The following is a 46,657-nucleotide window of genomic DNA, read 5'->3' as shown; positions in this document are numbered from 1 at the left end:
ATCCAGGCTTGTTAACGGTATCGAGTACCTGGCATGCATCGGACTACTTCTCCGGTAACTAGTTGCCGCTAGCTACGGGCTTCAATTTACCCGCCAACAGTCGCAAGGAACAGCGTTTCTATGAATATTCAACCATACAAGTAAATCCAGGTGACGCCTACGGCGCACCTAATTTAGGCGTTACACGGTGGGTCACACTGAGTTACTCTCTAGAATCAATAATAGGATCAGGAAATGCGCATCATAAATCGAAGAATATTTCCTGAAGGAAGATAAGCGTGGCAGAAAAAAACATCGGTAGTCCAAGACTTCATGAAGTCGAGCCGCGGGAGAATGTTGGAAGGGAAACAATTGCCCGCTATCAAGCCCAGTTTCGCGGAGCGGCTTTCGAGTGTTTGGCTCTATTGGAGGATGAGACACTAGACCGTGTCTATTGTGATTACCAAGATGATTTCGTTACTCGCCTCAATGTCGAGGGGAATTATGTCTATAATTTTTTTCAGGTTAAAACCAAGGGTAAATTGAATTACCAATGGTCTGTAAACGATGTCTTAGGGATAAGGAAAGGCGCTAAAACATGCGAGCCAGACAAGATTACCGATAGCTACGTTGGAAAACTCCTTATCCATGCTATCAGGTTCGAGAATTCTTGTGGCAACGTCGTTTTTCTTACCAATGTGCATCTAAATGATGATTTGGAGGGATTGCGTGATGCCATACAGGACGATAGTGATAACAATTATTACAAATTATTGCTTGAAAATTTTAATGAAGCTTTATGCCCAGAAGCGCCCATAGAAGATCAGGGCATTATAGAGCGCATTAAGAAGCTTAAGATTAAGTCTAATGTTTCCTATTTAAATCCACACGATGATAAATTTTTCTCTGAGGCAAGAGAGACCATTTATCAATACAGTGAAATAGATTTGCAGCGTTCAGAGTGTGAGGAAATTCTTAACAGTCTTATATCTCTTGTCGAACGGAAGTCGTTTGGCAAACTATTAGAGGAAATAGGAGAAAGCGACCTCGATGATATAGCAGGCGTTAGTCTTTCCGAAATGCTCGATATTCTGAGCATCTCCAAAGCGGCATATCAGAGCTTAAAAGAAAGCGGCGACTCACAAGCCGTCAAGAATGCTTCCATTATTCACAGGTTGATGAGTAAGGCTGGGGCGTCAGAGCGAATGATAGAGTTCGTGTCTGACTGTAAGGTTCGATGGGATATATGGTTTAGGGACAAACGCCATACTATTCCAGAGTTTGACCTGAATTTCATTTTAGAAGAAATAGAGAAAAATGCGGCTGAGTGGGTGAAATTAGGAGAAAGTCTTCCATTGCTTCAAAGTCGAATCAATATAGTATTGTCTGCCTTGGATACTGAAGATTTGTCTGCCACTCTTAATCGCGAACTCCTTCTAGGCGCTGTTTTTTCGTTTTTAGTTAGAGGAAATGCGTGATGGATTACGAAGAATTCTTTCAAGAAGCGTCTGATAAAGAAATTGTATTGCCTCTAGATCAGTTCAGTGGTTCGGCACCTCATCGGCTTAGCAATGAAGCGCTTTTTCATCTTCCCTTGCTCGCGATGACTATTCTCTTGTTGTCTAAAACACGCCGCAAGCCTAAGTCAGACGAACTAGGTCAGTTGATTGGCGAGTGTTTTGAGAGAACATTTTCAGGCTTTAAAGGCTCATCCCAACACTTGGGATGGTCGGCAAACCTTAGGATGCGGACAGTTAAGGCGCTAACCTTTCTTGAGACAGTAAGCCTTGTTGAGGTCGACCGCCATGATTCTCGCATTAAAGCCACCGAGTTTGGGAAAAAGGTCGTATCAAAAGCAATAGATGTACAATCAGACCTCGGTTACACGCTCCAGCTAATTGAAAGAAATTATTTTGATATACAAATAGAAAAACAAATTGCAATGGATTTGGAATGAAACTTGTTAAATTAAAAATTCATCCTTCAGGGAAGACCGGTTGGGGTTCGAAGGATCTTCTGTTTGCTAGCGATATCACCCAACTATATGGGCCGAACGGCGCAGGGAAAACGCCTGTCATTCATTCTATTGCCTTCGCGCTTGGGTACCCTGTTAGATACAGGGACGACATTATGGCGAAATGTTCTTCAGTCAGCCTGACTGTGGAGCATGAACAGGAATACTTCACTTTCGAGAGGTCATTTTCTGATAAGTTTCACATAGAAGTTTCGGAAAAAGGTTCCAAGGAAGCACGTATTTTCTACAACGAACAAGAGATTTCTGAGTACCTATTATCCAGACTTGGGTTATCATCACTCGCGTTGACGAGCAATAATAATGAGCCTACTTATCCGTATGTCTCAACATTCCTGCCGCTCTTTTATATTGACCAAGATGCTGGTTACACGAGTGCTTACAGGCCTCCAGGTGGTTTCATAAAAGATCAATACGCAGAGATGGTCAGGTTGGGGCTTGGAATTGCTCCAAAACACTCGTTCGAGGCTAAGCGTTTTCTCATAGAAAAGAAAAAGGACCTTGATTTAGTAAATATTCAAATCGTCAATACTGAGGAATTCATACGCAAACTCGAAGAGCCGTCCGATATTGGTAACATTTCTGTTTCCGAGATTGAGGAAGAGTTGGATCAATTTAGAGGCGAGCTGGAAGATCTCCGTAATAGTTTTGATGTGACGAACGATGCCGATTATGTGCTACAAAGACTGATTCGCGAGAAGCAGAATGAACGGCTTAATCTGGTGGCTTCGATCAAGAACCTAGAAAACCGGATCTCAGGGTTCAATAAGATAAAGAACGAAATAGAGATCGAAATTAATACCTTGTCTCTTAACGAAGAGTCTAGACGGCTGTTCAGTTCTTTTAATGAAATTTGTGCAGCACCAAGTTGCGGTCTTTTTACATCAAGTTCGGATTCGTACGGAAAAAATTTGCTTTATCTTCGCGATCAAATCAAAGACTTAGACAGAAACACAAAATTTCAAGAAGTAAGGCTGGATGAATATATATCGAGATTGAGAAGGTTCGATGAGGAGATTGCCTCCCTCGAATCCAGTTTGACGAAGGAAGAGGAGAATTCCCAAACAACGTCTTTGATAGCTGCAATAAGTGCATTAACACGATCGATTATTGATCGCCAAGGAAAAAAAGATGTATTGAAACGGATCGAATCCGAGAAACATGATTACGTTCAGCTATTGAATAAGCGTAAGCGTCTTCAGGGCGATATATCTTCTTTTGAAGGCGGAGCGGGTTCGGGTGATATCAGAATCCTCGAATTCAGAAATTCTTATCGTAAAAAGATTGTCGAATGGCTTGATGTTCTCAGCACTAAGAACGTTTCGAGGGACATTGCTGTCGACTCTGATTTTAATATTTTGTTTGGGGCGGAAAAATTATCCCAATTCAGTGGTAGTACACTTTTGCGAACAGTCCTTGCTCTCAGGGCTGCCTTCTTTGAACTGTTCATTTCCATGGGATGCACTTCTATAGAGTTCCTGATATTTGATACGCCACGGCAGCATGATATTGAAACTAAAGATTTTGCAGCATTTATCACGAAATTAAAAAGCATCTGCAAAGGTAATCGAGCTCAGATCGTCTTCTCTACCACAGAGTACCACTACAACGCAGCTGAAGGGGACATAGAGTGGAAACCGGAATTTTCTGGCTTTGAACAGCCAATGTACCTAGGTGTAATTGATAATAATCAAGCTCCTAACTAGACCCTGTGAAGGTAAAATATGAAGTCTTGCACGTGGGAATACCATAAAAAGTCGACTAAATTGTATGCCCGCTTTTTACACGATGTAGGAATAGTATTGATGGAACAAAATATAGGAAACCCATAGATTAGAAGCCCAAAGCCCACTTCTAATCAATTCAATCTGAGTTCTAACGTCTAGCGATAGCAGCTATTATGAAGAGGGAATTTTGCTGGGATGTTCAGGGAAAGTCTAATTTTTAGACAGGAGTGATCCGGCCCAGTAGGGTGGATAGAAAGCTGGGGAGAAGATTTATGGCTCTGTTCGGCTTGTGGGTAAAGCCGCCTGCAATGGCTGATGCCGTGTATCCACTTTAAGTTCAGCGCTTCATAAAATTCGTTGATTTTCGCTACCGGGCCGATGGCTCGGCCGAATCGTTTTCAATAGGGAGGCCGGTGTCCGGCCAGTCTTTGGTGAGCATGCAGAGACGGCATAACCCTGCTCAATCTCATAAGGGTCTTGATGGTCGATTTTTATTGTAATGAAGTGTTGAGCGGCGCCAAGCAGGTGGATGTGGTCTGGGAGTCCGATAAGGTGTTGGCGTTTCACCATACGCAGCCTTACTACGAGGCGCATGTGGTGATTATTCCCAAGCGGCATATCAACTCTGTAACTTGTGTAGATGAGGTTGATGGTCAGTTGGCGTCCGACTTTATGTCCGCAATCGCATTCGTCAGTGCGATGATCGAGTCCCAGTTCGGCGGTTGTCGGGTGTGCAGTAATGTGGGGTCGTACCAAACCACTAAACTTTTGCATTGGTATGTACACGCGGGGAAAAGGCTTAGGGAGTAAACGCAATCAATGGATATCATTCGATTTCCCGTGCGTTTTCTGATCAGGCAGCGCCTTTCGACTTTGGGAGCCACGTGATTCGGCGGCACTATGAACAATAAAATCCACAGCGCCTTGGTTGGCTTGATTAAATATGTGATTTGTCCTCTCGGCACCGTGATGTGGCTGGCATTTATTGTCCTCCACTGGGCTGAGCCTTCGATTGCCGGTTTTGACCGCACGGTTTACGTGGCGCAGGGTGCGGTTCAGGTCTGGGCGGTGCGATTGTTGTACATCTATTTTCTGTTGTTTGCCATGTACCGTTCCTACGCGGAGTTGGGGGATCGTTTTGATTTGCCCTACGAGTTGTGGCCGGCGATGCTGGCGTTTCTCGTGCCTTTGCTGCTTGTGATGGCAATGGTGCAGTTTCAGTGGTTTTCTTAGCCATCGTGTTAGGGGATAGCGTTTTCAGCGACACAACATGATTCGGGTTTTCGGCTAGCAATGCTTGATATATTCTTTGTCAGTAAAGGGCTGTGAGATTTTCGTATGTACGAGCCGGTGCAGGATGGAAGGGACAAAAGTCTGGATTCGGTTCGCTATAGTGAGGCCAAACCTCCGGAGGAGCTCTCTGAGGTAGTGCATAACTACTGGGAGCTCAAAACCCAGGCGCCTCTGGCTGAGGATTTTACGCTTCACGCCTTGCCGGATGCTTGCGTGAATCTTCTTTTTAACCTCAAAGATACCGCAATAGCGGGTGTTACCGCGCTTCAAACCACGTATACGACTCTGAATTTGGGTAGGGATTTCCACTACGCGGGCGTTCAATTTTTCCCAGGGGTTTGGTGCACCAGTGCGCATGACACCACAGACAGTTTTGTGGGTTCGCCCTACCAGGGCAGCTTGCCACTGGTGAAAACGGCTGAGAAGTTGGCGGCGTTGGATTTTTCTGCCAGCTCGCCGGTGTTCTCAGCGTTGGTGTCTGAGCTCGCCGAGCGCGGTATGGTAAAGGATAACCCTGTCACCAAAAGTATACTGGAAAACTTAGAGGTGATTCGCAGTGTGGCGGATATGGCGGAGGTCACTCATAAGTCGGCGCGGCAGCTTCAGCGTATATTAAAAGCCTCTACGGGCTTTTCCCCTCACGACTTGCTAAAGGTATTGCGGTTGCAGCGTTCATTTAAACGGCATTACCTGGATGCCTACACCGATCAGTCGCACTTTATTCGCTCGTTTCGGGAGATTACAGGTTATACACCCGCGGACTACTACAAAAAATACGATGTCTGATTTATACAATACCGGGGGCTGAGTTGTGCTTAGTATGGTCATTTCGTAAGCCTAACTCAGGAGAGTGATCATGAAGCAGAACGCAGTCGGGTGGTTTGACATCTACGTAAACGATATGCAAAGGGCAACCACGTTTTACCAGTCGATTTTTCTGTGTGAGCTTGAAAGCATGGGTGACCCAACGGACAGCAGCGCGTTGATGATGAGCTTTCCAACCGATATGGGTATCTATGGCGCGGGTGGTGCACTGGTAAAAAGGGAGGGGGCCGACCCAGGCGGTGGCGGCACGGTTGTCTATTTTGGTGTTCAAGACTGCGCGCTTGAACAGTCGCGCGTTGAAAAGGCTGGCGGTAAAGTGGTCAACCCAAAAATGTCTATCGGTGAGTATGGTTTTGTGAGCCTGTGCGTGGATACCGAGGGCAATGTGTTCGGCCTTAGCTCTTTAGTGTAGCTTTCGCCAACTACAAATGCGTCAGGTGATCGGCCTGACGCTAGCGGATCGCCTGTTTTAGGGGGGTACCCCCTTTAACAGGTTTCTGTGTTGGCAAGTCAGGGGAGGGGCTCGCTTGGGGTTGGCAGACCATAGTGGCCGAACGTACAGTGGGGTGAGAAGCTCTCACTTGAGCATTCACAGTCCTGCACTAGAGAGGCCGCATTGAACAAAATCAGCACCCTTATTTTCGATCTGGACGGCACCCTCAGCGACCCCAGCGTGGGGATTTACCGCTGTATGAACTTTGCCCTGAGCGCCTATGGCTATGCCGAGGTGTCCAAAGAGACGGTGGCGGCGGAGATTGGCCCGCCTTTGGATGAGGCCTTTGGGCGGTTTCAGCCGGGCGCCGATACGGCCACAATCGAGGGCCTGGTGGCCAAGTACCGCGAGCGCTACGCGAGCCTAGGCTACTCGGAAAATCAGCTTTACCCCGGTGTTGCCGAGCTGCTGGCGGGGCTGGTGCAGGCTAAGGTCAGAGTCGGTGTCTGTACGTCCAAGCGCAAAGACTTTGCCGAGAAGATCCTGGCGATGTTTGGCCTGCTAGACAGCTTCAGCTTTGTCAGTGGCGGGGATATCGGTATTCAAAAACGCGAGCAGCTGGCCGAGCTGCTGCACGCGGGTAAAATTGATGCCTCAGCCGTGATGATCGGCGATCGCGCCGTGGATATTCTCGCCGCCAAGGCCAACGGCTTGCGGTCGGTGGGCGTGCTTTGGGGGTTTGGCTGTCTCGATGAGCTGCAAAGCGTTGGCGCCGATGTGATCGTCAGCCAAGTGGGCGAGCTTGCTTCACTGGAGTTTGCGCAAGCCGCTCACGACACTTGACGCTTGGCTAGCCGGTGTCACACACGGTATTCATCCAGTTGTTGCTGCAGGCGTTTGGCCAGGGTAATTAACTCCTCGCTGGCTCTGCGGGTTGTTGTCGCCTGCGCCTCTGTGTCCTGCGCGCTTTGGCGCACGCTCTCAATGGTTTGGTTGATTTCGTCGGATACCTGACTTTGCTCTTCGGAGGCACCGGCGATGTCGGTGTTGAGCGCGGCTATCTCCCTGACGACTTTCAGTATCCGGCCGATGGATTCACCGGATTGCGTTGCCTTTTCGGAGACTTCAGTGGCCATGGCTTTGTTGCCTGCCATTTTTTCTGCCGCTTTCTCCGAGCCCTGTTGTAACTGCTCGATTTGCTCGCGGATATCGACAATGGAGTTCTGTGTGCGATTGGCCAACAGGCGCACCTCGTCGGACACCACGGCGAAGCCTCGGCCGTGCTCTCCTGCGCGGGCCGCTTCAATGGCCGCGTTTAGCGCTAACAGATTGGTTTGCTCGGCAATACCGTGGATGACGTCCAGCACCCCGGCAATGGCGATGCTGTGTTCGCTGAGTTCATTTACCGATTCGGCGCAGCTGACGGCGCTGTTGGTCAGCTTTTCAATGATGTTGATGGTCTCGTGCAGGGTGTTTTGTCCCGCGCTGGCCTGGGCGCTGGCGTCTTTGGCGAGCTGGTCGGCATTGCTGGCACTGTGCGCGACATTTTGTGAGGCCAACACCATTTGCTGCATTGACTCGCTCACCCGCTCAATGCCTTGGGTTTGCGTTTGCACTGCCGCACTGGAGGCCTCGGCCACAGATGACAGGGATTGCGAAGACGCCAGAAGCTGCTTTGATGATTCGCCAATGCTGCGAATGGTTTGCTGAAATTTTTCCATCAGTGCATCAAAGCCGTGAGCGACTGTGCCAAACTCGTCGTGGCTGGTGCGGTTAAGGCGTATGGTTAGGTCGCCGTCACCCTGGGTAATATTGTCAATGGCGCTGATCAAGTATGTCAGCGGGCGCGTCACCAGAAGCCGCAGTAAAATCACCACCAGGATAATCAGCAGCACGCCTGCTGCGATAATAGCGCCGACGACTTTGCCGGAGCCAGCCCAGAGAATGCTGCTGATCTCGGCGTTTGAGTAGGCGGCAACCACGCTGTAGTTCCAGGGCTCGAAGGCTGTGCGGGTGATCTGCCAGCTATCCGGGCTGTTCAAAATGGTGTTGATCTGCTCGCTGCTGTAATTGTCAGAATGCATGCGCACTCGTCCCTGATCGTCGACAATGGCGATAAACCCCTTCTGCAGAATCCGTGCGTCAGCGATTTTTCGCCCAAGCTCTGTCAAGTCGGCTGAGTAGCCAACGTACCAGACGCCAATGGTCTGTCCGGCAGCGTTTTTCATGGGCTCGTAGCCGGTGAGGTAGGGTGAGCCGAGAATATCCACCTGCCCGTAGAAGGCCCGGTTCGAGGCTATGGCTTTGTAGGCTGCACCTGCCGGATTGAGCGTGGTGCCGGTGGCGCGCTTTCCTTCTTTTTGGACATTGGTGGAAACGCGTACGTAGTCGGCGCCGTCTTGCACAAACAAGGTGGCGGTGCCGCCCATATCGGCAGTGAGGCCATCCACCAGCTCGTAGCGATTACTTTGTTCCTGCTCGCCCAGCAGCAACTGAGGGACGTCGCGCCCGGCGACCTGTGTGGGTTCCCCCTTGGCGGGTGTGCCCAACTGCAGGCCACGTTTTTTCAGAACATTCATGCTGTTTTTTACGCGTTCGGCCATGATGGCATCAATCACACTCAGCATGCCGATGCTCTGGCGGGTTTTCTCGGCGGCGCTTTCTCGGGCCTGCATTTTCACGTTGTGCGATTCGATGGACACAAACCAAGCCGTTGCTATAGCGGCGAGCACCATCATCAGTGCTACCAGCCACAGGGTAAATTTGTTGGTCACAGACATTCGCTGGGCCTCTTGGGGCGATATCGGAGTGTTGGTATAAACTATCGGCTGCTCAAGAGGCAATTTGAGCGGCCCGCTTGTAAGATTAGTCCATTTTCAACAATGCGGTGACCTTGGCTTCGCCGCTGCGTTATGGGCGCAGTCAATGCCGCATCTGAGCTGTAGCGCTCAGTGTAGGATGTTAAGAAAGAGAGGCTCTAGAATGAGGCCGAGCTAAAGCCCCAGCAGCGGCGCCATGACCGCGGCTGGCCGACCGGTAGGATGATTGATGCAGTGAAGCGTCGCTCTAATGCTTTTTTACCCAATTGCCTTTATCGGATTTGGTGTAGGACTGTTTGACCGCGGACCAGGCGACTTTGTGGGCGACCGACTCTCTGTCGTCGTTACCGCGGCGCTTCTGCGGGTCTTTATAGGTATCCCAGGCGCTGTTAAAGGCCTCAAGGTAGATTTCCCGGGCGTGCTTGGGCAGTGCATTTTGCACCGAGTCCGGCAGTTGATTGAGGTTCTGGTAGGGCATGATGTTGTCCTCTTGCGCAAGTATCGGGTGAGTGGCGCGAACGCCATGGCAAGTAATACGCAACATGTGTTCCTACCCTGTTGCCGTGCTGGTGGGCAGCATTCAGGGTTTATCGGTGGCTAGTCCGGCAGTTGGGGCCGGAGTTACAAACCTATTGCAAATATAGGCAATTTTTCGGGAGGACATATGTGGCGCTGGTGGGTGATAGTGGTGTTGACGCTGGGCAGTGTGGCCGGCCGGGCGGCGGAGTTTCCTCAGCATGAGCTGAGTTTTACCAGCCGGGGCGTTCAGTTATCCGGCTCGCTGGTACTGCCCGCAAGCGGTGAAGCCCGGGCGGCGGTGGTGTTTGTTCACGGTTCTGGCCCGCAGGAGCGCAGTATTCATTGGGCCGAGCGGTTTGCCGCGGCCGGTATTGCCGCACTGGTGTACGACAAGCGCGGCGTAGGGCGTTCCGATGGCGACTATGAAAGCCAGCAGAGCGTGAGTGGTATGAACATTAGCTTGTTGGCCGATGATGCGGCCGCTGCCTTGGCGGCGCTGAAAGCCCACCCTAAAACACAGGGTGTACCGCTGGGGTTTACCGGTATCAGCCAGGCCGGTTGGATTGTGCCTCTGGCCGCGGAAAAAAGCGGCGCGGCCGATTTTATGGCGTTGTGGAGTGCGCCGGTATGCAAAGTGAGTGAGGAGGATATTTTTTCCAAGCACACCGCCGATAACGACGGCGCAGCGGTGCCGAGTTATCGCGAGGCCCTGGCTGCGCGCAAAACACCTTATGTCTGGCCGGATTTTCTCGGCACCGATACCGACCCTGTCACCAGTTTGGCCGAGCTTGAGATTCCCGGGCTCTGGGTGTTTGGCGGCAACGACGGCAGTGTGCCGGTGGATGTGTCCATTGAGCGTTTACAATCTCTGGCAAGTGCCGGGTATGCCTACGACTATGTACTTTTTTCGGGCCTGGGCCACAACAATATGACTGAGACTTTTGCCACGGTCACAGACTGGATTTTGCGGCTCGTCGAAAAGGACTAGGTGCTACACACGGCGTGGTCGTGTCGGTTTCAAACTGATCGACCTCGCATTTATCAGGGAGCAACAACGATGACAAAAACCTCTTTTAGCCCGCAGCAACAGGCGTGGATGAATCAATTCAACGAGATCATGGCCGATCCGCAAAAACGTGAGGAGTTTTTGCGGGACCCATTGGCCGCTATGCAGCGCATGGGCGCTGATCTAAACAGCCCTCATATCAGGGCATTTGCCTCGGGCCTTGAGTCCATGGTGATGACCGAGGAGCTCAAACAGCGGCCAGGGGCGCTAAGCAAAACGCAACAGCCCATGCTGCTCAAGGCTAAAAGCAATGCCTTTGAGGAACACTTTCATGTGAGCATTGAGTTTTGGGGCGTTGTGATGCGTGTGGACCACGAAGCCATTAAACAGTTACCCAAAGGCTCGGATGCCATCAAGAAGCTGGCCGAAACAGCAACAGAGGTGATGCGTGTGGCGGGCGAGGGCGGGCCTTTGGCTCCCTTTATCGCTATTGGCTTGCTCTACTGGTACGCGGTTTTTACCGCTTACACCGTGGTGATGCCGGCCATTGATCAGGGCAAGGGAGTCTACCTGACCATCTCCTGGCCGCAGATAGGCTTGGCTATCGCCAGTGGCGGCTTAATCGCTGCAGCGGCGTTTCCCGTACCGACAGCGGTGGTCTAAACCGCTGGCTCCGGGAGGGCGTTATTGCCTGGCCGGGTTGGGCACATCGGCGGCGCTTACCGATTGCTCGTCGATGCGCTCTTGCGCATAGTCCCGGTCGTCTTTTGAGGGCGGTGGTTCTTTGGGGAGTCTGTTGTCCGGCTCGTAGGCGAGCGTGGCGAGCAGCGGAAAGTGATCAGAGCCAATGCTCTTTAGCCGTTTCATTTTGACAAGCTTAAAGGCTTCGCTGTGGAATAAGTGGTCCAGTGGCCAGCGGGCAAACCAGTAATGGGTGTGAAAGGTGTTAAAGGTACCCCGGCCGATACGTGGGTCTTTTAAACGGCTGATTTGCAAAAATGTCTGGGTGCTTTTGGACCAGGCAACATCGTTGAGGTCGCCCGTGACAATGGCCGGTATGGCGCCATTGGTTTCCAGTTTTCTTGCCAGTACCAGTAACTCGGCGTCGCGCTCGCCGGAGGAGGGGTTTTCCGTCGGGCTCGGCGGCGCCGGGTGCATAAAGTGCAGGTTCACCCAATCGTCGGCAATCTGTAGGGCGGCGTGTATGGAAGGTTTGTCGTCTTCCACCAAGAATTTGATCTCGCTTTCGTGCAGTGGAAGGCGAGAGTAAACGTGCATGCCATAGAGGTTTTTTAATGGGCATGCCACCCGGTAGGGGTAGTTGTCGTGCAGGACCGCCAGTGCCTCTTCCCATCGATCATCGGATTCCAAGGTCACCAGAATGTCCGGCTGATACTGCTGCACGCGATCAATCAGTGCCTGGTAGCGGTCGTTGGTCATCAGCACATTGGCGCTGAGAATCGTGAGCTGCTTTGATCGCTCGCTTGTCTGGGCTCTTGGCACCTTTACCGGATAAAAGGGCGTGTAGGGCAGTATCCAGCGCGCTTGCAGCATCAGAGCCAGGCAGCCCGGTATAAAGATAATCCCGGGCCACTCCCACCAAGACAGGGCGCTGCCTGACAGCAGGCCAGCCAGCATGATCGCAAGGCAGAGCGTCAGCCCCACGCTGATTTGCAGGCGCGGAAAGTCCAGAACCCGTATCAGCCAATGGGTAAAGCGAGTCCGCGGTATCAGGGTGAATAAGGTAAAGGCCAGGGTCAGGTAGGCGGCGATGTGGTAAGCCATGTGCAGCCCTTAGCCGTTGGCGGTAGTGAGTGGGGAAGCATTCGTGCTTGGGAAAACCGCATAAAAAACCAGCGCTGGCGAGGCATTCATTTTTTGGGCTCCTGTCGGGGCTAAGGTTCACCTCTTAGCGTAAGCAAAATTATGACCAAGGTGTTCGCCTCGGCGCTCTGTGGGGTTTGCGCGAGAGACGGCCAGATAACGGTGAATTATTTACAAACAGGAGTGGGATTTTGTAAGCCCAGGCGGTTGGCGGGCTTAGGGCCGGGTAAAAGGCCCTAGGGTCGTTTACTCGCCCGTGGCGACCTTGGGCTCAAACTTGATTACGGAGTGAATCACCCAGTCGTTTTCAAAGTAGACCACAAAGTCGGTGTATTCCCAGCGGTAGATGGCCGGGTCACCCACGGGGCCGGACTGGCTTTGGGGCTCGCCGTACTGCTCCTGTACTTTGGCTTTGGTGGTGCCGGTGGGCGGAGTGGTGATTTCTTCGCCCTGCTGGCCAATGGGGATGCGCAGCGTCTCTGCCGCCGCCGGCAGCGCCAGGCTCAGAGTCAGTAAAAGGGTATTGAATAGTGACATGAGTGTTGGCGGGCCCCCTAGCCCTTGGTGCTGCGAATTTGATCCATCTGCGCCCGCATAATCTGCTGGCTGATTTGCTGGCGTTGTGCACTGTTGCTGTAGTGGAATTCTGCCGCAATATCAAAACCGGTGTCGCGATCGGGTTCACATCGCGTCACTTGCGCGTGCAGGGCAATGGCGGAGGGCGGACTGGCGAAAATGAGCATCATGGCCACCCACTGGTGCTGGGAGACGGGCTCGCGGTGGTTAAAGCTGATGCCGCCCTCGCTCAAGGTCACGCTCTGGTAATCGCCCTGGGCCTCGGCGCTGGAAGTGAGGCAGTAGAGGGCCAGCACATCCACCTTGCGCGAGAGCAGGTGCAGATACTCACCAAGCGCCCGGTCGCCGTCTTTAATTTGCTGTTGTACCTGGGCGGACTCGCCATCGATTTTCTTGAGTTCGGCCATGGTGCGCAGCACCGCACTGGAGGCAAAGTGAATGGCCGGATCCTGTTGTTGGCCCGGAGGTGCATCCAGCGGCGCCACCTCAATGCAGGCATCCACCACAATGCGAAAGTACTCGCGCCGATCGTCCATAACGCCACCCTGTCATTATTCGATAGTGGTGCAGCAGCGCGCGCCACTGCAGATGCTTCAACAATAGCACACTCGGTGAATTCCCCTGAACAATTCCGGCGCAGGACAGGTTTGCCTGGGCGCAACCAATAGTGCTGGGCCGCTCTTGTGGTTGTGACTTTGTTGGGGTTAAATGCGCAAATGCTGAAAAACGTCCCCCTCATGATTGGTCTCAGGTACATCCGTGCCAAGCGCCGCAATCAGTTTATTTCCTTCGTCAGTGGCTTTTCTCTTTTGGGGATGGCCTTGGGGGTCATGTCCCTGATTATTGTCATGTCGGTGATGAACGGTTTTGACCGGGAAATGAAATCCAGAATCCTGCAAGTGATCCCCCACGGTTATGTGGACTTCCCCGCAGCTTCGGGTGACTGGCAAACTCTGCGCGCGCGGCTTTTGCAGTACCCGGATGTTGAAGCTGCCGCGCCCTACGTTGGTGGTTTTGCCCTGGCCGGTTACAGTCGCGGGGTCGAGGGGGTGAGTTTTTCGGGGATCGACCCGGCACTGCAAGCGGGGGTGTCCGAAGTGGCCCGCAGCATGATGATGGGTGAGCTGGATCAGTTACAGCCGGGCCAATTCAATATTGTGCTCGGTGCTTTGCTCGCCCGCCAATTGGGTGTGATTCCCGGCGATAAAATTACCCTGACGCTGCCGCGGGTGCGCATCACCCCGGCCGGTGCCTACCCCTTGGTCAAACGCTTTACTGTGGTCGGTGTGTTTGAAGTGGGCGCGCCGGTGGATCAGACGCTGGCGCTGATGCACATGGACGATGCGGCGCGACTGTTGCGTCAGAGTGGGCCGTCGGGTCTGCAGGTGCAGGTCAGCGATATTTACCGCGCCGGGGAGGTGCTATCGGGTGTGCGCGCCGAGCTGGGTGAGACTTTTAAGGTGCGCGACTGGAGTCAGACCCAGGGCAGTTTGTTTCAGGCCGTGAAAATGGAAAAGCTGTTAATCGGTGTGCTGCTGAGCATTATTGTGGTGGTGGCGGCCTTTAATATTGTGTCCTCGCTGGTGCTGATGGTGGCGGACAAACGTTCTGACATTGCCGTTCTTAGAACCCTGGGGCTCAACTCGCGCCAGGTGATGGGCATTTTTATGGTTCAGGGCAGCGGCGTCGGCGTGATCGGTATCGTCTCCGGTGCCATTGTCGGCGTGTTGGTGGCGCTCAATATCAGCGCTCTGGTGGCCGCGATCGAGCGCTTCACCGGGCTTCGGGTGTTCGATCCCAATGTGTACTTCATCAGTCATTTGCCCTCCGAACTCTATTGGTCGGATGTCTGGACAATCTGTTCTCTTGCCCTCGCTTTGAGTCTCTTGGCGTCGCTGTATCCGGCGTGGCGGGCCGGGCGGGTGCAACCAGCCGAGGCGTTACGTTATGAATGATCATCCGGTGCTCTTGTGTGAGTCGGTGAGCAAGTCTTACCGGCAGGGGCCCCAGGCGGTGCCCGTGCTCAATCATGTCAATTTGAGTGTGGCTCAGGGTGAGCGTGTGGCGGTCATGGGGGCCTCGGGCTCGGGCAAGTCGACGCTGTTAAACATCCTCGGCGGGCTGGACACGCCCGACAGCGGCTCTGTGAGTGTCGCGGGCAAGGCCCTGTCGAGCCTTAATGCCGATGAGCGCGGTGCGCTGCGCAATCGCAGCCTGGGGTTTGTCTATCAATTTCATCATCTGCTGGCGGAGTTCACCGCGCTGGAAAACGTCGCTATGGCCCTGGTGATTGGTAAGCGCTCGCCGCGAGAAGCCACGGCAAAAGCGCAGGATTTACTGGCGCAAGTGGGGCTGGCCGAGCGGGTCAGCCACAAGCCCTCCGAGCTCTCGGGCGGTGAGCGTCAGCGGGTGGCTATTGCCCGCGCGCTGGTGACCGAACCGGCCTGTGTCTTGATGGATGAGCCCACCGGCAACCTCGACAGTCACACCGCCGCTGAGATTCAGGCGCTGATGCTCGCGCTCAACCAGCGCATTGGCACGAGCTTTGTGGTGGTGACCCACGATCTTGCCCTGGCGCAGAAGATGGATCGTATTCTGCACCTGCGTGACGGTCAGTTGCTGCCCTGGCAGGATGAGGTAGCCGCGCGTGTTTAATCGCTTTACCTGGCAGGTGGGGCGGCGCTACGCCACGGCGCGTGGCGGCAATCACCTGGTGAGTTTTATCTCGCGCATGTCGGTGATTGGGCTGGTCATCTCGGTGGCCCTGTTGATTCTGGTGCTGGCGATTATGAACGGGTTTGACCGCGAGCTGCGCGAGCGTATTTTGCAGGTCATGCCCCAGGCGGTGATTTACAAGCGCGACGGCATCGCCAACCCCTCAGAGATTATGGCCCGGGTCCGAGAGCACCCCGAAGTTGTGGCGGCGGCGCCCTATGTAGAACTACAGGGGTTGTTGTCTCACGGCCTCGAGGTGGCGCCCACCGCGGTGTTTGGCGTTGAGCCCGAGCTTGAAGTGGAGGCCTCGGCCATGGGGGCGTACCTGCGCCGTGGCAATCTGCAGGCGCTGGCATCCAGCCCGCGGGCTTTGGTGCTCGGCAGTGCGCTGGCCGATTCGCTGAAGGCGGGCATTGGCGATCGCCTGACCCTGATAATCCCGCGGGGCGATGGCCGCCAATCACCGGCGGTCAATGCCCTCGAGGTGGTGGACATTCTCGATACCGGCACCGAAATCGATGCGCAGCTGGCACTGATGAACTTGGCCGCCGCCTCAGAATTAACCGCTTATCCCGGCAGTGTCTCGGGCATCCGCCTGAAAGTGGTCGATTTGTTTGCCGCCTCGAAAACCGTGTACGAACTCTCGGCGCAACTGCCGCCCGGTTACTACGGGCGCGACTGGAGCCGCACCCACGGGAATCTCTACCAGGCCATTCATATGTCGAAAAAGCTGGTGGCGCTATTGCTGCTGCTGCTGATTGGCATAGCCGCGTTTAACCTGGTCACCACCCTGATCATGGTGGTGGTGGACAAGGAATCGGACATCGCCATTTTGCGCACGCAAGGGGCCAAGGGGCGCGAGATTGTCGGCATTTTTCTGGTGCAAGGCGGCATAATCGGCTGCAAGGGCACAGCGCTCGGCGCGGTTATCGGGGTACTGCTGTCGAGCTTCGTCACTGAGGCCGTGGCGGCTATTGAGCGGCTGACCGGCTTTCAATTTCTCCATTCAGATGTCTACCCGGTGACCTACTTGCCCGCCGAGCTACTCTGGCAAGACACGCTCTATATTTGCGCCGCGGCGCTGGTGTTGAGCTTTGTCGCCAGCATTTACCCCGCCTGGCGCGCGGCAAAAATTCCCCCCGCCGAAGCGCTGCGACATGATTAAACCGCAGCACAATTAAACCACTGATAGGTGCACTACTGGCGAGAGGAGCGATCCCGCTTGCGCCTTTCCCAGGCGCGAATGACATGCCAGCGCCAGAACAGCTGCATGGTGATATAGCCGAGCCCACCGATGACAAAACCGGTAAGCACTGAGCCCAGCATTAACGGCTTCCAGATAATGGCAAACTCTTCCATCAGCCAGGCCCAGTTGTGCTCAGTGGGCGAGCCGACACTGGGGGCGTCGAGAATCCAGCGGCCCAGTTGGTAGGTGGCAAAAAAAATGGGGGCGTAGGTCAGCGGGTTGGTAATCCACACCAGCGCCAGGGTAATGGGCAGATTACAGCGAACCCAGAGCGCGCACAGGGCAGCCAGCACCATTTGCCCGGGCACGGGCAAAAATGCGAAAAACACACCGAAAAAGAAAGCCAGCGACACAGAGTGCCGATTCAGGTGAAACAGGTTGGGATCGTGCAGTAAGTCACCTAAAAACTGCAGTGCCGGCTTTTCTTTTACCGTTGCGGCGTCGGGTAGAAAACGTCTGATTAACTTGCGAGCCATCCGGGGTTCACATCGCTACTGCAAAAGTGGGCGCATTTTACCTGTAAAACCCGAGCATCACCATGGTAAAACCGAGTCATATTGCTACACTGGCGATGGATACAGGCAAATTCAAGGACGAAAATGTATCGATCGCTGCTGTCTGCGCTCGCAGGTCTTACTCTCCCCGGCTTTTTACCCGAGCTCACGCCCCTATGGTTTTCGGCTTTACTGCTGTTAGTTGGCGCCATTGTGGTCGCCTTCAGCCTTTACTCCGCTTCGCCAAGGGCAGCTCAGCTCAGGGGTGCGGCGCTGATGCTCAGTGCTTTTGCTCTGGGGTTTGGCTGGGCGAGCGCCTATGGGCAGCGGCTGGTTGATCTCGAGCTGCCCGCGGCGCTGGTGGGGCAGGACTTGCTTGTCACGGGCACGCTGGACTCAGCGCCCGAGAGGGACAGCCGCCGATATCGTTTTGTGCTGGCGCCGGAGCCGGGTGCGGAAAAAATGCCACCGCGGGTACAGCTCAGCTGGTACGGTGCCCCCGCCTGGCTTGAGCAGGCCAGACCCGGGGACCGATTGCAGTTGCGGGTGCGTTTGCGCGCGCCGCGCAGTTTTATCAATCCGGCGGGGTTTGACTACAAGCTCTGGCAGTTGCGCCGGGGCGTGGGTGCCCAGGGCTACGTGCGCAAAAGCCCGGAAAATCAGCGCCTCAGCCGGCGCCAAGATGTTGGTGTCAAAGAGCGCCTGGCACTGTGGTTAGTTCAAGAGGCGCCGCGCAATCGCGATGTCCTGCGCGCACTGCTGCTCGGTGATCGCGGTGAGCTGACTGACAACCGCTGGGCGCTGTTTCGCGCCACGGGCACCAGCCATTTAATTGCCATTTCAGGGTTGCACATTGGCCTGGCGGCGGCGCTGGGGTATGTGCTGGGCACTTTATTGGGCCGGGGTTTGACACTCTTGCTGGGAATACCGGCTTACCTGCCAGCGCTTTTGCTTGGTGCTTGCTGCGCCTGGGCCTACAGCGCCCTGGCCGGCTTTAGTCTGCCGACCCAGCGGGCTCTGGTGATGGTGCTGCTGTTTTACCTGGCGCGGCTCGCCGGGTGGCTTCCCGGTGGCGGCCTGTTTCTCGCTGCGGCGGCCGTGGTGGTGTGTGTACTCGACCCCCTGAGCGTCTACGACGCAGGCTTCTGGCTGTCGTTTCTCGCGGTCGCCAGCTTGGCGCTGGTGCTCGGCGGAGCCCGCAGCCTGGGCAGGCATCGCTACTTGGCGCAGGTGTGGCAGCCTCAGTGGGCTGTGTTTATTGCACTCGCTGTGCCCCTGGCGGCTGTGTTTGGCGAGCTGTCGCTGGTCTCCCCCGTGGCTAACGTGGTGGCGATTGCCCTGGTCAGCCTCTGGGTGGTGCCCTGTTTGTTTGCCGGTGCGCTCGCGAGCTTTATCGCTCCGGTGTTGGCCGCTGGCTTTCTCTGGTTGGCGGATCGGGGGCTGGATTTGCTCTGGCTCTGGCTCGAGGCGTTGATCCGCGGCGCCGAGGCCATTGGTCTCGATGCGGCTGTACCTTTATCGCTCGCGCCCGGCGGCCTCTGGCTGCTGGGGCTTGCTTGCCTGCTATGGTTGCTGCCGGCACCTTTGCGACTGATGCCTGCCGCAGTGCTCTTGGCCGGGTCCGCCTTGCTCTTGCCAAGCCCCAAACCGCCGCCGCTCGCGGTGACCGTGATGGATGTGGGGCAAGGGCTGGCTGTGGTGGTGCGAGCCGGTGACAAAACCCTGGTGTATGACACAGGCCCTTGGTTTGGCCCGGGCTTTAATGCCGGCGCCGATATTCTTGCGCCTTACCTCAAAGCCCTGCGGGTAAAGCGGGTGGATGCGCTGGTGGTATCACACGCGCACAGTGATCACGCCGGTGGGGCAGCGGGGCTGCTTGAGTCCCTGCCGGTAGAGCGCTTCTACCGCAGCGAGCGGCTCAAGTACATCGAGGATAAAGACCGCGCCCGAGCGCAGAATTGCCATACCGCCTCGCCCTGGCAGTGGCAGGGTGTGTCCTTTGAATTTATCTCGCCACCTGGACAGGCGACGATGTCGGGCAACAATGCCTCCTGCGTGTTGCGGGTGAGCTCGGCTGAGCTCAGTCTGCTATTGCCGGGGGATATAGAAACGTCCATGGAGGCTTCGCTGGCCGAGTACCTGGGGCCGGTGACTGCGCTGGTGGCGCCCCATCACGGCAGCTTGAGCTCATCCAGTGAGCGCTTGGTTACGGCATTGAGCCCCGAGCTTGTGGTCTTCTCCGCCGGCTTCAACAACCGTCACGGCCACCCGCATCCCGACGTGCTTGAGCGCTATCGCCGCCAAGGCAGTGGAATGGCCAACACAGCAGAGGCGGGCGCTGTGCATTTTTCGGCCGATTCGCAAGGCACGCTGCGCCTTGTCAGGCAAAGGGCACTTGAGCGGCGTTACTGGCGTGATTGATACCCCGCAAGCGCCCAGAGTGTGAACCGCCGCCGTCATCAACGCTAACTCCGGGCCCAGTCTCTGTGGTAGGCTACTGCGTTTTTACCGCCGCCTAGCGGTCAATAAAAAGCCTGCTGAAAGAGGATTGCATTTGTGTTTGAAGTGATTGCCGCGGGTGGCTGGTTGATGCTGCCGATTATTCTGTGTTCTGTCGCCGTACTGGCAATCAGCGCCGAGCGCTACTGGAGCCTCAACCCCAACAAAATCGCTCCCCGGCACCTGCTCGCCCAGGTGTGGGGTTGGATCAAAAGCAACGAGCTGGATGCGGCCCGCCTCAAAGAGCTCAAGCAGTCATCGCCGCTGGGTGAAATCCTCTCGGCCGGCTTGTCCAATTCGCGCTACGGCCGGGACATCATGAAAGACTCCATCGAAGAGGCCGCCAATAAAGTCATCCATGAGTTGGAGCGCTTTGTCGGTATTCTCGGCACCATCGCCGCGGTCACCCCGCTGCTCGGGTTGCTGGGCACAGTGTTTGGCATGATCGAAGTCTTTAACGCCATCATGATCAAAGGCACGGGCAATGCCGGGGTGCTTGCTGGCGGTATTTCCCAGGCGCTGATCACCACCGCTGCCGGTTTGTGTGTGGCCATTCCGGCGATGATCTTTCACCGCTACTTTCAACGGCACATCGACTCGCTGGTGGTGACCATGGAAGAAGAGGCCATCAAGCTGGTGGATGCGCTGCACAGTGATCGCCGCGTCGACGTAAAAGCCAAGCGCTAAAGGGGAGACTGAACCGTGCAATTTCGTCGTCAGTCCCGCGAGGAAGACAGCATTAATTTGACACCCTTGATTGATGTGGTGTTTTTGCTGCTGATCTTTTTTATGGTGTCCACCACCTTCACCAAAGAAACCCATTTGGAAATCGATTTGCCCGAAGCGGTGGGTGAAGCTGCCCCCAACCGCGAAGAGCCGCTGGAAATCATCGTCAGCGCCGAGGGCAATTATTCTGTGAACGGTCAGTCGCTGGTGAACAACCAGTCCGCCACCCTGCGCTCGGCACTGACCGAGGTCTCGGGCGGCAACAGCGATCAGCCGTTGATCATTACCGCCGATGCCAAAGCGCCTCACGAGTTTGTGGTGCGCGCGATGGACAGCGCCGGGCAATTGGGCTTTGTCAATTTGAGCATCACCACCCGCCGCCCCGAGGGTGACACTGAGTAATTCATGACCGCAGAAGACCCCACCGAAGCCCGCTGGCTGGCGGCCTGGTATGGCCGGCGCCGCTGGGTGTACTGGCTGCTGCCGCTCGAGGGCCTGTTCCGGTTTGTCAGCGCGGTGCGACGCTGGTGGCTACAGCGCTGGCGCCAAGTTCGCGTGCCGGTGCCGGTTATCGTCGTTGGCAATATCTCGGTGGGCGGCACGGGTAAAACACCGGTGATTGTGGCGCTGGTGAAGTATCTGCAAAAGCGCGGTCACAAGGTGGGCGTGATCAGCCGCGGTTATGGTTCCAGGGCGCCAGAGTACCCTTACGTCGTCTCTGCAGCTTCCAGTGCCGAGCAGGCCGGTGATGAACCCCTGGCCATCTGGCGCGCCAGTGGCTGCGCCGTATGCATTGATGCCGATCGGGTAGCCGCCGCCCGCACTCTGGTGCAGGCCGGTTGCACGGTGCTGCTCAGCGATGACGGTTTGCAGCACTACCGGTTGGGGCGGGATATTGAAATCGCCGTGGTGGATGCCGCCCGTGGTCTGGGTAATGGCCACTGCCTGCCGGTAGGGCCGCTGCGCGAACCTGCGGCGCGCTTGCAGGTCGTGGATTTTGTGATCGCCAACCAAACCCAAGACGACAGAGAGAGCGACATTGTCAGCGGCGCTTATAAAATGCGGCTGCAACCCAAACACTGGTTTCGCGTGCAGGATCTCGAGGTCTTACCGCTTGAGCAGATTCCCCGTGGCAGCGGTGTGCATGCGGTGGCGGGAATTGGCAATCCGCAGCGCTTTTTCGATACCCTGACCCGACTCGGGCTCGCGCCCCAGTGTCATATCTATCGCGATCATCATGTGTTCACACCGGCCAACTTTCGCTTTCAGACGCCCCTGCCGGTGGTGATGACCAGTAAAGACGCCGTGAAATGTCAGCCGTTTGCTCAGCCCGACTGGCTGGCGCTGGAGGTGGATGCGGTGATCGACAAACGGTTTTGGCCCGCACTGGATGCGGCTCTCGAGGCCCGCACGTCTGAGATTGAGGAACGCAGGTTATGAGTTTTATTGTGGTTATTCCCGCGCGCTACGCCTCCTCGCGTCTGCCGGGCAAGCCGCTCGCGGATATTGCCGGACGGCCAATGATTGAACACGTGTATCGCTGCGCGCAGAAAAGCCAGGCCCAACGCGTCCTGGTGGCCACCGATGACGCGCGTGTGGCCGAGGTGGTGAAGGCTTTTGGCGCAGAGGTGGTGATGACGCGAGCCGATCATGTGTCGGGCACGGACCGCTTGCAGGAAGTGGCCGCGCAGCTGGCCCTTGAAGACGACGCAATTGTTGTCAATGTGCAGGGCGATGAGCCATTGATCCCCGCCGAGGTGATTGATCAGGTGGCGGGTAATCTGGCCGCAAACGACTGGGCCAGTGTCGCTACCCTCTGTGAGCCCTTGCAGAGCGCCTCGGATTTTCATAACCCCAATGTCGTCAAGGCCGTTAGCGATCAAAGCGGCAGGGCGCTGTACTTTTCTCGTGCGCCGGTCCCCTGGCCGCGCGACCTTAACGTAGAAGCAGCCGGTCCTGTGCCCGAGGGCTTTGCGGCGCGCCGGCACATCGGGCTCTATGCCTATCGCGTTTCACTGCTCAATCGTTTTGTGCGCTGGGCACCGGCGCGCCTGGAACTGACAGAGTCTCTGGAGCAGCTGCGCGTTCTTGCCTATGGTGAGGCGATTCACCTGGCCGATGCCTGCGCCAAGGTGCCGGGCGGGGTGGATACCCCGGAAGATCTCGAGCGTGTGCGCGCGTGTTTTGGAGAGAGCCAATGACCGTTAAGGTGCTGTTTGTTTGCCTGGGCAATATCTGCCGTTCGCCTACGGCCGAGGGGCTGTTTAAAGCCCGCATTGCCGAGGCGGGGCTGGAGGCTATGATTCACACCGACTCGGCCGGTACCGGTGGCTGGCATGTGGGCAATCCGCCTGACCCACGCGCCATCAAAGCCGCTGCCGATCGCGGTATTGATATTCGCGGGTTGCGCGCCAGACAAGTCAGCGAAGAGGACTTTGCCCGTTTTGATTATGTCCTGGCGATGGATGAGGCTAACCTTTCGGATTTACAAGCATTGCGCCCGCGCACGGCCCAGTGCCAGTTGAAACTCTACCTGGACTACGCTGAAGACACCGACGAAACCGAAGTGCCTGACCCCTATTATGGCGGCGACGAGGGTTTCTTGCGGGTGCTGGATCTCATCGAGCAGGCGGCCGATGGCCTGCTTGCGGATATCCGCAAACGCCACGGGGTAGGTTGAGCACTGTGGCGCTGGTTCTGCCGGAGTTTGATCTCGCGCGGTTCAACACCTTGGCTTCCCCGGCCCGGGCGCGCGCCTACATGAGTGTCGCCAGTCGCGAAGAGCTTGTTGAGGCGCTGCAGTTTGCCCGTGAGCATAGCCTGCCTATTTTGCCTCTGGGCGGTGGCAGCAATATTGTGCTGCGCGAAGATTTCCCCGGGCTGGTGGTGCACATCAAAATGCGCGGCATTGAGCTGGTGCACGAAACCCAGGAGCACCTGTGGGTACGCGCCCAGGCCGGGGAAAACTGGCATGAGTTTGTTCTCTACTGCCTCGCGATGGGCTGGTATGGGCTGGAGAACTTGTCGCTGATTCCCGGCTCGGTCGGGGCTGCGCCCATTCAGAACATTGGCGCTTACGGTGTCGAGCTCGACAGTGTATTTGCCGAGCTTACCGCGCTTGAAGTTGCGTCGCGCCTTGCTGTGACCTTTGATGGTGACGGCTGCGGTTTTGGTTATCGCGACAGTGTGTTCAAGCAGCGCCTGAAAGACCAGTACATCATTTGTGATGTGACCTTTAAACTGAATAAAACCGCGCACTTGCGCATCGATTACCCGGCTCTTGCCGAGCGTTTGGCGGCTATACCCCGCGACGCGCTCACCGCCGAGCAGGTGAGCGCCGCAGTCTGCGCCATTCGCCGGGAAAAGCTCCCCGACCCCGAGACCATTCCCAATGCCGGCAGTTTTTTTAAAAACCCAGTGGTGCCGGCCAATCACTTCGAGGCGCTGCGCTCGCGCTACCCGGACATCGTCGGCTACCCGCAGGCGGACGGCAAGGTAAAGCTCGCCGCCGCTTGGTTGATTGATCGCGCCGGGTGGAAAGGCGTGAGCGAGGGCAATGTGGCCGTGCACAGCCAGCAGGCACTGGTGCTGACCAATCCGGGCCGCGCCTATGGTGAAGAACTGCTGTTTCTGGCCGAGCGGATTCGCGCCAGTGTCCGCCAGACCTATGACGTGGAGCTGGAAATCGAACCGCGGATTTACCCCTGACATGCAGGATGATCTGTTTGCCTCGGATGAGCCTGAGGTTCTGATTGACGAGGATGGCCTGGCGGTGCTTTATCGCCGCTGGCTGAGCGAGGAGCAATCGCGCGGCGCGTTTCAGACGCTTGCGCAAGAGCTCCGCTGGGAGCAGACACCCATTACTCTCTATGGTCGGACTCAGCTTATCCCCCGGCTCAATGCCTGGTACGGCGATGCGGGCTCGGGCTATGCCTACTCGGGCGCGAGCTTTGCGCCCAGACCCTGGACCGAGACGCTTGCGGCCCTGCGCGGTCGGCTTGAGCGCGATACCGGAGCGAGGTTCAACAGCGTGCTCGCCAACCTGTACCGCGACGGCGCCGACAGCGTTGCCTGGCACAGCGACGACGAGCCCGAGCTGGGCCCTGAGCCCACCATTGCCTCCGTCAGTCTCGGTGCCAGCCGGCGCTTTTCCCTGCGCCACAAGACCAGTCGCCGCACTCTGGCTGTGGAGCTTGCCGATGGTGATCTGCTACTCATGAGCGGTACTTTGCAGCGTCACTGGGAGCACCAACTGGCGAAAACACGGCGCGATCTGGGCCCCAGGATCAATTTGACTTATCGCCAGGTGATCCAAGGTTCCACCTGACTGGCAAATCCTGCTAATATTCAAGGGAAATAAGCATAATTGTGGTGGCCGCCAGGTCAGCATAGAGCGTTATGGGGCGGCCTCGGCCAGCCCAGGGGGTATCCGGTGACGAGAATTCTGGTCGTAGACGATCATGACCTGGTGCGTATGGGCATTGTCCGTATGCTCAACGACGTCAAAGGCTACGAGGTGGTGGGCGACGCCAAAAGCGGCGAAGAAGCCGTCACCAAAGCGCGCACCCTCGCCCCCGAAGTGGTGCTGATGGATGTGAAGATGCCCGGCATAGGCGGGCTTGAAGCCACCCGGAAAATGCTGGCCGCCAATCCCGGTGTCAAGATCATCGCGGTGACCGCCTGCGACGACAGTCTTTATCCCTCCCGTTTACTGCAGGCCGGCGCCCTCGGTTATGTCACCAAGGGGACGGGCTTTACCGATATCACCACCGCCATAGACACGGTCGTGCGCGGGCGGCAGTACATGAGCAGCGCCATTGCCCAGCAGCTGGCACTGAGGAACATCACCGGCTCTCAGGATACCTCGCCCTTCGAAAAGCTCTCCCAGCGGGAGCTGGAAACCGCCATGCTGATTGCCGGTGGCCACAAGGCGCAAGACATTGCCACTACCTTTTCGGTGAGCCCGAAAACGGTTAACAGTTATCGCTACCGCATTTTTGAAAAACTCGGCATCAACTCCGATGTGGAATTGGCGCTGCTCGCCGTAAAGTACAATTATCTCGATCCAGAAGCCGTCGTTTAGTTCGCCACTGGGGTTATAATGCTGCCCTATGGTAGACGCGCAATTTGACCCCAAGCGATTCCTCGCCAATCAGACCCAAGCCCCCGGCGTGTATCAAATGTTCAACGCCAGCGGGGACATTCTCTATGTGGGCAAAGCCAAGAATCTGAAAAAGCGCCTGGCGAGCTACTTTCGCGCGAGCGGTCTGTCGCCGAAGACCGAGGCGTTGGTGTCGCGCATCGCCCGGGTAGAAGTGACAATCACTGCCAGCGAAAGTGAAGCGCTGATTCTCGAGCAGAATCTGATCAAGTCGAACCGCCCGCCCTACAATATTCTGCTGCGCGACGACAAATCTTACCCCTATGTGTTTGTCTCCTCCGGTGAGCCCTATCCCCGCCTGGCTTTCCATCGCGGCGCGAAAAAGAAAAAGGGCGATTACTACGGCCCTTACCCCAATGTGGGTGCTGTGCGCGAGAGCCTGAACTTCTTACAGAAGACGTTCAAGGTGCGCCAGTGTGAAGACAGTGTGTTCAGCAACCGGTCTCGCCCCTGTCTGCAGTATCAAATCAACCGCTGCACCGGCCCCTGCGTGGATTTGATCAGCCCCGAGGATTACGCCCGCGATGTGCATCACACCCGGCTCTTTCTGGCGGGGAAAAACCAGGAGTTATTGCGCGAACTCGCCGACGAAATGGAAGCGGCTTCGGCGGAGCTGGCGTTTGAACGGGCAGCTGAGCTTCGCGATCAGATCAGCGCCCTGCGCCAGGTTCAGGCCCAGCAGAGCGTAGAGGAGGGCAGTGCGGACATGGACATCATCGCCGTTGCCACCCGCAGCGCCAATGCCTGTGTGCACGCGCTCTTTATTCGCCAGGGCCGCATTCTCGGCAGCCGCAGTTTTTACCCCAAGCTCGGTTTGGGCGAGAGCGAGGCCGATGTGCTGGGAGAGTTTTTGCCCCAATTTTATCTGGCAGGCGGGCGCGAGGTGCCGGCCTCGGTGGTCACCAGTGTGCCTCTGGCCGAGGCCGAATTGCTGAGCGAAGCGCTGGCCTCCGCTCGCGGGGCAAAAGTGCATATCACTCACAAGGTCCGCACCCATCGCGCCCGCTGGGTCGAGATGGCCCAGAAAGCGGCCGAACAAAACATCGTCGCGCGCATCAACAGCCGCAAAACCGTCACCGATCGTTTGCTGGCACTGCAGGATGTGCTGGGCCTGGAAGATATGCCGGGCCGGTTGGAGTGTTTTGATATCAGTCACTCCAGCGGTGAGCTTACGGTTGCCTCGTGTGTGGTGTTTGACAGTGAGGGCTCGGCCAAATCGGATTATCGGCGCTTCAATATTGAGGGCATTACCCCGGGCGATGATTACGCGGCCATGGAGCAGGCGCTCACCCGGCGTTATACCCGCCTGCAAAAAGGCGAGGGGCGTCTGCCGGATATTTTGTTTATCGACGGCGGCAAGGGTCAGTTGGGGGTGGCCGAGCGCGTCATCGCCGAGTTGGGCGTGAAGGGCGTGTTGCTGATTGGTGTGGCCAAGGGCACGACCCGCAAACCCGGCTTTGAAACCCTGTACAACGCTGACACCGGACAAGAGATTGTGCTCGGTAGCGATTCACCTGCGCTGCACGTGATTCAGCAAATACGCGATGAGGCTCACCGCTTTGCCATCACCGGCCACAAGAACCGGCGCGATAAAAAGCGCCGGGGCTCGACCTTGGACGATATCGCCGGTGTCGGGCCCGCCAAGCGCCGCGAACTGCTGCGCCACTTCGGCGGCCTGCAAGAAATTCAGCGTGCCAGTGTTGATGACCTGGCGAAAACGTCAGGTATCAGCCGGCGCCTTGCAGAGGATATTTACGGCTATTTTCACGACGACTAGGCAATTGCCCGCTCGGTAAATAGTGTTTGTCGCTGTGAGTGTTGTATCATCCCCCCAACAGGTGCCCAATGGCGCTCCACTGAGTTTTGACAAGAAGCCCGCAGTATGACCTTCGCCAATCAACTGACATTGATCCGCATCGCCCTGATCCCGCTTTTTGTGCTGGTGTTTTTCCTGCCCTTTACCGGGGCACACTTTACCGCGGCCCTAATTTTCAGTGCGGCGGCCATTACCGACTGGGCCGACGGCTATGTGGCTCGCAAATACAATCAGAGCACCAAGCTCGGCGCCTTTCTCGATCCGGTCGCGGACAAGCTGATGGTGGTTATCGCCCTGGTGCTCTTGGTGACCATTCACCCGAAAGCTTGGTTCGCCACCTGTGCGGTGGTGATTGTCGGGCGCGAAATTGTGATCTCGGCGCTGCGCGAGTGGATGGCTGAGCTTGGTCAGCGCGCCAGCGTCGCCGTGTCCTACATCGGTAAAGTGAAAACCACGCTGCAGATGATCGCCCTGATTGTGCTGTTGGCAGATTTCCCCTGGCTCAACTGGGCCGGGTACATCTGCCTGGTCGCTGCCGCGGCCCTGACCCTCTGGTCGATGGTGCTCTACCTGAAAGCCGCCGCGCCGTTTTTACTGGCTGATATTGGCAAAAATGAGAGCGGTGACGCGCCAGACGGCGAGTAGCGCCAGACCCCAGCGGCTAAGTGCTTAATAATCAGTCAGTTAGCCGTGAGTAGAAAAAGAATTTTGAAAAATAGAGGTAGGCAGGCCCGGTAAATTGGGCTAGAATGCCGCCCTCTTTTACGGCGCGATAGCAAAGCGGTTATGCCCCGGATTGCAAATCCGGTTAGCCCGGTTCGACTCCGGGTCGCGCCTCCACTTTCCCTACTGCCAGCACCGGCAGGCAAAGGCGAAAAGGTTCCTGACATGGGGCCACACCCCAAGGCCCGGGTGGTGGAATCGGTAGACACAGCAGACTTAAAATCTGCCGGCCTTATTTGGCCGTGCCGGTTCAAGTCCGGCTCCGGGCACCATTATCTTGTTTTCTTATCGAATCTTTTGCCCAAGTCGGGCTTGGAGCCATAGCCTCGGCCGGCCTTGAACCGGTCCCGGTTAAAGTGGCTCGCGCCTGCATGCGCTCGATTCGTCCTACCTGTTGAGCGGTCCTGCAGTGTTCCATTCTAATAAAAGCCCCTAAGTGTTTTTCCGAAGACCTTGGTTAGGCTTTTAGGCTTGTGAATCGATTGGCGCATTTTTCTATGCGCACATCTCACACGGCTTAGGCGCGTGTGTAGAGGTCGACTAAATGGCCGCTTTCGCGTATCTTATGCGCGCCAAAGACCGAATTCATTTTGTGAAGTTGCCTGCGGGCAACTTCAGGACGCGCAAGTGGAACTATGAACCTGAATTATCTTGATTTTGAACAGCCCATTGCTGTCCTTGAGGGCAAGATCGAAGAGCTGCAATTGGTCGGCAATGACAACGACCTGAACATTACCGAAGAGATTTCCAAGCTCAAGGAAAAAAGTACCAAACTGACCGAGAGTATTTACTCCAATCTGACGTCCTGGCAGGTTGTGCAGGTGGCGCGCCATCCGCAGCGCCCCTATGCGACGGATTACATCAAACGTATTTTTACCGATTGGGATGAGCTGCACGGCGACCGCCATTTTGGCGACGACCGCGCCATTGTCGGCGGGGTTGCCCGGCTCGACGGCAAGCCGGTAATGGTCATTGGTGAGGAGAAAGGACGCAGTGTCAGCGATAAGGTGATGCGCAACTTCGGTATGCCCAAGCCTGAAGGTTATCGCAAGGCGCTGCGCCTGATGGAGATGGCCGAGCGCTTTAAGCTGCCGGTGCTGACGTTGATCGACACTCCCGGGGCCTATCCGGGTATCGACTCAGAAGAGCGCGGCATCAGTGAGGCGATCGCCCAGAACCTGGCGGTCATGTCTCGACTGAAGACCCCCATTATCTGTACGGTGATCGGCGAAGGGTCCTCCGGCGGCGCATTGGCCATTGGCGTGGGTGATCATCTGAACATGCTGCAGTATTCCACTTACTTTGTGATTTCACCCGAGGGCTGCGCCAACATCATCTGGAAAACCGTGGATAAGGCGCCGCTGGCTGCCGAGGCCATGGGGGTGACATCCAGTGTGCTGGAGGAGCTCGGTATCGTCGATGAAACCATCCCCGAGCCTCTCGGTGGTGCTCACCGCAACATTGACGCCATGGCCGATACCTTGAGACTGCGTTTGAGCGAGCAGCTCGATCGCCTTGGTGGTGTGCCGATTGAAGAGCTTCTGGATAAGCGCTACGAGCGCCTGATGAGCTACGGCAATCCATAAAAAAACGCCCCTCGGGGCGTTTTTCGTATTGGGATTTAGGCTGTGCCCGCCAAGACTTTGTCGTATTTCCGGCTGAGCATATCGTAAAAACTCTCGCGCGCCTGCAGTACCCCCTGGCGCAGGGCCGCGACTTGCTCGCTGTTGATGTCGCGCCGGCCAGCGTAGACCTGGCGGCGAAAGCCGATGATTTGGCTGGCGTAGATTTTCAGGCTTTTCTCCAGGTTCTTCTCTCCCAGAATCAGCAGCTTGGCTTCGGCGGCGGCCATTTTCTGAAAGGTCGCCACCAGTTCCTCATTCACCTTTTCCAGCTCCTGTTTGCGATTGGCGGGCCAGCGCTCGCCAAATTCAACCGACTCGGCGGCGAGCGAGGCGTATTTGCTGAAAATATGGGTCACCTGGCCGACAAAGTCTGAGATTTCTTCAAATACGTCCAGACGCTTTTGCTCGCGCAGTGAGCGAGGGCCGAGAACGGCGTTGCGGCGCGTCCACCACCAGGCACTGAATACGGCGATGGCGGCGCCAGTGCCCACCTTAAAGGTGGTGTCAATGATGGCGAAGGTGATGCTGGTATCCATGGGGTTCCTCGTGTGTCACCGTCAGTAAATCGTCGCCTCTGGGGCTTTTGACGGTTTCAGCAAGATTTACGCCATAGATTTAGCCCCCGGCGAGTTTGACCGTGTAGCCAGCCTTTTCCAGCGCTGCTTTTAAAGTCTCGCGGTGATCCCCCTGAATTTCGATCTGGCCGTCTTTGACTGCACCGCCAGTCCCGCAGGCTTGTTTGAGGGTTTTGGCCAGGCTCTTGAGCTCGGCGCCCGCCAGAGGTAGCCCCTTGACCACGCTGACGGTCTTGCCGCCGCGGCCTTTGCTCTCGCGCCAGATGCGCACTATGCCATCGGCGCTGCCCTGGGCTTCAGGCTGCGGTGCGGTTTCTTTGATGCGACCTCGGTCGGTGGAATAAACCAGCTTTGACTCTTTGCTCACATTGCCTCCTCGAGCCCGGAAATGATGACGTAAGTATACCGGTGCTTGTATGTATAATGCGGCCACTTGTTCAATTGTGGGAGAATCGAGTGGCGTACCGGCGATGGTTTTTGATACTCACTTTACTGCTGATGGCCTGTGGCCGGGAAGAGGTCCCCAGTGCCACGGTGGAGATGGAAGATCCGGTGCAGCTCGGTGCCCGAAAGGCGAGGGTGTGTATGGGCTGTCACGGCCCTAAGGGAATCTCGCGCATCGCCTCCTACCCCTCACTGGCTGGAAAGAGTGAAGCCTATCTGGCAGAGCAAATGCGGGCCTTCAAATCCGGTGAGCGCGAAAATCCTATGATGAACGCCATGGCCACCAATCTCAATGAAGATGACATCCTCCACCTGGCTGCCTACTTCTCCGCGCAAGCCACGCCCGGCGGTGAGCCTCAAGGGGGCGCTGGTGATTGATGTCGAGGGTTACTGGCCCGAGGGCGCCGAGCCCCTGAAAGAGGCTTTTACGGAGAATTTCAGGCGTTTTGGCGAGACCGGTGCTTCACTGGCGGTGGTGCGCGGTGGCGAGGTGATTGCCAGCCTCTGGGCCGGCACTCGCGATCGCGAGCAGACGCTGCCCTGGCGAGAGGACACCTGCGTCAATGTCTTCTCTGCCGGTAAACCGCTGGTCGCCGCAGTGATCATGACTTTGGTGGCCGAGGGCGCCTTGGACCTGGATAAACCCATCGGCGTCTACTGGCCGGCGTTTGCCGCCCGCGGTAAAGAGGCGATTACCGCGCGTCAGATCCTCAGTCACACCAGCGGTCTTAGCGCTTTTCATCCGCGGGTGAAAGAGCCGGTCATCTTTGACCGCGTGGCGGTTGCGGGTCTTTTGGAATACGAGACGCCCTGGTGGTCGCCGGGTACCGCCCAGGGCTATTCGCCGTTTCTCTACGGCTGGATACTCGCTGAACTGGCATGCCGGGTCAGTGGAGAGACGGACTTCAACCGAATGTTTCAACAGCGTGTGGCGCAGCCTTTGGCCATGCAAGCTTACTACGGCGTGCCCATTGATCGTCAGCAGGCGCTGGCCGATGTGGCCCCTCTGAAAAAGCCCCTGGGCAGTATTGGCAGCGCCAGTGAGGGCGCCAACAGTGCCGCTCTTGGGCAGCTGATGAAGGCGGACCCACGAGGCGTTACCAACCGGGCCTTCAGCAACCCAATGAGTTTGATGAACAGCACCAATACGCAGACCTGGCGCTCGGCCTGTATTCCGGCGGCCAATTGCCATACCGACGCCTTATCTCTGGCGCGCTTTTATGCCGATCTGGCCAGTACCCAGCCCTCCGTGGTGACGCGCGAGGTGCGAGATCAGTTTACCGCCGGCTCAGCGGCACAGCAGGATAGGGTGCTGGGTGTGAACCTGCGGTTTGGCCTTGGGTTTATGCTTTCGCAGGACGTCGACGATTGCCGCTACGGCTCGTTGGCCGGCTTTGGCCATCCGGGCGCCGGTGGCAGTGTCGGTTTCGCCGACCCGGAGTCGGGCATTGGCTTTGGGTATGTGACCTCGCGCCTCGGTCAGAGCTTGCTGGTGGATGCCCGGGCGCAGTCGCTTATCGCGGCCTTGACCTGCCTTAAGGGTGGTTAGTGGGGGCAGCCGGGTCGAATAGCCGGCGTGCACAGTTATTGAAGAGGTTTTACTTCATGAGTCAGCAGGACATTGAAGATTTGCAAAGTCGATTGGCGTTTCAGGAAGATACGCTCGCCGAGCTTAATGGTATTGTTGCGCGCCAGGATCGCCAGCTCAGCGAGCTGACAGAGGCCTTTACGGCCTTGGTTAAAAAACTCGACGATATGCACTACGAGCGCGAGCGCTCGGGCGCTGCACCGGCCGATGAGCGGCCCCCGCATTATTAGCGTCAGCCGTTTGTCATTTGTGTTTGCCAGGGGCTACACTGAGAGCACTTACCACCTGATAGGTGCGTCCTCAGGATGAAGCAGGGAATCAGTGACAGGACAGAGGCCGCGCGCGGACTCTTCACGCAAGAACCGCCGGCCAACCCGGCCGCCCATTGGCACTGGCGTTACGATCGCCTCACCGGGCGCTTGACCTTCGCCGTGGCCGGGGTCTCCCAGAGTTATTGCATCGATAACATTTCCTCCGATCTGTCTCAGGCCGATTTCGCCGCGTTCGGCGGAGCTTTGGCCCGCTTTGATGGCGCCGAGGCGGACGATTGCCACTGTGTGCTGGAGCGGGCAGGCGGCGGTATCGACGGTCCTTTGCTCATGCTGTTTAGTGCCCCTGGCGGCATTCGCCCGGAGGCCGGTGCGCGTGTCGAGGGCGTTGCGGTGGCACTGGGGGAGGGGCATTTCTTTTCCGGACTAGAGCGGGGCTTACTGTCGGCGCTGTCGCTCGCGTGTGACGGTATGGCGCTGTTTGATGCCTCGGGTACACTGCTCTGGCAGAACGCCGCAGCCCTGCAACTGCTCGGTATGAGCCAGCGCCAGAGCGAGCGGGCTATTGGCCGCTACAACCTCAGGCTGGACGGCCACCTCAATGATCAGCTCGATGTGCCCGCGTTGCTCGACGCTTTGGGCACGGCTCCGAAGGGCAGTGCCTGTGTACTTCGCTACCCGGTCAAACCCGCTGGAAACCAGTCGGTCTTCAATCAGTTTCGGGTGCGCTTTGTCCCTATCCTATCGGGCGACAGCCCCTGTGAGCTGTTGCTGCTGCAGATTCAGCGCGCCGGAAAGCATGACCCCCTGGACCAGCTTGAGCCACTGATGATCGATGCCCAGTGTCAGGTCTCGTTAAAAAATCTCAAGGGCGCCTACCTGGCCGACTTTGCATCCGCGGCCTCGGGTCTTGGCGAGCTGGGACCCGGTGCAACGGATCTCGATCGCTTTTCGGCGCACACCGCACTTGCTCTGAGGCGGTTGGGCAAGGAGGCCGTGCTGGGGCGCAGCTGCGTTGCGGAAACCTTGCATTTGTCACTCGGTCCCAGCCGCGGCGAGCGCCGCTGCCACGTGCTGGACATTCCCCTCACCACCGGTGAGGGAAAGTCGGGCTTTTACGCGCAGCTATTGAGCCCGGCCGCGGATTCGCCTCTGGGTACGCGCAAAGCCTACGATGTACAGCGGCTGCTCAACGCGGTGCGCGCGGCCATTTGTTACCTTGATCGCTGGGGAATTGTCCGGGAGATCAATCAGGCGGCCAGCCAGGCCTTTGGTCACCGTCACATGGAGGGAAAGCACTTTATCGAATACGCCGCCGGTTGGGACGATCCGGCGGAGCGCCAACGGGAAATCATGCACGTTATCCGCACGGGTATCGCCCAGACCGATTCGCTTGAGTGTGTCACCCATCACGGGCGGACCCGTTGGTACAGCGTGGACAAGGTGCCGACCCGTGACGAGCGCGGTCGAATCTCGGGCGTATTGCTCACGATGAACGAGGTGACCGACCAGGTTTTGCAGGCGCAGAATTTGCGTGATATTGAGGCGCGCTATAAAGCCTATCGGGCGAACAGCTCAGACGCCATCTGGTGTTACGACCTGCAGCCGCCGGTGTCTATTCAGTGGACGGTAGATGCTCAGGCTTCCGCCATTGCCAGTGGCGCGCGCCTGTCACAGTGCAATGACCTTTTGGTGACGATGCTAGGGCTGTCGGATCGGCGCGATATTCTCGGCAGTGGCCTGACGGACATTGGCTCGGAGAATTACTTTTTCGATATTCACACCTTTATTCGCAACCAGTACCAACTGGGTGACCACGAAATTGTGCAGAGCAATCAGCGCGGGGAGAGGATTTATCGCCAGATCTCCTGCGTGGGTGTGATTGAAAGTGGCTATCTGGTGAGGGTGTGGGGCACAACCAAAGACATTACTGCGCGCAAACGCTACGAAGAAAAACTGGCCTATCAGGCCAATCACGACTCGCTTACTTCCCTGCCTAACCGGAGCAAACTTTATAAGGAAATCGAGCAGTGGCTGGAGGGGCGCAAGGCCAATCAGCAGGGTGCGCTGTTGCTGATTGATCTGGATCGGTTCAAGGAGATCAACGACACTCTGGGCCACCAGGTGGGCGATCAACTTCTGAAGCTGGTCGGCCCGCGCCTTGAGGCCGAAGTTGAGGAGCTGCCCGGTATGGTGGCGCGGCTCGGCGGCGACGAGTTTGCGGTTTTTTTGCAGCGGATTCGCAATCCCCAGCAAGCCATTGTGATTGCTCATCGCGTGCTCGATGCCCTGCGCCAGGAGTTTGTGCTGGATGGCTTTTCCACGGAGATGAGCGCCAGTATTGGTATATGCCTGAGCCCGAACCAGGCAGAAGATGTCAGCACCATGATGCGCTACGCCGACGTCGCCATGTATCGGGCAAAGAAAGACATGACCGGGCTTTCGCTGTACAACGCCGATTACGACCCGCACTCGGCGAAGCGATTGACAATGATGAGCGATCTTGGCAAAGCCATTCGGGAGAACCAGCTGGCGCTCTACTATCAACCGAAAGTGGATTTGATCAGCGGGCGCTGCTATGGCTTTGAAGCGTTAATCCGCTGGTTTCATCCACACATGGGGTTTGTCTCTCCCGCAGAGTTTATCCCTATTGTCGAGCTCACCAGCCTGGTTCATCCGCTGACCGTCTGGGTTCTGGATCACGCCATCAAGCAGGTTCGTCAATGGCGTGATCAGGGGCACAAAATTTCGGTGGCGGTCAACTTGTCGGCGCGCAATCTGCTCGACGACAATCTTCCCGCGCTGATTGGCAGGATGCTGGATCAACATAAGTTGCCGGGCCAGGCTCTGGATTTGGAAATTACCGAGAGCGCGATTATGACTGACCCGGCCCGGGCGTTGAAAAACCTGGACGAGCTGCACGCCTTAGGCGTGGGTTTATCCATTGACGATTTTGGTACGGGTTATTCTTCACTCGCGTATTTAAAGCGGCTGCCGGTTCAGACCTTGAAAATCGACAATTCGTTCGTCCGGCAAATGCTCGAGTCCGAGCGCGATGAAATCATCGTCAAGTCAACCATCCAGCTCGCACACAACCTTGAGATTAAGGTGGTGGCCGAGGGCGTTGAAAACGAGAGGTTGCTGGAGAAGTTGCAATCCATGGGCTGCGACAATGCCCAAGGGTATTTTATCGGTCGGCCCATGGATCAGGAAAAACTTGAGCGCTGGATGCTTGAATCGCACTGGTTCTGCTAGCGGGGCGCTCACTGCACCCGTTTACCGGCTCTGCCTGTGGGCAGAGCCAGATAAATCAGTAGTCCAATTCTGAGCGCAATTTTTCCACGTAGCGCAAACGCTCATTGAGCAGCGCCAGAGTGTAATCATCTTTGGTAAGCTTTAGCGCATTGCGCAACTGAATCATGGCTTTGTCGTACACGCCAATCTGGATAAAGTATTCCGCGCGCGCCTCATGTACGCCCAGTACATCACCGGCCAAGCCGTTCACCTCGGCCAGCAGGTACCAAAGGTAAGGATCTTCGGGCCGCTGGCGAACATACTGTGAGAGAAAATCGGCGCAGCTTTGGTAGTGGCCCGACTGCATCAGAGCCTCGGCGTAGCGCACATTGAAAGGGTAGTAGTTGGGCAGCTTGCGCAGCCCTTTTTGCAGCTTGTCGTGTGCTGTTTCATAGCGCTCGGCGGCGATGTCGATGTCGATATCCATCACCTGGTAAGTCAGGCGCTCGGGTTCTTTTTCCAGCAGTGGCGCAAGTGCCTTGGCCGCGGCGTCTGTGTCGCCAGCTTCGGCGTAGGCGAGGGCCAGGCCGTAGCGGCTGGCATCGTGCGACAGGGAGTCCCCCTCGAGCTCACCGGTGAAGAGGCTGACGGCGCGCTGGGCAGTTTCCGATTGAGCAAAGCGAACCCGGGCGCGCATCAGGTGAAACTCCAGGCTGTCTTCACGCAGCTGGCGGGGGTAGCGCATGGCCCGCGCCCGCGCGTCGGCCACCCGGCTTTCGGTGACCGGGTGGGTGAGTAGAAAATCCGGTGGGCGCCGGGAGTAGCGCGATGCTCTGAGCATTTGCTCGAACATGTCAGCGGCCGCGTAGGGGTCGTAGCCGGCTTGAATCAGAGTCTCTACGCCGATGCGATCGGCCTCCTGCTCGTTCTGCCGGCTAAAGCGCAGTTGGGCGTCGGCCGCGGCGGCCTGAGTCGCCGCCATTGCCGCCATGCCGCCGTCGCCACTGCCGCTGGCGGCCAGTACCAGGCTCGCCAGCAAGGCGGTGTAAAAAGGCAGCGTCATATTGCGCTGCTGTTCCAGTCGGCGCGCGTAGTGGCGCTGGCTTAAGTGCGCGAGCTCGTGGGTAAGCACCGAGGCCAGTTGCGCCTCGGTCTGCGAGTAGACCAGCAAGCCGGTGTGCACGCCGATGATATTGCCGGGGGCGGCAAAGGCATTCATTGTGGGGTTTTCCGCGACGATCAATTTGAAGTTGCGGTTGCTCAATTCACTGTAACGGGTCAGATTTGCGATCAGCGTTTCCAGGTAGCCAATCAGCAATGGGTCTGACGAGGTGGGAATCTGGCTGCGGTAACTGCGCATAAACAGCTCGCCCAGGCGTTTTTCTTCCTGATAGGAAATGATGCCTGAGGAGGTGTCGCCAAAGTCCGGCAGGTTGAGCTCATCGGCAGCGGGTGCTTGAGCCAGGCCCAAGGCCAGCGATGCGCAGGCAAGTATTCGTTTCACGTCGGGTCAGTACTCCGTCCAAAGACATCCGGGCCATCGAGGTATCCTGAGTCCTCGCGGGCGACGATTATCGCCGGGAAGGGCGAATGGTAACACCGCTGGAAAAGAAAGAGATACCTGTACTTGTGTCGGCGCAGATTGTCCAATAGCATGTTCGCTCACACCGAACACCGGGCGGGTCCCGGCTCAGTCGAGAGTTTTCTGTAGTCTATGACCGAAACGTCTTCCGGCAGTTCCGAGGCGAGTGTCTTGCAGGTGGACGCCTGCGGCCTACGCTGTCCCATGCCGCTGTTGCGGGCCAAGCAGGCGCTGAGCAAGCTGCCCGTCGGGGGCCGGATCAAGGTCTTAGCAACCGACGCCGGTTCGGTGCGTGACTTTCGGGCCTACGCCGAATTGTCAGAGCATTTATTGATCAGTCAGAGTGAGGATGGCGGTGTTTATACCCATGTGTTGCAAAAGGGCTGAATGGCCGAATCGCCGGTGTCTTTGGAGTGGCCGGGTATGCTGAAAATATTCCGCAGCTGGATCGACCGCTACTTCTCGGATGAGGAGGCGGTGCTGCTGGTGGTGCTGATAGCCGCCAGCCTGGTGGTTCTGCTCACTATGGGTATGGTGCTGGCTCCCATGATTGCCGGCATTATCATCGCCTTTCTGATGCAGGGGGTGGTGGTTCGCCTGCGCGAGTGGGGCGCTCCCCACTGGTTGGCGGTGACGCTCACCTTTATTTTACTGGTGGCCATGCTGGCCTCGATATTACTGATTCTTTTGCCGGTGATCTGGCAGCAATCCGCGCGCTTTTTAGCCGAAATGCCGCGAATGCTGGGCGAGTGGCAGGAAATTCTGCTGTTGCTTCCGGAAAACTACCCCAAATTGGTAACCCACGCGCAAGTAGAGGACTTGATGTCGGCCACTACGGCGGAGCTCGGGCGGCTGGGGCAGGGACTTGTCAGCTTTTCGGTAAGCAGTCTGCCGATGCTGGTGGCGGTGCTGGTGTACTTCGTTTTGGTGCCGATTCTGGTGTTCTTCTTCCTGAAAGACAGTACTTTAATCGTCAATTGGGTGGCGGGTTTTTTGCCGCACAAGCGCCCGGTGATGAGCAAAATCTGGCATGAGATGAACCAGCAGATCGCCAACTATGTGCGGGGCAAGGCCATTGAGATTTTGATCGTCGGGGCCGCCAGCTACGTGGTTTTTGCGCTGCTCGGGGTGAACTATGCCGTACTGCTCGCGATTGCTGTGGGCCTGTCGGTGGTTATCCCCTATATTGGCGCGGCGGTGGTGACTCTCCCGGTGGCGATGATTGGGTTTTTCCAGTGGGGATGGAGCTCGGAGTTTTTCTACCTAATGCTCGCCTACGGCGTGATTCAGGCGCTTGACGGCAATGTGCTCGTGCCTCTGTTGTTTTCCGAGGCAGTCAATCTCCACCCGGTGGCCATCATCATGGCCGTACTCGTGTTTGGCGGCCTCTGGGGTTTTTGGGGCGTGTTCTTTGCCATTCCCCTGGCCACTCTGGTCAAGGCCATCCTCTACGCCTGGCCGATTGGTGTGCACGAGGCGAATATGGCATCAAGCGGCGGCGATACGGCCGAGCAGGATTGATGAGCTGGCGCCAATCGCTTCGCTTGTTCTCTTTCGCGACGCTTGTGCTCGCGCTCACGCTGCCGAGCGTGACCGTCGCCGCCCAGGGTGTGAAAGCTTTGGCGGTAACGGCGAGCGACAGTGATCCACGGCAATATCGCGCCCTGGTGTTCGATAACGGTTTTGAAGCCTTGTTGATTCAGGAGCCGGGAGCGCAGACCCATTGGGTCATGACTGTGGCCGCCGGTGTTAACCAAGACCCCGCGACTCTGCCGGATTTGCATCGGTTAGCGGCCATGGCAAAGCTGGCCGCCGTCGGCGCCGATTGGCGACTTCGCAGCGAAGATCGCTACAGCCTGTTTAGGGCGGATGATCTGGGCGAGCTTACCAGAGCTGCCGCACTGCTAAGCGCGACCAATATTGAACAGAGCCTGATTGCCCGCACTCAGCAGCAGCTTGCCGATCTGCAGCGCACCGGTCACCAGGTGTCGGATGACGAGCGACGGATTGATGTATTACGCACTTTAGTAGCGTCCGGACACCCGCTGGCGCAGCGTACCGGCCAGTCCGCCAGTCTGGTACAGCTGCCTCTGCTCGAGCCAGAGCTGGCGCAATTTTGGCAGCGCTACTACCGCCCGGATAATGCGCGCCTGGTGGTCCGCTCCCAAGAGAGTCTCGACGAGCTGCAGCGACGTGTCAGTGACGCCTTCGTGGGGCTGGCGCCGGGGCCAGCGCTTGAGCGGGCGCCTGTGGCTGAGATGTTTGCCGACGACACCTTGCCTCTGCAGGTGGATATTCGCGTACAGAGCGGCCCGCAACTGGGGTTGTACTTTCCCATGTCAAACCCCGAAGCCCTTTATCGGCAAAAGCCTCTGGCGGTCGTCACGGAGCTTCTGACCGACCGCGGGCCAGGGAGTCTGTTGTCGCTGCTGCGGTCTTTGGGGTGGGCGCACACGATTCAGGCGGGTAGGGTGCTCAGCAGTGACAGCGACAGTCTTTTTGCGCTGGAGATTGAACTGACAGAGCTCGGGGTCGCCGCGCGCGAGCAAGTGGTGGCGCTGGTGTTCTATGTCATCGAGCAAATCCCTTACAAGGGATTAAAACCCTGGCGCTTTGACGAGTTGTCCCGTTTGGCCGAACTGGATTTTCTCTACACTGATGCCCGCTCGGCACGTGACCTGCCCGAGCTCGCCCGCCGACTGCACCGGGTAGCCATCAGCGATATTCTCTCGGCGCCTTACCGCTTCACGGCATTTGATGAAAAGCTCGTGCGCCGGTACCTGGAGTTTTTGCGCAGTGACAATGTGATCATTGCGCTCAGTGACTCGCAGGTCTCCTCCGATACTTTCACAGGCTATACGCGCACTGCCTACCGTACCCAGTCGGCGGCGTCCAAGCACCCGGACATCAAGCTTGCCGTCAGGCGCAAGCTGGCTTTTGCCGAGCCTAACAATTTTGTTCCCAAGCGCCTGGTGGTGAAGGAGGCGCAGTTGTTACCCGGCCCCGGCGGCGCCGCTGATGGCGCGCTTAAGGTGGTTGATAAGCCAGGTCTTGAGGCCTGGTTCCACAGTGGCCAAAACCTTTCCATGCCCACCGCCAGTGTCTATCTGCGCTTGCAGTTAAACACCGTGGAGAGCTCGGCGGACGCCGCTGCCAGGCACCTGCTTTGGGCTCAGGTGTACCGCCAGCAGCTCGATGAAATTCTCTACAACGCCGAGCAGGCCGGTGCCGAGTACCGCCTGTGGGCGCACCCGCTGGGGTTGGATATCGAAGTCGCCGGGTTCAACTCGCAGCTGGGCTTGATGCTGAGCCGTATCGGGCAGGCGTTTTCGACGCCGGGTGTTGCGCCCTCCGGTGTCAAGCGTGCGCGAGAGCTGCTGATTGAGCAACTGGGGCGGCCGACGTCGGAGTTTTTGAGCAGAGCTTATACCGATCCGCTGCTGCAGTGGCACTACCGGCCCAGCTGGTCAAATGTTGAGCTGATCGATGCGCTTGGCCGAATACAGGACGAGGAGCTGCGCCGGGCACCACCTGTCGGGCAGCTGCTGATGCTCTGTGCCGGCAATCTGTACCGTCAGGAAGCTCAGCGTCTGGTAGCCCTGAGCGAGCACTATTTTCTGGCCGAGGCAAGGCCCACCGGGGAGCAGGCCCAGTTGGTAACCGCCGGGCGAGCGCCACTTGCGGTGGCTTACCGTGACGGTGAACTGTCGGTGTATTTTCAGGCCGCGGGCTCGGATGCGCGGGAAAGTGTCTTTACCCGCGCGCTGGCAGGCTTGCTCAATGGCGAGTTGTTAACTGTGCCCGCGGGGGAGGGCGAGACCGCACCACCGCCTTTGGCGGTGCGGGCCGAGCCCTTCCCGGTGGCGGGCCGCCCGGGGCTGCTGCTGCAGAGCTCGCAGAATGCCTCGCCCGACGAGTTGCTGGCAGCGGTGCTGGAGCGCCTGGCAGAGCCGGATACGGGGCAGCGCCTAGATGAATTGAAAGCCGTCTGGCGTCGTCAGCCGCGCGAGCCGGAGTTGCCACCCTGGCAGGGCCGCGAGCTTTGGCGTGAGCTGCCGCGCGAGCAGACTGGCGATTACCGGACAGCGCTGGCGGCGCTGAACTCCGCCTCCATCGAGCGCTATGCCAGGAGCTTGTTTCAGGCCGTGCCTTACCCTTTGGTGGCGCCCGAGGATTCCCAGCAGCGCTCTGCCTACCAAAAGGCGCGCACGCTTGAGTCCCTAGGGCCTGTGGTGCCATGACTCGCATTTGGTTTGTTTGTCCGAACCGGTCTAGTTGGCTGCCGGGTGCTGAGCGAAAACTGCGCTTTGTGAGCAAAAAGCGTACCGTTCTTGGGGCAAGGGTTGCTTCAAGAACCGCCTAAGCGGGGCCGGGACTAGCAAAAACACGGTAAATATGTAAGAATTCGCGCATTTTTCGGCCCTTGTATTAGGGTCTGTTACACGAATTTGATGATCACTGTTGTGACTAAGAAGCCACCATTCGGAGCGCGATCGGCGCGGTTTGGGTGCTCTCAATCAGCGACAATCACCCTAAAGGCTGGCCGTTTGGTTGTGTCTTGACGCTCGAGTAGTGTTTCACTCGGCGGGAAGTTTGTCGTTCATGGTGAGTGGCCAGTCAGCTTTTTTTCGCTCCGTTGGACAATGGACAGCAGCGGTGATGTGTGAAATAGCGTGGGCAGGCTCTAAGGGCAAAACCCTGTAGATGTCGGTGCTAAATGGGGGCGAGGCCACTGGTTTTTATCCTGCCAGGCTAGGTCCGCGTTAGTACTAACGCTTTGTCTAAATGTGCTCAAAAGGCGCATGACTGAGGAGAACTTAATGATAGAAGATATTGATGCTCTGGAAACCCGAGAGTGGCGTGATGCCCTGGAATCTGTTGTTCGCCACGTTGGTAAAGAGCGGGCTGCCTTTCTTCTGAAAAGCTTGTCAGAGTCCGCTGCCGATCACGGTATCGATCAGCCCTCAGCCATTACTACCCCCTATCGCAATACCATCCCCCCAGCAAAAGAAATTCAAAGCCCCGGCGATCACTACATTGAGCGCAACATCCGCTCCATTATTCGCTGGAATGCTATCGCCATGGTGGTGCGCGCCAACAAAAGCGCCGACGATCTGGGTGGCCACATTGCGTCTTTCTCCTCAGCCGCCACACTCTATGAGGTGGGCTTTAACCACTTTTTCCGCGGCAACGAAAATGGCCCGGGCGACCTGGTGTACTTCCAGGGGCACAGCTCGCCGGGCATGTACGCCCGCTCATTTGTCGAGGGTCGCCTGACCGAAGACCAACTGGATAACTTCCGTCGCGAAGTGGACGGTGAGGGCTTGTCATCCTACCCGCACCCCTGGCTGATGCCGGAGTACTGGCAGTTCCCCACGGTTTCCATGGGCCTGGGTCCCATCGGAGCCATCTATCAGGCGCACGTAATGCGCTATATGCACCAGCGTGGACTTTCCGATATGGCCGACCGCAAGGTCTGGGCCTTTTTGGGCGATGGTGAGTGCGACGAGCCGGAAAGCTTGGGAGCTATTTCCTTGGCTGGCCGTGAAAAGCTTGAGAACCTGATTTTCGTCATCAACTGTAATTTGCAGCGTCTCGATGGTCCTGTGCGCGGCAATGGCAAAATTGTCCAGGAGCTTGAGGGCGTATTCCGCGGTGCCGGCTGGAACGTTGTTAAAGTGCTCTGGGGCGGCGGCTGGGATGACTTGCTGGAAAGAGACAAAACCGGCTTGCTGCAAAAACGCATGGACGAAGTCTGCGACGGCGAAATGCAGAATTATAAAGCCAACGGTGGTGCCTACACTCGCGAGCATTTCTTCGGTAAGTACCCGGAGCTGCTGGAGTTGGTAAAAGATATGTCAGACGATGAAATTCTGCGTTTGGCACGCGGCGGACACGACGCGCACAAGGTCTATAACGCCTATCACAATGCGGTGAACACCAAAGGTCAGCCTACCGTTATTCTTGCTCAGACTGTCAAAGGCTACGGCATGGGCCCAACGGGTGAAGCGGTCAACAACGCGCACCAGGTGAAGAAGCTGGATATTGAAGCGCTGAAGACCTTCCGCGATCGCTTCAATATCCCGATTGAAGACAAAGATCTGGAAAAAATCCCTTACTATCGCCCGGCCGATGACAGCGCCGAGATGCAGTATTTACAAGAGCGTCGTCGCGCGCTTAACGGTTACCTGCCCGCGCGCAAGGCCGACTTTGAAGCCTTGGAAATCCCCACTCTGGAAGCGTTCAAGGCACAGCTGAAAGGCACCGGCGATCGCGAAATTTCCACCACCATGGCGTTTGTCCGTGTTCTCAACACCCTGATCAAAGACAAAAAAGTTGGCGAGCAGGTGGTACCGATTGTGCCGGATGAAGCCCGTACCTTCGGTATGGAGGGTATGTTCCGCCAGGTGGGGATTTACTCGCGCTTTGGTCAGAAGTACACGCCACAGGATGCCGGCCAAATCATGTACTACAAAGAGGATGAAAAAGGCCAGATCCTCGAAGAAGGTATCAACGAGGCCGGCTCAATGGCGGCCTGGGTGGCCGCGGCAACCTCTTACAGTAATCATGAAAAGCCCTTGCTGCCGTTTTACATTTACTACTCCATGTTTGGCTTCCAGCGTATTGGCGATCTCGCTTGGCTCGCAGGCGATGCCCAGGCGCGCGGTTTCCTGCTCGGCGGCACGGCCGGGCGCACCACTCTCAATGGTGAAGGTCTGCAGCACCAGGACGGACACAGCCACATTATGGCGAACACGATTCCCAACTGTCGCACTTACGATCCCACTTATTCTTATGAAGTGACCGTGATTGTGCAGGATGGCCTGAAGCGTATGTATCAGGACAAGGAAAACTGCTACTACTACATCACCCTGATGAACGAAAACTACGTCCATCCTGATATGCCTGAAGGTGTAGAAGAGGGCATTATCAAGGGTATCTATCAGCTGGAAAAAGGCACGAGTAAAAAGAAAAATCGTGTTCAGCTGATGGGCTGCGGTACCATTTTAAATGAAGTTCGTGCCGCGGCTGAGATTCTGCGCAACGACTTCGGCGTCGAGGCCGATGTCTGGAGCGTTCCCAGTGTGAATGAGCTGACCCGTGACGGTCAGGCTGCGACTCGCTGGAACCTCTTGCACCCGACCGAAGCGCCGCGCAAGGCCTACATCACCCAACAGCTCGAAGACAAAGACGGTCCGTTTGTTATCGCGACTGACTACATGAAGAACTACGCCGAGCAGCTGCGCCCCTACATTCCCGGCACCTATACGGTACTGGGCACTGACGGGTTTGGCCGCAGCGACTCGCGCAAAAAGCTGCGTCACTTCTTTGAAGTCAGCCGTGAGTTTGTCGTCATTGCCGCGCTCAAGTCGCTGGCCGATGAAGGCAAGATCAAAGCGGATGTCGTTGCCAAAGCCATCAAGCAATTTGGTATTGATCCGGAAAAAGCCGATCCGTTGACCGTTTAGTCGCTACCGCGACCAGTAGCCGCTGTGTTGGGCGGCTGCAAGATCAATGGATAAACTGCGCCTGAGCCAAAAGCTCGGGCGGTTAGAACAAGTAGCGAGGATTTACAGTGGCAATTGAATCAGTAAAAGTCCCCGATATTGGTGGCTCAGAAAACGTAGACGTCATCGAAATTTCGGTTGCTGTGGGCGATACCGTCGAGCTTGAAGATTCCCTGGTGGTGCTGGAAACCGACAAAGCCTCTATGGAAGTGCCGAGCACTGTGGCCGGTAAAGTCACCGCCATTAAAGTAAAAGAGGGCGATAAGGTGTCCGAGGGCGATGTAATCGTCGAGGTGGAAACCGCCGGTGATAGCGCAGCCAAAGAGTCTGAGCCCGCCAAAGAGCCAGCAAAGCAAGCGCCGAAAAAGGATACCCCGAAAGACAGTAAATCGGCCTCAGGTGGCAGTGAGAAAACCATCGAAATTCCCGACCTCGGCGGCTCGGAAAATGTCGATGTGATTGAAATTTGTGTGGCCGTTGGCGATGAAGTATCCGAGGGCGATTCGCTGGTGGTGCTGGAAACCGACAAGGCCTCTCTCGAAGTGCCGGCACCCGCCGATGGCAAGATCGTCAGCATTGCCTTGAAAGAGGGCGACAAAGTCTCCCAGGGCGACAAGCTGGGTGTAATGACAACCGCGGGTGGCGTTGCCAGTGAACCCGAGGCGTCAGAGCCGGCCTCTAGCGCTCCGACCACCGGCAGTGGCGGCGTGCAGGACGTGCCGGTACCGGACATCGGCGGCGCCGAGGGCGTGGACGTTATTGAAATTTCCGTCGCCGAAGGCGACGAAGTCGCTGAGGGCGACACGCTGATCGTGCTCGAGACCGACAAGGCGTCTATGGAAATTCCCGCGCCGGCTGCCGGTAAAATCGTCAAACTGGCCCTCAAAGAAGGTGACAAAGTTTCTCAGGGAGATTTGATCTGCCGGCTCGAGGGTGAATCTGGCGCACCTGCCAGCGCTGCGCCCAAGCAGCAAGGCTCAGTTTCTGCGCCCAAGGAGCCGGCCAAGGCGGCGCCGACAACCTCAGCAGGCTCGCCCGTGACCGCTGACAGTGAAGCGGTGGCGCGCGGAAATACTGACGTCTATGCAGGCCCTGCGGTGCGCAAGCTGGCCCGTCAGCTCGGTGCTGATCTGGCCAAGGTGAACGCCTCCGGTCCGCGTCAGCGCATCACCAAGGACGATGTTCGCGCCTACGTGAAAAACATTGTTACGGCCACGCAGGAAGGTCGCGGCGCGGCGACAGCCGGCAGCGGTATTCCGCCCATTCCGCCAGTGGACTTTGCTAAGTTCGGTGAAATTGAAACGGTGAAAATGAGCAAAATCAAAAAGCTCACCGCCGACAATATGACTCGCAACTGGCTCAATATTCCGCACGTGACTCAGTGGGATGATGCCGATATCACCGAGCTTGAAGAGTTCA

Annotated in this window: 43 protein-coding genes and 2 tRNA genes (1 of these 45 running past the window's edge); 36 read left to right on the top strand and 9 right to left on the bottom strand. The window is 57.0% G+C overall.

Annotation, left to right across the window (positions count from 1 at the left end):
• Positions 1–278: 278 nt before the first annotated feature.
• The 8 genes from QWI16_RS11165 (at position 279) to QWI16_RS11130 (ending at position 7,132) form a co-directional block, all read left to right on the top strand.
• Entirely contained in the window at positions 279–1,457 is a 1,179-nt protein-coding gene (locus QWI16_RS11165) for a dsDNA nuclease domain-containing protein (protein WP_302713147.1), read from the top strand.
• Entirely contained in the window at positions 1,457–1,936 is a 480-nt protein-coding gene (locus tag QWI16_RS11160; RefSeq protein ID WP_302713146.1) for a hypothetical protein, read from the top strand. The genes QWI16_RS11165 and QWI16_RS11160 overlap by 1 nt, the downstream gene beginning before the upstream one ends.
• Positions 1,933–3,717, top strand: coding sequence for a coiled-coil domain-containing protein (locus QWI16_RS11155; RefSeq protein WP_302713145.1), 1,785 nt, complete (start codon positions 1,933–1,935; stop codon positions 3,715–3,717). The genes QWI16_RS11160 and QWI16_RS11155 overlap by 4 nt, the downstream gene beginning before the upstream one ends.
• A 501-nt stretch (positions 3,718–4,218) precedes the next feature.
• Entirely contained in the window at positions 4,219–4,548 is a 330-nt protein-coding gene (locus QWI16_RS11150) for an HIT family protein (RefSeq protein WP_302713143.1), read from the top strand.
• A gap of 90 nt (positions 4,549–4,638) precedes the next feature.
• A complete protein-coding gene (locus QWI16_RS11145) occupies positions 4,639–4,971 on the top strand; it encodes a hypothetical protein (protein ID WP_302713141.1) in 333 nt (110 codons plus the stop codon).
• A gap of 105 nt (positions 4,972–5,076) precedes the next feature.
• Positions 5,077–5,817: a helix-turn-helix domain-containing protein gene (locus QWI16_RS11140; RefSeq protein ID WP_302713139.1), complete on the top strand. Its 741-nt coding sequence runs from the start codon at positions 5,077–5,079 to the stop codon at positions 5,815–5,817.
• A gap of 70 nt (positions 5,818–5,887) precedes the next feature.
• Positions 5,888–6,268, top strand: coding sequence for a VOC family protein (locus QWI16_RS11135; protein WP_302713137.1), 381 nt, complete (start codon positions 5,888–5,890; stop codon positions 6,266–6,268).
• Positions 6,269–6,472: 204 nt separating this feature from the next.
• Complete coding sequence (locus tag QWI16_RS11130) at positions 6,473–7,132, top strand: HAD family hydrolase (RefSeq protein WP_302713135.1); 660 nt, start codon at positions 6,473–6,475, stop codon at positions 7,130–7,132.
• 17 nt (positions 7,133–7,149) lie between these two features.
• On the opposite strand, the gene QWI16_RS11125 is transcribed toward QWI16_RS11130, so the two are convergent.
• Together QWI16_RS11125 and QWI16_RS11120 are read right to left on the bottom strand one after the other, a co-directional pair.
• Positions 7,150–9,069: a methyl-accepting chemotaxis protein gene (locus tag QWI16_RS11125; protein WP_302713133.1), complete on the bottom strand. Its 1,920-nt coding sequence runs from the start codon at positions 9,067–9,069 to the stop codon at positions 7,150–7,152.
• A 286-nt stretch (positions 9,070–9,355) separates the two neighbouring features.
• Positions 9,356–9,652, bottom strand: a complete 297-nt coding sequence (locus QWI16_RS11120) for a ChaB family protein (protein WP_302713131.1) — start codon at positions 9,650–9,652, stop codon at positions 9,356–9,358.
• 120 nt (positions 9,653–9,772) lie between these two features.
• On the opposite strand from QWI16_RS11120, the gene QWI16_RS11115 reads away from it, so the two are divergent.
• Both QWI16_RS11115 and QWI16_RS11110 read left to right on the top strand, forming a co-directional pair.
• Complete coding sequence (locus tag QWI16_RS11115; RefSeq protein ID WP_302713129.1) at positions 9,773–10,615, top strand: alpha/beta hydrolase family protein; 843 nt, start codon at positions 9,773–9,775, stop codon at positions 10,613–10,615.
• Positions 10,616–10,684: 69 nt separating this feature from the next.
• A complete protein-coding gene (locus tag QWI16_RS11110; RefSeq protein WP_302713127.1) occupies positions 10,685–11,296 on the top strand; it encodes a hypothetical protein in 612 nt (203 codons plus the stop codon).
• A gap of 21 nt (positions 11,297–11,317) precedes the next feature.
• On the opposite strand, the gene QWI16_RS11105 is transcribed toward QWI16_RS11110, so the two are convergent.
• From QWI16_RS11105 to QWI16_RS11095, 3 genes are all read right to left on the bottom strand, one after another.
• On the bottom strand, positions 11,318–12,418 hold the full coding sequence (locus QWI16_RS11105) for an endonuclease/exonuclease/phosphatase family protein (protein WP_302713125.1): 1,101 nt from the start codon (positions 12,416–12,418) through the stop codon (positions 11,318–11,320).
• A gap of 285 nt (positions 12,419–12,703) precedes the next feature.
• Positions 12,704–12,994 carry a hypothetical protein gene (locus tag QWI16_RS11100; RefSeq protein WP_302713124.1) on the bottom strand — a complete coding sequence of 97 codons (291 nt, stop codon included), beginning with the start codon at positions 12,992–12,994 and terminating at the stop codon, positions 12,704–12,706.
• 17 nt (positions 12,995–13,011) lie between these two features.
• On the bottom strand, positions 13,012–13,569 hold the full coding sequence (locus tag QWI16_RS11095; protein WP_302713123.1) for a PilZ domain-containing protein: 558 nt from the start codon (positions 13,567–13,569) through the stop codon (positions 13,012–13,014).
• Positions 13,570–13,749: 180 nt separating this feature from the next.
• Here QWI16_RS11095 and QWI16_RS11090 point away from each other — a divergent pair, with 180 nt between their 5' ends.
• The 3 genes from QWI16_RS11090 to QWI16_RS11080 are packed head-to-tail and all read left to right on the top strand — an operon-like array spanning position 13,750 to position 16,913.
• Positions 13,750–14,988 carry a lipoprotein-releasing ABC transporter permease subunit gene (locus tag QWI16_RS11090; protein WP_302713121.1) on the top strand — a complete coding sequence of 413 codons (1,239 nt, stop codon included), beginning with the start codon at positions 13,750–13,752 and terminating at the stop codon, positions 14,986–14,988.
• Entirely contained in the window at positions 14,981–15,688 is a 708-nt protein-coding gene (gene lolD, locus QWI16_RS11085) for a lipoprotein-releasing ABC transporter ATP-binding protein LolD (RefSeq protein WP_302713119.1), read from the top strand. Before QWI16_RS11090 ends, lolD begins: the two co-directional genes overlap by 8 nt.
• Positions 15,681–16,913 carry a lipoprotein-releasing ABC transporter permease subunit gene (locus tag QWI16_RS11080; RefSeq protein WP_302713118.1) on the top strand — a complete coding sequence of 411 codons (1,233 nt, stop codon included), beginning with the start codon at positions 15,681–15,683 and terminating at the stop codon, positions 16,911–16,913. Before lolD ends, QWI16_RS11080 begins: the two co-directional genes overlap by 8 nt.
• A 32-nt stretch (positions 16,914–16,945) precedes the next feature.
• Here QWI16_RS11080 and QWI16_RS11075 read toward each other — a convergent pair whose 3' ends face one another.
• Positions 16,946–17,470: a DUF2062 domain-containing protein gene (locus QWI16_RS11075; protein WP_302713117.1), complete on the bottom strand. Its 525-nt coding sequence runs from the start codon at positions 17,468–17,470 to the stop codon at positions 16,946–16,948.
• 123 nt (positions 17,471–17,593) lie between these two features.
• Between QWI16_RS11075 and QWI16_RS11070 the strand changes: the two genes are divergently transcribed.
• The 14 genes from QWI16_RS11070 (at position 17,594) to accA (ending at position 29,999) form a co-directional block, all read left to right on the top strand.
• Entirely contained in the window at positions 17,594–19,909 is a 2,316-nt protein-coding gene (locus QWI16_RS11070) for a DNA internalization-related competence protein ComEC/Rec2 (protein WP_302713115.1), read from the top strand.
• A gap of 135 nt (positions 19,910–20,044) precedes the next feature.
• Positions 20,045–20,674 carry a MotA/TolQ/ExbB proton channel family protein gene (locus QWI16_RS11065; protein WP_302713113.1) on the top strand — a complete coding sequence of 210 codons (630 nt, stop codon included), beginning with the start codon at positions 20,045–20,047 and terminating at the stop codon, positions 20,672–20,674.
• Between the two features lie 15 nt (positions 20,675–20,689).
• Positions 20,690–21,115 (top strand): ExbD/TolR family protein, encoded by a 426-nt coding sequence (locus QWI16_RS11060; protein ID WP_302713111.1) that lies wholly within the window; start codon positions 20,690–20,692, stop codon positions 21,113–21,115.
• 3 nt (positions 21,116–21,118) lie between these two features.
• Positions 21,119–22,153, top strand: coding sequence for a tetraacyldisaccharide 4'-kinase (gene lpxK, locus QWI16_RS11055; RefSeq protein ID WP_302713110.1), 1,035 nt, complete (start codon positions 21,119–21,121; stop codon positions 22,151–22,153).
• On the top strand, positions 22,150–22,914 hold the full coding sequence (kdsB, locus tag QWI16_RS11050; RefSeq protein WP_302713109.1) for a 3-deoxy-manno-octulosonate cytidylyltransferase: 765 nt from the start codon (positions 22,150–22,152) through the stop codon (positions 22,912–22,914). The genes lpxK and kdsB overlap by 4 nt, the downstream gene beginning before the upstream one ends.
• A complete protein-coding gene (locus QWI16_RS11045; protein ID WP_302713107.1) occupies positions 22,911–23,393 on the top strand; it encodes a low molecular weight protein-tyrosine-phosphatase in 483 nt (160 codons plus the stop codon). The genes kdsB and QWI16_RS11045 overlap by 4 nt, the downstream gene beginning before the upstream one ends.
• 5 nt (positions 23,394–23,398) lie before the next feature.
• On the top strand, positions 23,399–24,421 hold the full coding sequence (gene murB, locus QWI16_RS11040) for a UDP-N-acetylmuramate dehydrogenase (protein ID WP_302713105.1): 1,023 nt from the start codon (positions 23,399–23,401) through the stop codon (positions 24,419–24,421).
• Between the two features lies 1 nt (position 24,422).
• Complete coding sequence (locus QWI16_RS11035; protein WP_302713104.1) at positions 24,423–25,040, top strand: alpha-ketoglutarate-dependent dioxygenase AlkB family protein; 618 nt, start codon at positions 24,423–24,425, stop codon at positions 25,038–25,040.
• 105 nt (positions 25,041–25,145) lie between these two features.
• Complete coding sequence (locus tag QWI16_RS11030; RefSeq protein ID WP_302713101.1) at positions 25,146–25,796, top strand: response regulator; 651 nt, start codon at positions 25,146–25,148, stop codon at positions 25,794–25,796.
• Between the two features lie 28 nt (positions 25,797–25,824).
• Complete coding sequence (gene uvrC, locus QWI16_RS11025; protein ID WP_302713097.1) at positions 25,825–27,651, top strand: excinuclease ABC subunit UvrC; 1,827 nt, start codon at positions 25,825–25,827, stop codon at positions 27,649–27,651.
• A 105-nt stretch (positions 27,652–27,756) separates the two neighbouring features.
• Positions 27,757–28,335 carry a CDP-diacylglycerol--glycerol-3-phosphate 3-phosphatidyltransferase gene (gene pgsA, locus QWI16_RS11020; protein ID WP_302713095.1) on the top strand — a complete coding sequence of 193 codons (579 nt, stop codon included), beginning with the start codon at positions 27,757–27,759 and terminating at the stop codon, positions 28,333–28,335.
• A gap of 121 nt (positions 28,336–28,456) precedes the next feature.
• A tRNA-Cys gene (locus QWI16_RS11015) sits at positions 28,457–28,530 on the top strand.
• A 66-nt stretch (positions 28,531–28,596) separates the two neighbouring features.
• Positions 28,597–28,685: transfer RNA gene (locus QWI16_RS11010), tRNA-Leu, on the top strand.
• Between the two features lie 363 nt (positions 28,686–29,048).
• On the top strand, positions 29,049–29,999 hold the full coding sequence (gene accA / locus QWI16_RS11005) for an acetyl-CoA carboxylase carboxyl transferase subunit alpha (protein WP_302713093.1): 951 nt from the start codon (positions 29,049–29,051) through the stop codon (positions 29,997–29,999).
• A gap of 35 nt (positions 30,000–30,034) precedes the next feature.
• Here the strand turns inward: accA and QWI16_RS11000 are convergent, their stop codons facing one another.
• Together QWI16_RS11000 and yciH are read right to left on the bottom strand one after the other, a co-directional pair.
• Entirely contained in the window at positions 30,035–30,574 is a 540-nt protein-coding gene (locus tag QWI16_RS11000) for an energy transducer TonB (protein ID WP_302713092.1), read from the bottom strand.
• Positions 30,575–30,653: 79 nt separating this feature from the next.
• Positions 30,654–30,980 (bottom strand): stress response translation initiation inhibitor YciH, encoded by a 327-nt coding sequence (gene yciH, locus QWI16_RS10995; protein ID WP_302713091.1) that lies wholly within the window; start codon positions 30,978–30,980, stop codon positions 30,654–30,656.
• A gap of 89 nt (positions 30,981–31,069) precedes the next feature.
• On the opposite strand from yciH, the gene QWI16_RS10990 reads away from it, so the two are divergent.
• The 4 genes from QWI16_RS10990 to QWI16_RS10975 all read left to right on the top strand — a co-directional run bounded on the left by QWI16_RS10990 (position 31,070) and on the right by QWI16_RS10975 (position 36,169).
• Positions 31,070–31,435 (top strand): c-type cytochrome, encoded by a 366-nt coding sequence (locus tag QWI16_RS10990; RefSeq protein ID WP_302713090.1) that lies wholly within the window; start codon positions 31,070–31,072, stop codon positions 31,433–31,435.
• On the top strand, positions 31,350–32,606 hold the full coding sequence (locus QWI16_RS10985; RefSeq protein ID WP_302713088.1) for a serine hydrolase domain-containing protein: 1,257 nt from the start codon (positions 31,350–31,352) through the stop codon (positions 32,604–32,606). Before QWI16_RS10990 ends, QWI16_RS10985 begins: the two co-directional genes overlap by 86 nt.
• Before the next feature lie 56 nt (positions 32,607–32,662).
• Entirely contained in the window at positions 32,663–32,875 is a 213-nt protein-coding gene (locus tag QWI16_RS10980) for a SlyX family protein (RefSeq protein WP_302713086.1), read from the top strand.
• 75 nt (positions 32,876–32,950) lie between these two features.
• Positions 32,951–36,169: a putative bifunctional diguanylate cyclase/phosphodiesterase gene (locus tag QWI16_RS10975; protein ID WP_302713085.1), complete on the top strand. Its 3,219-nt coding sequence runs from the start codon at positions 32,951–32,953 to the stop codon at positions 36,167–36,169.
• 55 nt (positions 36,170–36,224) lie between these two features.
• Here the strand turns inward: QWI16_RS10975 and QWI16_RS10970 are convergent, their stop codons facing one another.
• Positions 36,225–37,652, bottom strand: coding sequence for a M48 family metalloprotease (locus QWI16_RS10970; RefSeq protein WP_302713083.1), 1,428 nt, complete (start codon positions 37,650–37,652; stop codon positions 36,225–36,227).
• Positions 37,653–37,862: 210 nt separating this feature from the next.
• Here QWI16_RS10970 and QWI16_RS10965 point away from each other — a divergent pair, with 210 nt between their 5' ends.
• The 5 genes from QWI16_RS10965 to aceF all read left to right on the top strand — a co-directional run.
• On the top strand, positions 37,863–38,117 hold the full coding sequence (locus tag QWI16_RS10965) for a sulfurtransferase TusA family protein (RefSeq protein ID WP_302713081.1): 255 nt from the start codon (positions 37,863–37,865) through the stop codon (positions 38,115–38,117).
• A gap of 36 nt (positions 38,118–38,153) precedes the next feature.
• Positions 38,154–39,251 (top strand): AI-2E family transporter, encoded by a 1,098-nt coding sequence (locus QWI16_RS10960; RefSeq protein ID WP_302713080.1) that lies wholly within the window; start codon positions 38,154–38,156, stop codon positions 39,249–39,251.
• Complete coding sequence (locus QWI16_RS10955; RefSeq protein WP_302713079.1) at positions 39,251–41,971, top strand: insulinase family protein; 2,721 nt, start codon at positions 39,251–39,253, stop codon at positions 41,969–41,971. Before QWI16_RS10960 ends, QWI16_RS10955 begins: the two co-directional genes overlap by 1 nt.
• A gap of 579 nt (positions 41,972–42,550) precedes the next feature.
• Positions 42,551–45,199 (top strand): pyruvate dehydrogenase (acetyl-transferring), homodimeric type, encoded by a 2,649-nt coding sequence (gene aceE / locus QWI16_RS10950; RefSeq protein WP_302713077.1) that lies wholly within the window; start codon positions 42,551–42,553, stop codon positions 45,197–45,199.
• Positions 45,200–45,306: 107 nt separating this feature from the next.
• Positions 45,307–46,657: the 5' portion of a pyruvate dehydrogenase complex dihydrolipoyllysine-residue acetyltransferase gene (aceF, locus tag QWI16_RS10945; RefSeq protein WP_302713076.1), read on the top strand. 566 nt of this gene lie beyond the right edge of the window; 1,351 of the gene's 1,917 nt are visible here — the first part of the coding sequence; it begins with the start codon at positions 45,307–45,309; the stop codon falls past the right edge of the window.

This window comes from Gilvimarinus algae (assembly GCF_030518215.1).
In the GTDB taxonomy this organism is placed as follows: Bacteria; Pseudomonadota; Gammaproteobacteria; order Pseudomonadales; family Cellvibrionaceae; genus Gilvimarinus; species Gilvimarinus algae.
The sequence above is the reverse complement of the archived record's forward strand: the minus strand, read 5'-3'. Positions and strand labels throughout refer to the sequence as shown.

Bases quoted from the DNA above. Each gene is read 5' to 3' on its own strand.
- QWI16_RS11160 (WP_302713146.1), top strand. From the start codon at position 1,457: ATGGATTACGAAGAATTCTTTCAAGAAGCGTCTGATAAAGAAATTGTA.
- QWI16_RS11155 (WP_302713145.1), top strand. From the start codon at position 1,933: ATGAAACTTGTTAAATTAAAAATTCATCCTTCAGGGAAGACCGGTTGG.
- QWI16_RS11150 (WP_302713143.1), top strand. From the start codon at position 4,219: ATGGTCGATTTTTATTGTAATGAAGTGTTGAGCGGCGCCAAGCAGGTG.
- QWI16_RS11145 (WP_302713141.1), top strand. From the start codon at position 4,639: ATGAACAATAAAATCCACAGCGCCTTGGTTGGCTTGATTAAATATGTG.
- QWI16_RS11140 (WP_302713139.1), top strand. From the start codon at position 5,077: ATGTACGAGCCGGTGCAGGATGGAAGGGACAAAAGTCTGGATTCGGTT.
- QWI16_RS11135 (WP_302713137.1), top strand. From the start codon at position 5,888: ATGAAGCAGAACGCAGTCGGGTGGTTTGACATCTACGTAAACGATATG.
- QWI16_RS11125 (WP_302713133.1), bottom strand. From the start codon at position 9,069: ATGTCTGTGACCAACAAATTTACCCTGTGGCTGGTAGCACTGATGATG.
- QWI16_RS11120 (WP_302713131.1), bottom strand. From the start codon at position 9,652: ATGTTGCGTATTACTTGCCATGGCGTTCGCGCCACTCACCCGATACTT.
- QWI16_RS11115 (WP_302713129.1), top strand. From the start codon at position 9,773: ATGTGGCGCTGGTGGGTGATAGTGGTGTTGACGCTGGGCAGTGTGGCC.
- QWI16_RS11110 (WP_302713127.1), top strand. From the start codon at position 10,685: ATGACAAAAACCTCTTTTAGCCCGCAGCAACAGGCGTGGATGAATCAA.
- QWI16_RS11105 (WP_302713125.1), bottom strand. From the start codon at position 12,418: ATGGCTTACCACATCGCCGCCTACCTGACCCTGGCCTTTACCTTATTC.
- QWI16_RS11100 (WP_302713124.1), bottom strand. From the start codon at position 12,994: ATGTCACTATTCAATACCCTTTTACTGACTCTGAGCCTGGCGCTGCCG.
- QWI16_RS11095 (WP_302713123.1), bottom strand. From the start codon at position 13,569: ATGGACGATCGGCGCGAGTACTTTCGCATTGTGGTGGATGCCTGCATT.
- QWI16_RS11090 (WP_302713121.1), top strand. From the start codon at position 13,750: ATGCTGAAAAACGTCCCCCTCATGATTGGTCTCAGGTACATCCGTGCC.
- lolD (WP_302713119.1), top strand. From the start codon at position 14,981: ATGAATGATCATCCGGTGCTCTTGTGTGAGTCGGTGAGCAAGTCTTAC.
- QWI16_RS11075 (WP_302713117.1), bottom strand. From the start codon at position 17,470: ATGGCTCGCAAGTTAATCAGACGTTTTCTACCCGACGCCGCAACGGTA.
- QWI16_RS11070 (WP_302713115.1), top strand. From the start codon at position 17,594: ATGTATCGATCGCTGCTGTCTGCGCTCGCAGGTCTTACTCTCCCCGGC.
- lpxK (WP_302713110.1), top strand. From the start codon at position 21,119: ATGACCGCAGAAGACCCCACCGAAGCCCGCTGGCTGGCGGCCTGGTAT.
- kdsB (WP_302713109.1), top strand. From the start codon at position 22,150: ATGAGTTTTATTGTGGTTATTCCCGCGCGCTACGCCTCCTCGCGTCTG.
- QWI16_RS11045 (WP_302713107.1), top strand. From the start codon at position 22,911: ATGACCGTTAAGGTGCTGTTTGTTTGCCTGGGCAATATCTGCCGTTCG.
- QWI16_RS11035 (WP_302713104.1), top strand. From the start codon at position 24,423: ATGCAGGATGATCTGTTTGCCTCGGATGAGCCTGAGGTTCTGATTGAC.
- uvrC (WP_302713097.1), top strand. From the start codon at position 25,825: ATGGTAGACGCGCAATTTGACCCCAAGCGATTCCTCGCCAATCAGACC.
- pgsA (WP_302713095.1), top strand. From the start codon at position 27,757: ATGACCTTCGCCAATCAACTGACATTGATCCGCATCGCCCTGATCCCG.
- accA (WP_302713093.1), top strand. From the start codon at position 29,049: ATGAACCTGAATTATCTTGATTTTGAACAGCCCATTGCTGTCCTTGAG.
- QWI16_RS11000 (WP_302713092.1), bottom strand. From the start codon at position 30,574: ATGGATACCAGCATCACCTTCGCCATCATTGACACCACCTTTAAGGTG.
- QWI16_RS10985 (WP_302713088.1), top strand. From the start codon at position 31,350: ATGAAGATGACATCCTCCACCTGGCTGCCTACTTCTCCGCGCAAGCCA.
- QWI16_RS10980 (WP_302713086.1), top strand. From the start codon at position 32,663: ATGAGTCAGCAGGACATTGAAGATTTGCAAAGTCGATTGGCGTTTCAG.
- QWI16_RS10975 (WP_302713085.1), top strand. From the start codon at position 32,951: ATGAAGCAGGGAATCAGTGACAGGACAGAGGCCGCGCGCGGACTCTTC.
- QWI16_RS10965 (WP_302713081.1), top strand. From the start codon at position 37,863: ATGACCGAAACGTCTTCCGGCAGTTCCGAGGCGAGTGTCTTGCAGGTG.
- QWI16_RS10960 (WP_302713080.1), top strand. From the start codon at position 38,154: ATGCTGAAAATATTCCGCAGCTGGATCGACCGCTACTTCTCGGATGAG.
- QWI16_RS10955 (WP_302713079.1), top strand. From the start codon at position 39,251: ATGAGCTGGCGCCAATCGCTTCGCTTGTTCTCTTTCGCGACGCTTGTG.
- aceE (WP_302713077.1), top strand. From the start codon at position 42,551: ATGATAGAAGATATTGATGCTCTGGAAACCCGAGAGTGGCGTGATGCC.